62 protein-coding genes and 2 pseudogenes are annotated in these 57,671 nt (G+C 38.2%); 53 read left to right on the plus strand and 11 right to left on the minus strand.

What is annotated here, in order from left to right; translation table 11 throughout:
- Positions 1–282: 282 nt before the first annotated feature.
- Positions 283–750, plus strand: coding sequence for a PaaI family thioesterase (locus D5F11_RS09115; RefSeq protein WP_120118135.1), 468 nt, complete (start codon positions 283–285; stop codon positions 748–750).
- Positions 734–1,186, plus strand: a complete 453-nt coding sequence (locus D5F11_RS09120; RefSeq protein ID WP_120118136.1) for a hotdog fold thioesterase — start codon at positions 734–736, stop codon at positions 1,184–1,186. Before D5F11_RS09115 ends, D5F11_RS09120 begins: the two co-directional genes overlap by 17 nt.
- A 10-nt stretch (positions 1,187–1,196) precedes the next feature.
- Here the strand turns inward: D5F11_RS09120 and D5F11_RS09125 are convergent, their stop codons facing one another.
- The 5 genes from D5F11_RS09125 to D5F11_RS09145 all read right to left on the minus strand — a co-directional run bounded on the left by D5F11_RS09125 (position 1,197) and on the right by D5F11_RS09145 (position 5,921).
- The gene (locus tag D5F11_RS09125; protein WP_120118137.1) at positions 1,197–1,934 is read right to left on the minus strand and encodes an ABC transporter ATP-binding protein; all 738 of its coding nucleotides are present in this window, start codon (positions 1,932–1,934) and stop codon (positions 1,197–1,199) included.
- A gap of 1 nt (position 1,935) precedes the next feature.
- Entirely contained in the window at positions 1,936–2,715 is a 780-nt protein-coding gene (locus D5F11_RS09130) for an ABC transporter ATP-binding protein (RefSeq protein WP_185830615.1), read from the minus strand.
- Positions 2,715–3,761 carry a branched-chain amino acid ABC transporter permease gene (locus D5F11_RS09135; protein ID WP_120118139.1) on the minus strand — a complete coding sequence of 349 codons (1,047 nt, stop codon included), beginning with the start codon at positions 3,759–3,761 and terminating at the stop codon, positions 2,715–2,717. The genes D5F11_RS09130 and D5F11_RS09135 overlap by 1 nt, the downstream gene beginning before the upstream one ends.
- 3 nt (positions 3,762–3,764) lie before the next feature.
- Entirely contained in the window at positions 3,765–4,646 is an 882-nt protein-coding gene (locus D5F11_RS09140; RefSeq protein WP_120118140.1) for a branched-chain amino acid ABC transporter permease, read from the minus strand.
- Positions 4,647–4,730: 84 nt separating this feature from the next.
- Positions 4,731–5,921, minus strand: coding sequence for an ABC transporter substrate-binding protein (locus tag D5F11_RS09145; RefSeq protein WP_376785287.1), 1,191 nt, complete (start codon positions 5,919–5,921; stop codon positions 4,731–4,733).
- A 464-nt stretch (positions 5,922–6,385) separates the two neighbouring features.
- On the opposite strand from D5F11_RS09145, the gene D5F11_RS09150 reads away from it, so the two are divergent.
- From D5F11_RS09150 to paaX, 10 genes are all read left to right on the plus strand, one after another.
- Positions 6,386–7,720 (plus strand): phenylacetate--CoA ligase family protein, encoded by a 1,335-nt coding sequence (locus D5F11_RS09150; RefSeq protein ID WP_120118142.1) that lies wholly within the window; start codon positions 6,386–6,388, stop codon positions 7,718–7,720.
- A gap of 36 nt (positions 7,721–7,756) precedes the next feature.
- Positions 7,757–8,761 (plus strand): NAD(P)/FAD-dependent oxidoreductase, encoded by a 1,005-nt coding sequence (locus D5F11_RS09155; protein ID WP_120118143.1) that lies wholly within the window; start codon positions 7,757–7,759, stop codon positions 8,759–8,761.
- A gap of 268 nt (positions 8,762–9,029) precedes the next feature.
- The gene (locus tag D5F11_RS09160) at positions 9,030–9,278 is read left to right on the plus strand and encodes a ferredoxin (RefSeq protein WP_120118144.1); all 249 of its coding nucleotides are present in this window, start codon (positions 9,030–9,032) and stop codon (positions 9,276–9,278) included.
- A 104-nt stretch (positions 9,279–9,382) separates the two neighbouring features.
- On the plus strand, positions 9,383–10,339 hold the full coding sequence (gene paaA, locus D5F11_RS09165; protein ID WP_120118145.1) for a 1,2-phenylacetyl-CoA epoxidase subunit PaaA: 957 nt from the start codon (positions 9,383–9,385) through the stop codon (positions 10,337–10,339).
- A gap of 12 nt (positions 10,340–10,351) precedes the next feature.
- The gene (paaB, locus tag D5F11_RS09170; protein ID WP_120118146.1) at positions 10,352–10,702 is read left to right on the plus strand and encodes a 1,2-phenylacetyl-CoA epoxidase subunit PaaB; all 351 of its coding nucleotides are present in this window, start codon (positions 10,352–10,354) and stop codon (positions 10,700–10,702) included.
- Positions 10,699–11,505 carry a 1,2-phenylacetyl-CoA epoxidase subunit PaaC gene (gene paaC / locus D5F11_RS09175; protein WP_120118147.1) on the plus strand — a complete coding sequence of 269 codons (807 nt, stop codon included), beginning with the start codon at positions 10,699–10,701 and terminating at the stop codon, positions 11,503–11,505. Before paaB ends, paaC begins: the two co-directional genes overlap by 4 nt.
- 22 nt (positions 11,506–11,527) lie before the next feature.
- Complete coding sequence (gene paaD / locus D5F11_RS09180) at positions 11,528–12,025, plus strand: 1,2-phenylacetyl-CoA epoxidase subunit PaaD (protein WP_120118148.1); 498 nt, start codon at positions 11,528–11,530, stop codon at positions 12,023–12,025.
- Between the two features lie 73 nt (positions 12,026–12,098).
- Positions 12,099–12,974, plus strand: a complete 876-nt coding sequence (locus tag D5F11_RS09185) for a 3-hydroxyacyl-CoA dehydrogenase (RefSeq protein WP_120118149.1) — start codon at positions 12,099–12,101, stop codon at positions 12,972–12,974.
- Complete coding sequence (locus D5F11_RS09190; protein ID WP_120118150.1) at positions 12,971–14,173, plus strand: thiolase family protein; 1,203 nt, start codon at positions 12,971–12,973, stop codon at positions 14,171–14,173. Before D5F11_RS09185 ends, D5F11_RS09190 begins: the two co-directional genes overlap by 4 nt.
- Before the next feature lie 210 nt (positions 14,174–14,383).
- Complete coding sequence (paaX, locus tag D5F11_RS09195; RefSeq protein WP_120118201.1) at positions 14,384–15,265, plus strand: phenylacetic acid degradation operon negative regulatory protein PaaX; 882 nt, start codon at positions 14,384–14,386, stop codon at positions 15,263–15,265.
- A gap of 42 nt (positions 15,266–15,307) precedes the next feature.
- Here the strand turns inward: paaX and D5F11_RS09200 are convergent, their stop codons facing one another.
- A complete protein-coding gene (locus tag D5F11_RS09200) occupies positions 15,308–15,826 on the minus strand; it encodes a gamma carbonic anhydrase family protein (protein WP_120118151.1) in 519 nt (172 codons plus the stop codon).
- Between the two features lie 79 nt (positions 15,827–15,905).
- Here D5F11_RS09200 and D5F11_RS09205 point away from each other — a divergent pair, with 79 nt between their 5' ends.
- From D5F11_RS09205 to D5F11_RS09245, 9 genes and pseudogenes are all read left to right on the plus strand, one after another.
- Positions 15,906–16,856: an NAD(P)H-dependent flavin oxidoreductase gene (locus tag D5F11_RS09205; RefSeq protein WP_185830598.1), complete on the plus strand. Its 951-nt coding sequence runs from the start codon at positions 15,906–15,908 to the stop codon at positions 16,854–16,856.
- Positions 16,857–16,951: 95 nt separating this feature from the next.
- Positions 16,952–17,653, plus strand: a complete 702-nt coding sequence (gene deoD, locus D5F11_RS09210; RefSeq protein WP_120118153.1) for a purine-nucleoside phosphorylase — start codon at positions 16,952–16,954, stop codon at positions 17,651–17,653.
- A 534-nt stretch (positions 17,654–18,187) separates the two neighbouring features.
- The gene (locus tag D5F11_RS09215) at positions 18,188–19,153 is read left to right on the plus strand and encodes a DUF4822 domain-containing protein (RefSeq protein WP_120118154.1); all 966 of its coding nucleotides are present in this window, start codon (positions 18,188–18,190) and stop codon (positions 19,151–19,153) included.
- Between the two features lie 131 nt (positions 19,154–19,284).
- Positions 19,285–19,755: pseudogene (locus D5F11_RS09220) on the plus strand (anti-sigma factor); the annotation flags it as partial.
- 373 nt (positions 19,756–20,128) lie between these two features.
- Entirely contained in the window at positions 20,129–20,740 is a 612-nt protein-coding gene (locus D5F11_RS09225; protein WP_120118156.1) for a TetR/AcrR family transcriptional regulator, read from the plus strand.
- Complete coding sequence (locus D5F11_RS09230) at positions 20,733–21,401, plus strand: YqeB family protein (RefSeq protein WP_120118157.1); 669 nt, start codon at positions 20,733–20,735, stop codon at positions 21,399–21,401. Before D5F11_RS09225 ends, D5F11_RS09230 begins: the two co-directional genes overlap by 8 nt.
- Before the next feature lie 590 nt (positions 21,402–21,991).
- Entirely contained in the window at positions 21,992–22,849 is an 858-nt protein-coding gene (locus D5F11_RS09235) for a class I SAM-dependent methyltransferase (protein WP_120118158.1), read from the plus strand.
- 200 nt (positions 22,850–23,049) lie between these two features.
- A complete protein-coding gene (locus D5F11_RS09240; protein ID WP_120118159.1) occupies positions 23,050–23,271 on the plus strand; it encodes a hypothetical protein in 222 nt (73 codons plus the stop codon).
- An 85-nt stretch (positions 23,272–23,356) separates the two neighbouring features.
- The gene (locus D5F11_RS09245; RefSeq protein WP_120118160.1) at positions 23,357–23,572 is read left to right on the plus strand and encodes a helix-turn-helix transcriptional regulator; all 216 of its coding nucleotides are present in this window, start codon (positions 23,357–23,359) and stop codon (positions 23,570–23,572) included.
- A 640-nt stretch (positions 23,573–24,212) separates the two neighbouring features.
- On the opposite strand, the gene clpP is transcribed toward D5F11_RS09245, so the two are convergent.
- Both clpP and D5F11_RS09255 read right to left on the minus strand, forming a co-directional pair.
- Entirely contained in the window at positions 24,213–24,797 is a 585-nt protein-coding gene (clpP, locus tag D5F11_RS09250; RefSeq protein WP_120118162.1) for an ATP-dependent Clp endopeptidase proteolytic subunit ClpP, read from the minus strand.
- A gap of 24 nt (positions 24,798–24,821) precedes the next feature.
- On the minus strand, positions 24,822–25,538 hold the full coding sequence (locus D5F11_RS09255) for a sigma-70 family RNA polymerase sigma factor (RefSeq protein ID WP_120118163.1): 717 nt from the start codon (positions 25,536–25,538) through the stop codon (positions 24,822–24,824).
- Between the two features lie 339 nt (positions 25,539–25,877).
- Here D5F11_RS09255 and D5F11_RS26235 point away from each other — a divergent pair, with 339 nt between their 5' ends.
- From D5F11_RS26235 to D5F11_RS09280, 8 genes are all read left to right on the plus strand, one after another.
- Complete coding sequence (locus D5F11_RS26235; protein ID WP_185830599.1) at positions 25,878–26,048, plus strand: hypothetical protein; 171 nt, start codon at positions 25,878–25,880, stop codon at positions 26,046–26,048.
- 475 nt (positions 26,049–26,523) lie between these two features.
- On the plus strand, positions 26,524–27,237 hold the full coding sequence (locus D5F11_RS09260) for an AraC family transcriptional regulator (protein ID WP_120118164.1): 714 nt from the start codon (positions 26,524–26,526) through the stop codon (positions 27,235–27,237).
- 82 nt (positions 27,238–27,319) lie between these two features.
- Entirely contained in the window at positions 27,320–27,430 is a 111-nt protein-coding gene (locus D5F11_RS28045) for a MetS family NSS transporter small subunit (RefSeq protein WP_425470778.1), read from the plus strand.
- Positions 27,431–27,484: 54 nt separating this feature from the next.
- The gene (locus D5F11_RS09270) at positions 27,485–28,423 is read left to right on the plus strand and encodes a DMT family transporter (RefSeq protein WP_120118166.1); all 939 of its coding nucleotides are present in this window, start codon (positions 27,485–27,487) and stop codon (positions 28,421–28,423) included.
- A 192-nt stretch (positions 28,424–28,615) separates the two neighbouring features.
- Positions 28,616–28,732, plus strand: coding sequence for an RAxF-45 family protein (locus D5F11_RS27730; RefSeq protein WP_280519816.1), 117 nt, complete (start codon positions 28,616–28,618; stop codon positions 28,730–28,732).
- A gap of 178 nt (positions 28,733–28,910) precedes the next feature.
- A complete protein-coding gene (gene abc-f / locus D5F11_RS09275; protein ID WP_120118167.1) occupies positions 28,911–30,785 on the plus strand; it encodes a ribosomal protection-like ABC-F family protein in 1,875 nt (624 codons plus the stop codon).
- Positions 30,786–30,836: 51 nt separating this feature from the next.
- Entirely contained in the window at positions 30,837–30,989 is a 153-nt protein-coding gene (locus tag D5F11_RS26240) for a hypothetical protein (protein WP_185830600.1), read from the plus strand.
- A gap of 125 nt (positions 30,990–31,114) precedes the next feature.
- The gene (locus D5F11_RS09280; protein WP_120118168.1) at positions 31,115–31,396 is read left to right on the plus strand and encodes a hypothetical protein; all 282 of its coding nucleotides are present in this window, start codon (positions 31,115–31,117) and stop codon (positions 31,394–31,396) included.
- A gap of 177 nt (positions 31,397–31,573) precedes the next feature.
- On the opposite strand, the gene D5F11_RS09285 is transcribed toward D5F11_RS09280, so the two are convergent.
- Complete coding sequence (locus tag D5F11_RS09285) at positions 31,574–32,152, minus strand: hypothetical protein (protein ID WP_120118169.1); 579 nt, start codon at positions 32,150–32,152, stop codon at positions 31,574–31,576.
- Positions 32,153–32,503: 351 nt separating this feature from the next.
- Between D5F11_RS09285 and D5F11_RS09290 the strand changes: the two genes are divergently transcribed.
- The 16 genes from D5F11_RS09290 (at position 32,504) to D5F11_RS09365 (ending at position 50,314) form a co-directional block, all read left to right on the plus strand.
- On the plus strand, positions 32,504–32,686 hold the full coding sequence (locus D5F11_RS09290) for a hypothetical protein (RefSeq protein WP_126646540.1): 183 nt from the start codon (positions 32,504–32,506) through the stop codon (positions 32,684–32,686).
- A gap of 31 nt (positions 32,687–32,717) precedes the next feature.
- Positions 32,718–33,053 (plus strand): hypothetical protein, encoded by a 336-nt coding sequence (locus tag D5F11_RS09295; protein ID WP_120118170.1) that lies wholly within the window; start codon positions 32,718–32,720, stop codon positions 33,051–33,053.
- A gap of 207 nt (positions 33,054–33,260) precedes the next feature.
- Positions 33,261–33,833 carry an acetylglutamate kinase gene (locus D5F11_RS09300; RefSeq protein WP_120118171.1) on the plus strand — a complete coding sequence of 191 codons (573 nt, stop codon included), beginning with the start codon at positions 33,261–33,263 and terminating at the stop codon, positions 33,831–33,833.
- A gap of 198 nt (positions 33,834–34,031) precedes the next feature.
- Positions 34,032–34,382 carry a VOC family protein gene (locus tag D5F11_RS09305; protein WP_120118172.1) on the plus strand — a complete coding sequence of 117 codons (351 nt, stop codon included), beginning with the start codon at positions 34,032–34,034 and terminating at the stop codon, positions 34,380–34,382.
- A gap of 186 nt (positions 34,383–34,568) precedes the next feature.
- A complete protein-coding gene (locus tag D5F11_RS09310) occupies positions 34,569–34,787 on the plus strand; it encodes an alpha/beta fold hydrolase (protein ID WP_185830601.1) in 219 nt (72 codons plus the stop codon).
- A gap of 788 nt (positions 34,788–35,575) precedes the next feature.
- Entirely contained in the window at positions 35,576–36,406 is an 831-nt protein-coding gene (locus D5F11_RS09315) for an MBL fold metallo-hydrolase (RefSeq protein WP_120118173.1), read from the plus strand.
- Positions 36,407–36,872: 466 nt separating this feature from the next.
- Positions 36,873–37,532 (plus strand): TetR/AcrR family transcriptional regulator, encoded by a 660-nt coding sequence (locus tag D5F11_RS09320; protein ID WP_120118174.1) that lies wholly within the window; start codon positions 36,873–36,875, stop codon positions 37,530–37,532.
- A gap of 17 nt (positions 37,533–37,549) precedes the next feature.
- The gene (locus tag D5F11_RS09325; protein WP_120118175.1) at positions 37,550–38,344 is read left to right on the plus strand and encodes a CPBP family intramembrane glutamic endopeptidase; all 795 of its coding nucleotides are present in this window, start codon (positions 37,550–37,552) and stop codon (positions 38,342–38,344) included.
- A 353-nt stretch (positions 38,345–38,697) separates the two neighbouring features.
- On the plus strand, positions 38,698–39,381 hold the full coding sequence (locus D5F11_RS09330; protein WP_120118176.1) for a response regulator transcription factor: 684 nt from the start codon (positions 38,698–38,700) through the stop codon (positions 39,379–39,381).
- 1 nt (position 39,382) lies between these two features.
- Positions 39,383–40,384 (plus strand): sensor histidine kinase, encoded by a 1,002-nt coding sequence (locus tag D5F11_RS09335; protein ID WP_120118177.1) that lies wholly within the window; start codon positions 39,383–39,385, stop codon positions 40,382–40,384.
- Between the two features lie 310 nt (positions 40,385–40,694).
- The gene (locus tag D5F11_RS09340; RefSeq protein ID WP_120118178.1) at positions 40,695–41,378 is read left to right on the plus strand and encodes an ABC transporter ATP-binding protein; all 684 of its coding nucleotides are present in this window, start codon (positions 40,695–40,697) and stop codon (positions 41,376–41,378) included.
- Entirely contained in the window at positions 41,375–43,954 is a 2,580-nt protein-coding gene (locus tag D5F11_RS09345) for an ABC transporter permease (protein WP_120118179.1), read from the plus strand. The genes D5F11_RS09340 and D5F11_RS09345 overlap by 4 nt, the downstream gene beginning before the upstream one ends.
- 732 nt (positions 43,955–44,686) lie before the next feature.
- Positions 44,687–45,532 (plus strand): 23S ribosomal RNA methyltransferase Erm, encoded by an 846-nt coding sequence (gene erm / locus D5F11_RS09350; protein WP_120118180.1) that lies wholly within the window; start codon positions 44,687–44,689, stop codon positions 45,530–45,532.
- Positions 45,533–46,081: 549 nt separating this feature from the next.
- Positions 46,082–47,194 carry a PA2928 family protein gene (locus tag D5F11_RS09355; RefSeq protein WP_120118181.1) on the plus strand — a complete coding sequence of 371 codons (1,113 nt, stop codon included), beginning with the start codon at positions 46,082–46,084 and terminating at the stop codon, positions 47,192–47,194.
- 586 nt (positions 47,195–47,780) lie between these two features.
- On the plus strand, positions 47,781–48,596 hold the full coding sequence (locus tag D5F11_RS09360; protein WP_120118182.1) for a M15 family metallopeptidase: 816 nt from the start codon (positions 47,781–47,783) through the stop codon (positions 48,594–48,596).
- A 254-nt stretch (positions 48,597–48,850) separates the two neighbouring features.
- Positions 48,851–50,314 (plus strand): lmo1851 family serine protease, encoded by a 1,464-nt coding sequence (locus tag D5F11_RS09365; protein ID WP_120118183.1) that lies wholly within the window; start codon positions 48,851–48,853, stop codon positions 50,312–50,314.
- Positions 50,315–50,699: 385 nt separating this feature from the next.
- Here the strand turns inward: D5F11_RS09365 and D5F11_RS09370 are convergent, their stop codons facing one another.
- Positions 50,700–50,942 carry a DNA alkylation repair protein gene (locus D5F11_RS09370; RefSeq protein ID WP_120118184.1) on the minus strand — a complete coding sequence of 81 codons (243 nt, stop codon included), beginning with the start codon at positions 50,940–50,942 and terminating at the stop codon, positions 50,700–50,702.
- A gap of 356 nt (positions 50,943–51,298) precedes the next feature.
- Between D5F11_RS09370 and D5F11_RS09375 the strand changes: the two genes are divergently transcribed.
- The gene (locus D5F11_RS09375; RefSeq protein WP_120118185.1) at positions 51,299–52,012 is read left to right on the plus strand and encodes a CAP domain-containing protein; all 714 of its coding nucleotides are present in this window, start codon (positions 51,299–51,301) and stop codon (positions 52,010–52,012) included.
- A 682-nt stretch (positions 52,013–52,694) separates the two neighbouring features.
- A complete protein-coding gene (locus D5F11_RS09380) occupies positions 52,695–52,853 on the plus strand; it encodes a DUF2639 domain-containing protein (protein WP_120118186.1) in 159 nt (52 codons plus the stop codon).
- A gap of 53 nt (positions 52,854–52,906) precedes the next feature.
- On the opposite strand, the gene D5F11_RS09385 is transcribed toward D5F11_RS09380, so the two are convergent.
- Positions 52,907–53,470: a GNAT family N-acetyltransferase gene (locus tag D5F11_RS09385; RefSeq protein WP_120118202.1), complete on the minus strand. Its 564-nt coding sequence runs from the start codon at positions 53,468–53,470 to the stop codon at positions 52,907–52,909.
- Positions 53,471–54,340: 870 nt separating this feature from the next.
- On the opposite strand from D5F11_RS09385, the pseudogene D5F11_RS27340 reads away from it, so the two are divergent.
- From D5F11_RS27340 to D5F11_RS09415, 6 genes and pseudogenes are all read left to right on the plus strand, one after another.
- Positions 54,341–54,487, plus strand: a pseudogene (locus tag D5F11_RS27340) (tyrosine-type recombinase/integrase); the annotation flags it as partial.
- 154 nt (positions 54,488–54,641) lie between these two features.
- On the plus strand, positions 54,642–55,094 hold the full coding sequence (locus D5F11_RS09395) for a hypothetical protein (RefSeq protein ID WP_120118187.1): 453 nt from the start codon (positions 54,642–54,644) through the stop codon (positions 55,092–55,094).
- Between the two features lie 107 nt (positions 55,095–55,201).
- Positions 55,202–55,633, plus strand: a complete 432-nt coding sequence (locus D5F11_RS09400) for a WapI family immunity protein (RefSeq protein WP_120118188.1) — start codon at positions 55,202–55,204, stop codon at positions 55,631–55,633.
- 267 nt (positions 55,634–55,900) lie between these two features.
- Positions 55,901–56,137 (plus strand): ATP-dependent Lon protease, encoded by a 237-nt coding sequence (locus D5F11_RS09405; protein WP_120118189.1) that lies wholly within the window; start codon positions 55,901–55,903, stop codon positions 56,135–56,137.
- A gap of 92 nt (positions 56,138–56,229) precedes the next feature.
- Positions 56,230–56,514, plus strand: coding sequence for a hypothetical protein (locus tag D5F11_RS09410; protein ID WP_120118190.1), 285 nt, complete (start codon positions 56,230–56,232; stop codon positions 56,512–56,514).
- 289 nt (positions 56,515–56,803) lie between these two features.
- Positions 56,804–57,313 carry a DinB family protein gene (locus tag D5F11_RS09415; protein ID WP_120118191.1) on the plus strand — a complete coding sequence of 170 codons (510 nt, stop codon included), beginning with the start codon at positions 56,804–56,806 and terminating at the stop codon, positions 57,311–57,313.
- Positions 57,314–57,671: the final 358 nt, after the last annotated feature.

The raw sequence follows: 57,671 nt of genomic DNA on the forward strand, positions 1-57,671 counted from the left end.
TATATGCGAAATTTGTACGCTTTGTTGACTAACATTAATTTCACCTCACAACAAGAACGTTTGTTTCCATTTTATCATAATGATACCCGTTTTGGCTGTCACCAACCGACATTCATCTCCCACTTACTTATTGGGCTCCGCCCTTTATATTCCTTGAAGTGGGAGTCTTCTGTCAGGAAATGATAAAGAGGAACTTTATCTAAATTTCGAAAAATTCAATTGATTAAATATAACTAAAAATGTATAATTCGTTTATAAAATGATATAAGGGAAGGTACAGTCATGGCCAAAATATACACTATGAGCGATCTGCAGAGGGTTGTAATGGAAGCGGAAACACCGCCTCCTTGTGACCTTACGATGCAAATAAAAGTTAACAGAGCCGAAAACGGGATTTCCCAAGGGGGTTGGAAAGTTGATAGTAAGTACATAAACGGATCGGACGTAGTCATGGGAGGATTCTTATCAGCCGCTGCAGATATTATGATGGCATATGCGATTTCATCTTTATTGACTGATGAAAATGGATTTGCATCCATTGACTTGGATACGACATTTCATCGACCGGCAGTTGAAGGGGTTATCGAAATCAAAGCGGAAGTGGAGAGGCTTGGACGGACAATTGCCTATGTGACTGCAGAGTTGGTTCAAAATGATAAAAAGGTGGCTTCGTGCGTTTCATCTGTGTTAATCCATCAAAAATCAATACTATTGCCTAAGGAAGATGCTGAAAATGAAAAAAGTAGATGAAAGAAAGGTACATCAATCATTCTATAAGGATATCTTTTCTATAATGGAACAGGAGCCGTATGCTCAACATTTGGGAATCAAGCTGGAAACGTTAGGGGAAGGAACAGCATCTGCAACATTAGAGATACAGAAACACATGTTGAATACACATGAGACTGTACATGGAGCTATTTTATTCGCTTTGGCGGACTATGTGTTTGCATCTGCCAGTAATTCTTATGGGAAGACAGCTGTAGGCCTTACTACAACAATGAACTTTATGGCCCCTGCAAAAAAAGGAGATATTCTGCGAGCGGAAGCGGTCGAAGAGAAGAAAAGCAACAGGCTTGCCTGGTACAAGATCAAAGTGTTCTGTGGTGATGAACTGCTTGCGACCATGGATGCTACAGTCTACCGTAAAAATGATTTTTTTGTTCCAGTGGAAGAAATGGAGTAAGAGACCGGCTTCAAGAAATGAAGCTGGTCTCTTTTTTTCCTCCCAAATAAGCGTCCCGGACACGGGGGTCTTTCATCAGTTCTTTTGCATCTCCATTAATGACGATTTCTCCCCGCTCTATGACACAGGCACGGTCTGCCACCTTCAGAGCCGCTTTTACATTTTGTTCTACAAGGATGATCGTCGTATTGAATTCCTTTCGAAGATGATCAAGTATATTCATGATATCTTTCACAATCAAGGGTGCCAGACCCAAAGAAGGTTCGTCAAGCATCATCAATTTCGGATTTGACATCAAACCTCGGGCAATGGCCAGCATTTGTTGCTCCCCGCCACTCAACAGTCCGCCGGGACGGTCTTCCATCGTTTTTAATTTAGGGAACAGTTCATAACAACGGTCCATATCTCTTTGCAAAGTCTTTTTACCTTCTTTGATCCGGTGGTAGGCCCCGAGCATGAGGTTATCCTTGACCGAAAGCGCATCAAAGATTTGTCTCCGCTCCGGGACAAGGCAAATACCCCGTTTGACAATTTGCTCTACCTTATTTTTACCAATGCTTTGGCCTTCGTATATGATATCTCCTTCTTTTTGGAGATACACTCCTGCAATGGTGCCAAGCAAGGTGCTTTTTCCTGCACCATTGGAACCGACGATGGCAAAAATTTCTCCTTTTTCAAGTGTAAATGAAATGCCTTTTAGCACATGGAGGAACCCGTGATACGTATGAATGTTATCGACTTGCAGCAACTTATATCGCCTCCTCGTCATCAGTGCCTAAATAGGCGGCAATGACTTTTTCATTTTCATAGATTTCAGCCGGAGTCCCCTCAGCGATTTTTTTGCCATAATCGATGACAACAATCCGGTCGGAAATCCCCATTACAGTTTCCATATCATGTTCCACAAACAGGAACGACATACCTTCACCTCTCATTTGTTTGATGACCTGGACAAGCTGTGCTGATTCCTGAGGATTTAAGCCGGCCATAGGTTCATCCAGCAGAATCAATTTTGGTGAGGAGGCCGCAGCGCGGGCAATTTCCAATAAGCGTTGATTTCCGTATGGAAGAACTTTAGAGTCCTCATGTGCCAGATCGGCAATACCCACTTTATCCAAGTAATGCATCGCAATTTCGCTAGCCTGTTTTTCTTCTCTCCTAACAAGCGGGAGCCTGAATCCTGAGGTTAAAAACCCAGTCTTTAGGCGGCAATGTACACCGGTCATTACGTTTTCTATTACGGTCATATTCTCAAACACCTGTAGATTTTGAAATGTCCGAGTGATTCCCTCCTTTGCGATTTGATAAGGCTGTTTGCCAGTTATTTCTTTCTCATTGAAATAAACCTTGCCCGATGTAGGAGGCAAAACACCCGTAATCATGTTGAACAAGGTTGTTTTTCCGGCGCCGTTCGGACCGATGACCGCTACGATTTCACCGGGATTAAGGTGGAAATCGACTTTATCCACCGCTACGACACCTCCAAACGACTTTGTGAGTCCATTTACTTCCAGCAAGGGATTGCTCATCATTTACTACCTCCTGCCGATACTTTAGGCTCATTTTTCTTTTTGATGGATGGGTGTTCTTTTTTACTGCGAAAAGGGATCAAGTTCCAGAGCTTTCCCAATACTGGTGCAAGTCCCTGCGGCATATAAATCAAAATGACTACCAGCAAAAAACCGAAAAAGATGATCTGGAATTCTCCGCCTACACTTGGGAGAAGGATAGGGACAACATCTTTCAGGCCCTCATTAAGTAGAACGTACACAATCGCTCCAATCATACCTCCCCAGATACTTGAGGAACCTCCAATGACAACCATAATTAACAGGTTAATTGACTCCATGGCTGTAAACAGTTCCGGATTGATGAAGGAGACATAATGTGCATACAGGCTCCCAGCAATTGAAGCATAGACCGCACTTAGGACGAACACTTTTAATTTATACTGCTGGATATTGACGCCAATGGAATTGGCAGCAATATCACTCCCATGAATAGATCTTAAAGCTCTTCCAACCCGGGAGTGGATGATATTGTTAGAAAACAAAATGCTTAAGAAGAGGATAAGCCAAACCAAATAGTAAAACTTCATATCTGTATTAAACGTAAAACCAAAAAGCTCAAAAGAAGGGATTCCAAAAAAGCCATTCAATCCTCCTGTAAGTGTTTTGAATTCTTTAAAAAACACAAAAATGATGATGCCGAATCCCAGCGTTGCAAGCGCTAAATAGTTTTCTTTGAGCTTTAAAGTTGGGATGCCGATAACTACTGCAATCAGAGAAGCGATGACAACTCCTGTCAAAATGCCCACTACACTTGGCAAACCATAGGTTCCTGTGACAATAGCGGCTGAATAAGCTCCGATTCCATAAAACGCTGCGTGTCCTAACGATATTTGGCCCGCATATCCCATGAGCATAGTTAAACCGGAAGTGACGATGGCGTATAAGCCAATCATAATCATGACACTGAGCATGAAAGAGTTTGCAAAAAATGGAATGGCAGTAAAGAGTGCAACCAAAATTGCTACTCCAATCAGTTGTTTTGGTTGGTTATGTTTATCAATCATATGCTATACTCGCTTTCCGCTTGCTTTTGCAAATAGTCCGCTTGGCTTGAAAAATAAAACCAATAGTAGCAAGGCAAAAATAACAGCATCTTTGTAGCCTGAAGTCCACAGTCCTTCGGTGAAAGATTCTAAAATACCGATCATGAAAGCACCGATAATTGCAGCAGGAGCATTAGTAAGCCCGCCTATGATGGCTGCAACAAAAGCCTTCACTCCCAGCATGAGACCCATTTCATAAGAGGCGCCTGAAATAGGAGCGATGATAATTCCGGCGACCGCACCCAATCCAGCACTGACAGAAATTGAGAGGAAGGACATCCATTCCGGTTTGATTCCCATTAAACGCGCTGCGCTGCGATTGACTACACAAGCTGTTACGGCTTTACCTACAAAGGTTTTATTAAAAAAGTAAAACATCGCAATCAAACTAATGAACGAAATCCCAATGGCCCAAATGCTTTGTGGAAGCAAAACAGCATTCATTATATTAATTGGATCGTTTTTGGTAAACGGAGCCAGTGATTTAGGCTGAGTTCCCCAAAGTAGAATAGCCAGCCCGCGTATGGCAATGGCCACTCCGATTGTAATGATAATAAGAGTGGGCAAGGAAGAATTCCTCGCAGGATAAATGGCAGACCTCTCAAAAACCCCACCTATAAGAACGACAATTACAATGCTCAAAATAATACCGATCGGCATTGGTATGTTCATCGATACAAATGTAATTGCTAACATGGCACCAAGCATGGCAAATTCTCCCTGGGCAAAATTCAGGACACCGGTGATATTATATGTGATGACAAAGCCGATAGCGATAAGAGCATAAATACTCCCAATCGTTAAACCTGAAAAAATCAATTGAAGTATTTGGGTCAAAAGCTCCATCATTAAACTCCTTTCAGTGTTAGTGCAAAGAAGACTGTTACAGAAGGAGAAAGCAGGGAATAGAACATATTCCCTGCCATACAATCACTCTCCTTTTGTCCAACTGCCATCCTTGATTTCAATCATTGCCAAGCTGTCGGATTTGAGACCGTTATGGTCATCGGCAGACATGTTGAATACACCAGAAATACCTACAAAACCTTCGGTATTCTCCAATGCTTCACGCAATTTTTCCTTATCAGTTCCAACTTCCTCCAATGCATTGACCAAAATATGTACAGCATCGAAGGCATGTCCGCCAAATGTGCTTGCTGCATTATCAAATTTATTTTCATAGCTTTCTTTAAATTGATTCAACACTTCTTTCTGTGAATCGTCGTCCCCGAGCTGATCGACTACAAGCAGTTTGCCGGCCGGAAAGATGACTCCGTTTGCTGCATCACCGGCGAGTTCGATAAATTCTTTTGTGCCAATTCCGTGACTTTCAATGATTGGAACATCTAGACCAATTTCACGTATGTTCTTAGTCACTACTGCAGATTCCTGGGCTGTTCCCCAGACAATGATTGCTTGCGGATTGGCTTTTTTAACTCTAGTAAGCATAGATTTCGCATCGTTAACTGTCGCTTCAAATTCATCCTCAATGACAGCCTCAATACCGTAGTCGCCTTTTAGTTTTTCAAATTCCTCATGGCCGCTGGTACCGTATGAGTTCGCAACACCCAGCCATGCTACTTTCGTTAATTTCTTACCTTCTAAATATTCTAGCAATTTAGGGATTACTACATCATCACCTTGGGCAGTCTTGTAAGTCCAGTCACGTGGTGAATTGTCGTCAGGTTGGTTCACCTGTTTACTCGCAGCAAGAGAGATGTATGGCACCTGTGCTTTTTCAGCAAGAGGAATCATCGCCAGACTGTTCCCACTGATTGTTCCGCCGATAATCGCTGTAACTTTTTCCTGTTCGATTAATTTTTTCATACCCAAAACCGCTTCGTTTTGGTCTGATTTGGAATCTATTGAGATGAGTTTTATTTTCTTTCCATCGATTCCACCGTTTCCATTCACTTCGTCAATAATCATTTTGATTGTTTCTTCTTCCGGTTTGCCTAATGGAGCTGCACTGCCTGATGCGTCTATGATACTCCCGATTTTAATTTCTTCAGATTTATCCCCGCCGCTGGAGCCTCCACCAGAGGTTTCTTCTTTATTTCCGCATGCTGCCATTGCACCAACTAATACAAAAGCCATAAGACCAAAAAGCCATAATTTGATATTCTTCATATACTTTCCCCTTTTTAACGAACTAGAATGAGTGTGTGTTTCTTGATCCATGTTTTTTCACATTTCCTCTTAAATTTTTTTATAGAATCATTGCGAAGCTACAGGCTTATTCTTGTTATATTCACCTCCTAAAGAGCTCTATTACAAAAGAAAAACGGGTGGTAAGAAAGCCCTTACAACTTGAGACAAAGATACCATAATAAAAAAATGTTGTAAACATAATAATTAGAAAAATTACAAGTATATGACAATGGAGAGGTTGGATAGGTAAATTTAAGTATATAAGGTATTTTGAGTCTCAAAAAGCGAATGACCACAAACAAATCAAATTTTCCGAAAAAACTGTTGACATTTTTTGATGAAGAGATAAAATTACACATATAACATATTTATTTGCAAACGACAGACCTTTGTTACATTAAAGCTACAGAGAAAAGCAAATGGAGGTAGATTCAATGATTTATAACCCTGGAATGGAAGCGTTATCAATTGCGGAAAAAGAAGAATTGCAATATGCACGATTACAGGAAACATTGGACAGGGTATATAACAGAGTGCCATTTTATAAAGAGAAATTCGATGAAAAAGGAATAAAAATAGATGATATTAAAAGTTTAAAGGAAGTTGAGAAGCTTCCTTTTACACACAAAAAAGACTTGAGAGATAACTATCCTTTTGGGTTATTTGCTGAGCCGATTGAAAATATCGTCCGATTACATGGATCATCTGGGACAAGTGGAAAACCTACAGTTGTCAGTTATACGAAAAATGATATAAAAGTATGGTCAGAGCTAATTGCCCGAGCAATCGTGGCTGCAGGGGGAAGCAGAGGAGATGTATTCCACAATGCATATGGATATGGATTGTTCACTGGAGGGCTAGGGCTGCATTTCGGAGCGGAACAGTTGGGAGTAGCGGTCGTACCCATTTCTGGCGGAAATACAGAGAGACAGATTTTGACCATACAGGATTTCAAGCCAAAAGGATTGGCATGTACTCCCTCTTATGCATTAAACATTGCGGAAAAAATGAGGGAAATGGGACTTGATTCAAGAAATAACAGCTTGAAATATGGGATTTTTGGTGCAGAGCCATGGTCGGAAGGAATGCGCTCAACGATTGAAGATATGCTCGGAATAAAAGCGGTTGATATTTACGGCTTAAGTGAAATTATGGGCCCGGGAGTGTCGATTGAATGCCATGTGGCACAGGATGGCCTGCATATTGCTGACGATCATTTTCTGGTGGAGGTCATTGATCCCGAAACCTTGGAGACTGTCAAAGACGGTGAAGACGGAGAGCTTGTTTTCACTTCGCTTACAAAGGAAGCGTTTCCATTAATCAGATACCGTACGGGAGATATTGCATCCATCACCCGTGAAAAATGTGAATGTGGAAGGACAACGACTAGGATGTCCAGAGTAAAGGGAAGAACAGATGACATGATCATCATTAGGGGAGTAAATGTATTTCCTTCAGAAATGGAACGGGTCCTTTTGCAAATCGACGGATTGGCGCCGCATTATCAAATTATGCTCATAAAAGATGGTCCGATGGATTGTGCAGAACTGCATGTTGAAATAAGTGAGGACCTTTACACCGGATTAAATGGGGATCTCGAACATGAACAAGTATTGATGCTTGAAAGAAAGGTCAAGCATGAAATTAAATCAGCCTGTCTTGTTTCGGTGAAAACGGTGATTGGGACACCTAAGAGCATTCCAAGATCAGAAGGTAAAGCGATCAGAATTGTTGATCGGAGAAAAAAGGACCCGGCTATACTTTCTTAACAGAGTATTGTTGAAAAGGAGAGCTTTAAAACACAAATGAATAATAAAATATTTGATATAACAATTATTGGGGGCGGGCCTGCTGGAATGTTTACTGCATTTTATGCAGGTTTAAGACAAATGTCAGTCAAGATCGTTGAGAGCCTGCCACAGTTGGGTGGGCAACTCACGGCTTTGTATCCTGAAAAATACATTTATGATGTAGCGGGATTTCCAAAGGTTCGTGCCCAGGAGCTAGTCGGGAATTTAACGAATCAGATGCAGTTGTTTGAGCAGGAAGTTTGTCTGGAGGAATCGGTAGAGTCTTTAATGAAGGCACACGACGGTACTTTTATATTGACTACCAATAAAGGAAGGCATTTTTCACGAGCCGTAATTATCACTGCAGGAAATGGAGCTTTTCAGCCAAGAAAGCTTCCGTTGGAAAAAGCAACGATATACGAAGAAGAGAATCTTCATTATTTTGTGGATAACATGACAAAGTTTTCAGGAAAGAGAGTCATTGTTTTTGGTGGTGGGGACTCTGCGGTGGATTGGTCTCTTATGCTTGAGCCGATTGCTCAAGAAGTGAATATAGTACACCGAAGGGATAAATTCAGGGCTCACGAACACAGCACAGAATTGCTTCACCAATCTTCGGTCAATATTTTTACACCCCATGTCCCAATCGACCTGATAGGTGACCAGCAAATCGAACAGGTCATTCTACAGCATGTTAAAACAAAAGAGGAAATTTCAGTTAACGTGGATGCCGTTTTATGCAATTACGGTTTTGTGGCTTCTCTTGGGCCTATCAAAGACTGGGGACTAGAAATTGAAAAAAATTCAATTATGGTTAACTCAAAAATGGAAACAAATATTAAAGGGGTCTATGCGGTGGGAGACATCAATACGTATGAAGGCAAGGTCAAACTGATCGCCACAGGGTTCGGAGAAGCCCCAATCGCAGTAAGCAATGCAAAAGTATGGATGGATCCGTCATCAAAGGTCCAGCCGATACACAGCACCACGGTTATGGAAAATAAAAAAGTAAATGTTTGAATACAGATTGAACCGAAATACCGTATCTGCCTGTTTGGAGGTGACCAGCGCTTCGGTCAATTCATTGGAACATCAGATTGACCGAAGCATCCTCAAACAGATATTTAACCAAAGATTCTATCACTACGTTTGCAATAGCATCTTTTGCATGATGTTGTTGAGCCAAGACAATGCCTGCCCTGCCGATAGAAGCTGGAAATGAACATAAACGCATAGATTTGACTTGATTCTAGGATTCTTTGAGCTTAAACAAAGGAGGATACCAATTATGCCAAAGTATACAATTGTCGATCAGGATACATGTATTGCTTGTGGTTCTTGCGGAGCTTGTGCTCCTGATATTTTTGATTATGATGACGAAGGCTTGTCATATGTGATTCTCGATGAAAATACAGGTACGATGCAGGTCCCGGAAGAACTGCATGATGATTTAGAGGATGCTTGTGATGGATGTCCGACAGATTCCATTAAAGTTGCAGATGTTCCGTTTGAAGGTCAGACCGAAAAAGCAGGATAAGATAGGTCTTTGATTCATAGTTAAAGGGGAAACTATTGATTTAAATATAACGATAACATACAATAACGTTAAAACCTTGTTATGTAAATGGGGAGGTTGCATATATGGAGGCCTTAATATATTCAGAAGATACTACGGACGCTAAAAAATTGGAAAGCTTTATAGAAAGAATTGAAACGGGTGACAAAATAGAAGCAGATGATTGGATGCCTGATGAATATCGAATAGCTTTGATCAAATTAATTTCAATGCATGGAATTAGTGAAATTATGGGAGCGCTTCCTGAGAAGGAATGGGTCCCTAAGGCACCGTCTTTAAGAAGAAAGCTTGGGATTATGGCAAAGGTTCAGGATGAAATGGGGCACGGCCAATTATTATTGAGGGTAGCCGAAGATCTTTTAAAGCCATATGGAAAAAACAGGGATGACTTAATGAAAGATTTATTTAAAGGAGATTTGAAGTTTCATAACGTATTTCATATGAGAACGCTAACATGGGCTGATGCCGGCCTAATTGGCTGGCTGGTAGATGGAGCTGCTATCATTACACAGACAAACATGCTAGGAGCATCATATGGACCATACGCTAGAGCACTTCAGCGCATTTGTGCGGAGGAAGTATTCCATGCCCAGCATGGTGAAGCGATTATCATGGCGCTTGCTGAAGGAACAGAGGAGCAGAAGCAAATGATCCAGGATGCCTTAAACCGCTGGTGGGAAGCTTTATTGATGTTTTTTGGACCAGCAAGCAGAGAGACGACAGGGCAATCCAAGCAGGACGTTACAATCAAATACAAAATTAGGACGAAAACGAATGAGCAATTGAGACAGGACTTTTTCAACAAGTATATCCCCCGTATTCACTCACTGGGATTAAGCATTCCAGATCCCACACTTAAATATATTGAAGAGGAAGACAGGTGGGAATACAGACAGCCGGATTGGAATGAATTCAAAAAGATCCTCAAAAACGAAGGCCCAAGATCCCAGGCACGTCTAAATTTAAGAAGAGTTTCATATGAAAATAACGCATGGGTGCGGGAGGCGCTCAGCCATGTATAAGGAGGAAAAGTCATGACTGCCGAAAACACGTTTTATCATGAGTATGAAGTTTTTAGTAAACGTACCGCAACTTCACCAATCCAGCATCAATTCTGCCTCTTGGCTCCAAATGAAGAAATAGCATTGGTCATGGCGCAGGAGAACTTTATGAGGAGAGAACCGGTAGTGGATATTTGGGTCGTAAAAAGGGATCATATCCGTTCACTGGATCCGGAAGAGAAAAGAAGCCTTGCCCGTTTAGATAATAAGGATTACAGGACAACAAAAGGCTATGGCTATTTAAAAAAGAAATGGCGGCAATATGAACAAAAAATGCTGGATGAGAAAGAAATTCTTTCTTGGGGAGGGGATGGTAAGAAATGACAGATGTTAAAGGCGATGTGAAATATAAAGAGGCGGTTGCAGATTTGCTGTTTCAATTTGCAGATGATGATTTTTTGATTTCATTTCGAGGCTCCGAATGGCTCGGATTGGCACCTCATATTGAGGAAGATGTGGCTTTCTCCTCCATTAGTCAGGATTGCATGGGTCACGCCACTATGTTTTACAGTCTACTCGAGGAGTTGGAATATGGTACAGCGGATGAGCTGGCGCACTCTCGTCCTTCCAAGGAGCGCAGAAACAGCATCCTTGTAGAAAGGCCGAATGGCGAAGGCAATTATATGGAAACACCGAAATATGATTGGGCTTATGCCGTTGTAAGAAACTATTTTTATACCACCGCAAAGAAAGTGAAAATAGATTCATTGAAGAATAGTTCATACAGACCTGCTGCTGAAATAGCTACAAGGGTGAACATGGAGCTTTTTTACCATTCGCTTCATTGGAAAACTTGGTTTGTACAGCTCTTGAGTTCTTCCGACGAGGCAATCGAGAGGATGAAAAATGCGATAGATGAAGTTATAAAAGACTTTGGAGATATGTTTATGTTTGGAAAAGTGACAAAAGACATTCACGAATATGGTTTAATTGAAGAAGGATCACTCCTACAGAAAAGATGGTTTGCTGAGTTGGAAAAAACATACACATCTCTTGATTTGGAGCTTCCTGAAATCCCAGAACAACCGAGTATGAATGGAAGGGTTGGAGACCATTCGCCGGATTTGGATTCCGCTCTTGAAACTCTTTCAGAGGTATATCGTTTGGATACTGCAGCTTCATGGTAATATGCAAGGAGTGTGATCAATAATGAAGACAGCCATGCCCATTTCCAAAGATACCATCATAGAAATCTTGGATACTGTCAAAGATCCGGAGATTGATACAGTCAGCGTGATTGATTTGGGAATGATTGAAAACATCCATATTGATGACAGCAATGTGACAGTGGATGTACTGCCAACTTTCCTCGGATGCCCTGCATTGGAAATAATCGAACGAAATATTGTAAAAGCCATCAAGTTTTCTACGTCGGCAGAAACAGCAAAAGTTCGTTTCGTTTATCATCCGCCATGGACATCTGACCGAATTACACCAAAAGGACATGAAGGCTTGAAAGCGTTTGGAATTGCACCACCTCCTCGGCATATGGAAGAAGATGGAACTTGGCATGTTGACTGTCCATACTGTGGATCAACTTACGTAACAATGGAGAATATTTTCGGTCCAACAGCATGCAGAAGCATCTTATATTGTAAATCTTGCAAAAATCCATTCGAAGCGATGAAACCGATTTCAAACATTTGAATAGGAGTTAAACACTGTACGAATAGAGGATGACTAGTTTTCTATTCGTACTTTTTTACAAGGAGGTAAACGAATGATTCAAAACATTACAGTGGTCGGTTCTGGAGTTATGGGAAGGGGCATAGCCTATGTAGCTGCTGCGGCAGGCTACTCAGTTATCCTCACAGATGTAAGTGAAGAAGCCCTCCATAAGGCAAAAGAAGAAATTGTTAAAATTGCAGAGAAAGGATTGGCAATAGGAAAGCTTACCAATGAAGGTTTTGCACATATCAAAGATAAGCTAGTCTACAGTACAGACTTGAAAGAAGCCGCTTCTACTGTGGATTTAATCATTGAAGCTGTTCCAGAAAAAGGAGAGATAAAGAGACAGGTGTTTGAAACGATAGAGGAATCCGCACCGGCACACTGTCTGTTTGCCACGAACACATCAACGATGAGTCCTACAGAGATTGCCTCTTATGCAAAGAGGCCGGACAAAACAATCGCCATGCACTTTTTCAATCCGGTCCATAAAATGCCTTTGGTTGAAATTATTAAGGGATTGGAAACGAGTGAAGAAACGGCAGAAACGATCAAAAATACGGCGGAGAAGATGGGAAAACAAACTGTTGTCATCAATGAATTTCCGGGTTTTGTCACAAGCAGGATCAGTGCACTTGTTGGAAATGAAGCGTTCTATATGCTTCAGGAAGGCCTCGGAAAACCAGAAGATATTGATAAAGCAATCAAGCTGGGCTTGAATTACCCAATGGGACCTTTTGAACTGGCCGATCTCGTTGGACTGGATGCACGCTTGAACAACCTGAAATACCTTCATGAGAAACTCGGTGAAAAGTATAGACCGGCACCGCTGCTAGAACAATATGTAAAAGCTGGCAGGTTAGGACGGAAAAGTGGAAAAGGTGTTTATGACTATACAAATAATGAAAAAGAGTTGATAGAAAAATGAGAGAAGTTGTGATAGTAGATGCTGTCAGGACGCCATTTGGCAGGTATAAAGGGGCATTGAAACACATTCGTCCCGATGATTTGGGCGCTGTAGTTATCGAAGCCTTAATTAATCGTAATCCTGGATTTCCAAAAGAAGAAATTGAGGAGGTTGTACTAGGAAATGCAAACCAGGCAGGGGAAGACAATAGAAACGTTGCCCGCATGTCCACATTATTGGCTGGGCTGCCTTTACATGTTGCCGGGACAACAGTCAATCGACTGTGCGGATCGGGCCTAGATGCGGTAATGTATGCTGCGAGGGCAATTGCTGTTGGTGATGGCGACATTTTCATTGCCGGCGGAACGGAAAGTATGACAAGGGCACCGCTGGTCATGGCAAAGCCTGATAAGGAGTTTCCACGTGGTCCAATGGAACTCCAGGATACGACTATCGGGTGGCGTTTTACCAATCCAAAATTGAAAGAAATGTATGGAGCGGACACCATGCCAGAAACCGCAGAAAATGTTGCAAAGCGCTTCGGTATTTCCAGAGAAGAACAAGACAGGTTTGCTTTGGAAAGTCAAATGAAGGCTAAGAGGGCGATAGAAGAAAATATTTTTAAGGAAGAAATTATTCCTGTCGTTTATACAGACAGAAAAGGAAATGAAATCATTGTAGATCGTGACGAACATCCACGCCCGGATACTTCTCTTGAAAAATTATCAAAACTAAGACCGCTTTTCAGCGGAGGAACGGTCACTGCAGGGAACGCTTCCGGCGTGAATGACGGAGCCGCAGCTCTTTTACTAATGAGCAAAGACAAAGCGGAAGAACTGGGGTTCAAACCTTTGGTTACTTATAAGATTGGCGCTGTTGCAGGGCTTGAGCCGGCTGTTATGGGGCTTGGACCGATCTACTCGAGTAAAAAGGCCCTGGGGCGTGCAGGATTAAGAGTAGATGAGATAGATTTGGTGGAGCTTAATGAAGCTTTTGCATCCCAGTCTTTGCAGTGTATTAAAGAACTTGGTCTGGATAAGGAAAAGGTGAATGTTAATGGAGGCGCCATTGCTTTTGGGCATCCTCTTGGTGCAAGCGGCGCCAGAATTCTGACCACCTTGATTTATGAATTGAAAAGACGAGGTTCAAAATACGGGCTTGCCACTATGTGTATCGGAGTTGGTCAAGGAATTTCAGTCATCGTTGAAAATAAGGGATGATGTCAAGTACCCTTGCTTTATCAAAGTAAGGGTATTTATTCTAATGTTTTGATGAATATCGATGGGGAGTCCTGGTGAAGGCGAAGAGATCGGGCATGGCGTTTGCCCTTTTCTTAACAAGACATCCAGGAGCAGTTTTTGCTTATTCTTTACTTCAAGAATGGTATAATTCAGTTAAAAATGATTTGTAAAGAAAAGAGTGACGGATGTATGGGGCTAAACACACAATCAATGATCTTTACAATATATGGTGACTATATTCGCCATTATGGAAACAAAATTTGGATTGGCAGTCTAATCCGGCTGTTGAAGGAGTTCGGCCACAATGAACAAGCGGTAAGGGTGGCAGTATCAAGGATGGTAAAGCAGGGATGGTTACAGTCAGAGAGACAGGGAAATAAGAGCTACTACTTTTTAACAACGCGCGGCGTCAGCCGTATAGATGAAGCGGGTCGTAGAATATTTAAGCTGGATCCTCATGAATGGGATGGGAAGTGGAGAATGCTTATGTATTCTATTCCGGAAGAAAAAAGACAAATCAGGGATGACCTCAGGAAAGAACTGCTTTGGAGCGGTTTTGGCAGCTTCACACACAGTTGTTGGATTTCTCCTAATAATTTGGAGAAAGAAGTGGAATGGTTAATTGAAAAATATGAGATTCAGGAATTCGTGGACTTTTTCGCATCTGAATATATGGGGCCAAAAGATAATGCCGAATTAGTGAAGAAGAGTTGGCCATTGGAAGAAATCGAAGCGAAATATGAAGAGTTTGTTTCAGCATACGGTAAACAATTTATTATACATCAAAGTTTGCTCAATGAAGGAAAAATGAGCGATGCCGATTGCTTTGTGGAGAGAACGAAACTGGTGCATGAATACCGAAAGTTCCTGTTCATAGATCCGGGACTGCCAAAAGAGTTGCTGCCACCAATGTGGAGCGGCAACCATGCAGCACTGCTTTTCAGGCAATACTATCAGCTTTTGGCTGAACCAGCGAGCGATTTTTTCGAAGCCGTTTTTGAAAAAGGTAACGACTTGCGGAAAAAAGATAAGGCCTATAACGCGAATGACCATCCATACATTGTCAAATGAAATAAACTGCCTTCACAAGGCTGAGAAGGCAGGAAGAAAGCTTTAACCCTTAGCCAATATCGAGTTGTATTCCTTTCCTTTCTGTACATATGTATCGATGGATAATTGGATCAGTTCCAAATCTTTATCATTCAATTCCCGGACAACTTTTCCCGGAGAGCCGATAACAAGCGATCTGGGCGGTATTTTTTTGCCTGAGGGGATTAATGTGTTGGCTCCGATAATGCATTCTTCCCCTATTTCCACATGATCCAAAATGGTGGAACCCATTCCAATAATAGAGCGCTTTCCAATTTTGCAGCCATGTAGAATGACATTGTGTCCGACAGTGACTTCGTCTTCAATTATGACCGGACATCCTTCGTACATATGAAGAGTTGAATTATCTTGAATACTGCATCTTTGGCCGACCTTTACAGGCCCCTCATCTCCGCGCAGAACGGCATTAAACCAAATGGTCGATTCCATTCCGATTGTGACATCACCGATTAAATAGGCTCCTGGAGCGACAAATACGGAAGGGTGAACTTCTGGAGCTGTTTGGTTATACGTTATTTTCATTACGCAACCTCCATTGAAATAATATTAAAAATTTATTGTCTCTTTTACTATAACATTATTTTTCAGGATGGTGAAAAATTTGAAATATGCATGTGATTTATTGGGCATCACGTATCCAATCATCCAAGGCGGTATGGGAAACATCAGTAATGCTCCATTAACTTCGGCCGTTTCAGAAGCCGGTGGATTGGGAACAGTGGGAGCTGGCACGATGCCGCCGGATGAGGTAGAGAAACTGATTTTGGATATAAAGAGCAAGACCACAAAGCCTTTTTCGTTGAACATTCCAATTTCCGTGACGAAGTATACAAACGAATTGATTGACTTGGCAATTAAGCATAGGATTGCTGCGGTCTCTTTATCTGCGGGCAACCCGGCTCCATTCATACCTATTTTACAAAGAAACGACATTAAAGCGATCGTGATTGTCGCATCTGTCAAACATGCGATAAAAGCAGAGGAAGCCGGTGCTGACGTGCTTGTTGCCGAAGGCTTTGAAGCTGCCGGAATCAATTCTAGTCTTGAACTGACCACCTTTTCACTTATTCCTCAAATTGTTGATAAGGTTGGCATACCTGTTTTTGCAGCTGGAGGAATTGCAGATGGAAGAGGGCTGGCGGCCGCCCTTATGCTTGGAGCAAGCGGTGTCCAGATGGGGACAAGATTTGTCGCTGTAAGGGAGGCACCATTTCATAAAGCTTATAAAGAGAAGGTCCTTCATTCCGATGATCTCGGAACAATCATCCTAGGCCGATCGTTGGGAAGAGTTAGAAGGGTTCTCAAGGGAGACTATGCTGCTTCATTAATTGATTCAGAGAAAAAGGGTATGACAGAAGAGGAGTTTTTGGAAAAGACCTCTGAGCAGTTTCATGTGAAAGGAGCTATCCAGGGAGATTTTGAAAAAGGTTATGTAAATGGCGGGCAGGCAGCAGGACTGATTCAGCACATACCATCTGTTAAGCAGCTGTTTGAAGAAATGATGGAACAAACTCAAAATCAAATAAAATGTGTGGATAAACAATTTCAGTAACTTGTGGATTTTTTAAGCCGATTTTTCTGAGTTGATTTGCACGAAGGCTGGCAAACATTTAATATAGAAGGTGAAATATGGAAGGGGGAACATGAATGAGTATACATATAAATGCACCTGATTCAGCTATTGCAGATACGGTTCTTCTACCGGGCGATCCGCTGCGTGCCAAATATATTGCCGAAACTTTCTTGGAAAATGCGCAAGTTTATAATACTGTTCGGAACATGCTTGGATATACCGGAGAATACAAGGGGAAAAGAATTTCCGTCCAAGGGACTGGGATGGGTGTACCGTCCATTTCCATTTATATTAATGAACTGATGGAAAGCTATAATGTACAAAATTTGATCCGTGTGGGAACATGCGGTGCGATTCAGAAAGATGTTAAAGTACGAGATGTCATTCTTGCCATGTCCGCCTCTACTGACTCTCAAATGAACCGTTTAACCTTCAACGGCATTGATTATGCTCCAACCGCATCGTTTGATCTATTGAAAAGAGCATATGATGAAGGTGTGGACAAAGGACTACATTTAAAAGTAGGGAATGTTTTCACAGCCGACATGTTTTATAATGATAATGCCGAGCATGAGAAATGGGCACAGTACGGTATTCTGGCTATCGAAATGGAGACTGCTGCACTCTACACATTGGCGGCAAAATTCGGCCGCAAAGCCCTTTCTATTTTGACAGTGAGTGACCATATATTGACAGGAGAACTGACAACAGCAGAAGAACGTCAGACAACCTTCAATGAAATGATTGAAGTGGCATTGGAAACAACTATTAAATAACCCTTGATGCTATAAGCTTTTCAAGATTAACTTATTCAGAGAAAAACAAGCAAGTGACATAAAGTGGCCATTACAGATGGGCATTGTAAGCGTCACTTGCTTGTCATATTTATAATTCTTCAACAATCAGGCGCACTCAAATATGAGTGCGTTTTTTTATGAATCACATTAACGAAGTAAAAGCATGTTCATTTTTTTACTGAATGAATATGCTTTTTTACTTTGAGATAAATGCTGTAAATAGCAAAAACAGCAATGGGCAAAAGCAAGTTTGCAATGAAAAAAATTAATGCTTAAATAGAACAACGTTTGAAAACTAGAAGTTTATCCTATCCAAAAATAGCTAATAATGGATGTAGACGATATTTTTCACAGTGTATCTCATCTAATAGCTGGATATGGATTAACAAGGAGACTCAATTCAAGGAGCAATAGACGCCTTTAAAATTTTGTCTAATGTGAGGGAAAAATGGTCAACTTCAATAATTGAGGATGGGTACAAGTATATAATAAAAAATTTGGAGGTCATTACATATGAGAAAGTTACTAATTTTATTAAGTCTAACAATGGTCCTGTCAGCAGCATGTCAATCAAAACCCGATACAAAAGATGATGCTGTAAAAGATAATGCAACAAAAACTGAGGACACAAAGAAAGAAGATCAATTAGAAAATAATTTAACCAAAGGCCAAGAAATGGCCAATATTCTTGGCAGTACAAACTGGCAGGGCAAAAGAGTTTATGATCAAGATAATCATGATTTAACAAAGGAGAACAGCGATTATATCGGTCTTGCAAAGTATGATGCCGAGGCAGGCCGATACGAACTTTTTGATGCTAAAACTGGTCAAAGTCGTGACGATAGAGGAGCTTTCTTTATCACTAATGATGGAAAGAGTCGAGTTTTCATTTCCGAATCCAAGGACTACCAAGCAGTAGTTGACATAACAGAATTAAATGAGGATGTTTTTACTTATAAAAGAATGGGTAAAGATGCTGAAGGTAATGATGTAGAGATATTTGTGGAGCATGTTCCATATAAAGAAAAAGAGCTTTCTTTTACTGAGCCAGATAAAACTTTGGACACTACTACAGGAGATATTGTTACAGATGTAGATGGGGATAAAATTTTAGCTGATACACTTTGGCATGGAACCGTTGTATTAGATGAAGACGAAAATGATGTAACCGAGTACAATACAAATTTTATCAGCCTGGCAAAATATGATGATAAGACGAATAAATATGAGTTTTTTAATCCTGAAACGGGAAAAAGCCGTGGGGACTATGGTTACTTTAATGTACTACACGGAAATAAAATCAGAGCCCATGTTTCGTTAGGAGAAAATAAATATGGGGCAGTACTTGAAATAACAGAGCTTAATGACAATAAATTTACTTATAAAAGAACTGGAAAAGACAAGGATGGGCAAGATATAACTGTATTTGTCGAGCATGAACCTTATGATGGCGATCTGAAACCGGAATTCACTCATTGAAAACAAAAATAATGTTGGAACTGCCCTTGCAAGAAGACAGAACGGCTCTAGTCCTGAATCCTAGTGGACTAAGGCCGTTTAATTGTTTTGGAGAATTTGTTGATCTTTTTTCAATGGTAGGAAGAAGGGGCATGTTAGAAAGCTATATTGAAACAGATATAAGTGATGAACAAATGTTGAAAGTCTTGGAAAGTATTTCACTTGAATCAACATCAGAGGAAAAGTCATCCATCATAATGGATTATGATAAATCTCTTTTTAGCGATGACAATGACACTTCCGAACTTAGCGTTATTCCTTTACCAAAGGATAGTAAACAATTGTTTAAAGTAGGACAAAACGTGCCTGTGACCTTGGAGCAAGCAGAAACTGAAATAATAAATCGACTGGACTTCATTATAGAGAAAGTTGAAGTCTTTGATTCAATCAAAGATTTTAAACAAGTGGACTTTAATGACTCTAGCCTAGAAATACTAAGCGAAAATAAGGTTTTAGATCAGACGAAGTAATTGATACCGTACAGACGCGATTTATATTAAGTGGGGAATGGAAATGACTCAATTGACAAATTGCTGGAATCTTCATTAGTTCACCCAAAATTTTTCCTAGTTGTTTTTATCATAAACTTTAATGGATTATTCTGATGTCTCTCTTCCAAAAAGTCGATATCTGTTACTTAATAGTTGGGACCTCCATATTTGGGTTGTCTCAACGGGATATTTCCTCAACAATGAAGATTTCATATGATTTTTCTGACTCGCATGAAATGCTATCAGATATTGCCTATTATGTGCTCCAGAAATAGAAAGCAAAATTCCGTAATTCTAAATTCCCCTTTAAGTCCTTAATGAAACAGACTAACCTAAATGTAATATCGGCGATATGTTTAGCTGATTAGAACCAATGGATTGTTTTGACAATTAACATAATCAAACGTTATAATCTAACTAACGATAGGTAGAAAAAGGTGAAGAAATGAGCAAAAGCGAAACAACAAGAAAAAAAATTCTTGAAACGACCACATGGTTAATTGGACAGTATGGAATTGAAAAAACCTCACTTTCAATGATCGCTCATTCTGTAGGTATAAAGAAGCCATCAATATATTACTATTACTCTTCAAAAGAGGAACTAGTAGAGGCAGTATTCATTTGGATTTTAGAAGGATATAGTTTTGAGGAATACTTTCATATTAATAACTATACGAAAGATAATTTTATAGAGAAGATTTTTAGTGATGGGGCGCAATTATTAATTGAAGAATCTACAGATACACAACTACTTGTTGTCCAAGTATTAAATGAGTTTCTTCTATATGGAAGCCGAGAAAATTCACATAATAAATATAGATTGAAAATTAAAGCTGTACAGGAGGGGTTTATTAATGGTTTTATCAAATTAATGGAAAAAGGAATAGAATTTGACCTTATTGATTCAGAAGGATTACATGAGAAAGCATGTATACTTGCGTTGACGCTTGATAACTTATCAAACTATCCGATGATAGGAATTCAATTAGATAGTACAGCTGTGTGGAGACAAACTATTACAAGTGTATTGTCAAAAAGGGGCAAGGTGAATGAATAATAATCATACATTATTAAACTTTTCAAAGGCTGATAAAGTGATCTTATGGGTTGGTTTCCCAATTGCCGGGTTAGTTCTTGGGTGGTTTCTTCCGAGGATAGCAAAATGGGGGAGTTCTTTGCCTTGGGTACCTTTCCAAGGACCTTTAAAATTAATTGCGTCGTACAATGGAGTATGGGTAGGCTTTATTACAATGATCCTAGGTTTGATTGCGGGAATTGCATTGACTTTTTTAACCTTTCATGAAAGCCTCGAAGTGTCTATTTACGATGACAAAGTTATATTAAAGCTTAGAAATGAGGAAACGATCTTAAACAAGAAAGATATCTTACTAGTGTTTTTGGATAAAAAGCAATTAGTGTTATTAGGAAACGATGAGAAAGAAATATTTCGATATAAGCAAGAGCTTAATGAAAACACAGTGAGAACTGCATTTTTACAGCATAATTATTCTTGGAGCGACAAAGAGCCATTTAAAGAAGATTTTAAAAAGTGGGTAGTAGATTCCCCGGATTTATCACCTGCTGCGAATGCGCTATTGAAAGCTAGAAAAATAGCGATTGAAAATGGAGAGGACGAAGAAGTATTTCAGCTGGCTAAAGAGCTATGGAAATTACGAGTATCAGTAAAAGAAAACGATAATCGACAATATTATCGTTAAATATGATAATAAACAAAAATACTTTATTCTCTACATTGAAAACAAAACTGATGCGATATGGGACTAAGATTGAATGAAATAATGAAGACTATAGAATAACTTTCCCATTGCGAAAGTTAAATTTTAGAGCGTTAAGATCAATAGCTATTCACTTTACTACAATTCACAAGGAATAAAGTGACCGAAGAATGTTCTAAATAAGAATTAACATGTTTAATTATAAATCGCGTTGTTTAACTTCATTCAGCAGAAATCTCCTACTTCTATAAGTGGTGAGATGAATGCATATTGGTATTCCATTCAGTGAGGGTCCAAACCCCGGCTGAATAAAGTCAATGCCTCCGGCGGATGCCACAGATTTTCAGAGGAAATTTATCGAGCGGAGCTCGATTAATCATCTTATTCCATAAAATGAACAGATTGTGGAATAATAGCTAAGAGATAAAGTTTTATTGAAGAGTTTAAATGCTATTTCTTTGGGAGTCCAAGAAAACGCTAGATTTAATTGAGGTTAAAACAATTTATTCGGAGATTCTAAATAGTCATTTCGCACCCAAAGAAAATGGAATGATTCAAGAGGAGAGAATATTATGCATGATAAGCAAAATAGGGAGCCAGACAACACTGCAATCAGAGTTGCGTTATGGCGGGCGCTGCATGTTCAGGTCGATTCATCACCGCATGTGCTTGAGGACGAAGTAGGTCTGCGATTGGCTGATCCAGAGGAGGGATGGCGTCAACGCCCTGACATGGATCCAGAGGGTACCAGTAGCTTTCGAGCATCGATTGTGGCCCGTGCTCGTTATATTGAAGACTTAGTCACTGAGCAACTCGACAATGGTGTGACCCAATATGTTATCCTCGGAGCTGGCTTAGATACCTTTGCTCAGCGTCGACCGGAGATCGCCTCCCGGATGCGGGTCTTTGAGGTTGACCAGCCTGATACGCAGGCTTGGAAGAGACAACGCTTGATAGAGCTCGGATTTGACATCCCAGAGTGGTTGCGGCTCGTGTCGGTTGACTTCGAAGCTGGCGGGTCTTGGTGGGAGCAGCTAAAAACCGCCGGTTTTGACGCGACCCGTCCAGCAGTTGTGGCCTCTACGGGTGTTACTCAGTATCTCACTAAAGACGCAATTATGGATACGCTTCGTCAGGTAGCAAGGCTGGCCCCTGGCTCCACATTAGCCATGACATTCCTGCTGCCGTTTGAGCTGACCGAATCTGAGTTGCGCTCTGAAGCTGAAGCAGCGGAAAAGGGAGCGCGATCAAGCGGCACGCCTTTCATCAGCTTCTTCACACCGCCGGAGATGTTGGCACTGGCCCAAGAGGCGGACTTTCGAGAAGTCCAGCATGTATCCGCGACCGAACTTAACAAGCGCTACTTTTCCGGGCGAACTGATAACCTTAGGCTGCCAAGTGGGGAGGAGTTCCTGATAGCGACTACTTAGAGCCGGGATACTTTTATCCTCCAGAACAGCACATTTTAATAAATGATGGTAAACGGTTATTGTGAGGAAATTATAAAAATATATAGAAGATTGCTTTCAGGAGACCAGTAATAATGTAAAAAGAATTTGACATTTTTTACTGGTCCTTTTATAGTTGTAAATGTAAAAAGTGTTTTACATTTACAGGAGGTAATTAAAAAATGAATTGGGTTTTGATTTTGTTCACTGGTATCCTTTTATTAACTGTCACACTCATTACTTTTCTCCTTTACTCATTATCAAAACAAGGCGATGAAAGGAAAAATTATATAAAACAAAAAGCAATGTCCCAAACGTTTGCAGTTATAGTCGGTCTATTAATAATAGAAGTAAGTGTGTCTGTGTATGCATCAATTACTAATATTCAGGAACAAATGGATTAAACCCGTTTACTTTTCTTGTAACAATATCGATAGTTTACTTTGTAGCTGTTTTAATTAATAAAAAGAGGTTTGGTGGATAATTATTATGAAAAATAATATTCAACGATTAAGAAAAGCAAAGAAACTTTCCCAAGAGGATCTAGCTAACCTATGTCAAGTTACAAGACAGACGATCAATGCCATAGAAAATAATAAATATGATCCAACTTTAAAGTTAGCCTTTGATATGGCTTCGGTTTTGGATACCACAGTTGATGAGTTATTTTTGTATGAAAATGAAAAGAATTCAAAGGAAAAATGAATGATGAATAACAATATACTTCAGCTATTAAACCTTAACGATGAACAGGTTGGCCGTGTAGAGTCCCTTAGATTTTGTTTACTCAAGGCTATCGTAAAGCTAAAATGAAATTCAAAGAAATTGAAGTAATTTTCGGAGAAATCCTCTTGTTTAATTCCAAATTAGTCATGATTATCCATGGGTGTTTGAAGACATTTATAATGCTGATTTTTACACGCTATTTTCCGATCAACCTAAACTATAAAGCCGATCCTTGTACATGTAGGATCGGCTATTTTAAAAAAAGAATCTAAACGGTGTGGTCAGCGCTTTAAGCATGAGCCAAACAAAACCGCTCGATTGAAACCGCCCCCTTTAATTTTATTCAGCAGAAGTCTCCCACTTCAGTAAGTGGTGAGATGATATTCCATTCATTGGGGGTTCAAACCCCGGCTGAATAAAATTAGAGCCTCCGGCGGATGCTACAGATTTTCAGAGGAAATTTATCGAGCATAAGCTCGATAAAATCTGGGCGCAAATACGCCAAGGCGCATTTGATTTAAGCTTTATTTCAAAGCTACTAAGTTTGGCAGCATTGAAATAAAGTCGATCATGTAAATTTTCCTTGTTTTTTGATTCTTTCTCTACCCAAGTGAGATTATTATTTATTTAGCTCTATAACCTCGTCTATTATCCCATATTCTTTGGCTTCTTCTGCACTCATGAAATAATCCCGTTCTGTATCTCTTGCAATTTTTTCAACGGTTTGGCCGGTTCTGTCAGCCATAATTTGGTTGACTTTTTCTTTCAACTTTAGAATTCTTTTCGCTGATATTTCAATCTCTGTTGCTTGCCCTCTCGCACCCCCAAGCGGTTGATGAATCATGATTTCACTATTGGGAAGAGCAAGACGTTTCCCTTTCGTACCAGCTAGAAGCAGCATTGCACCAAATGAGGCTGCCATCCCGGTACAAATTGTCCTCACGTCAGGCTGAATGTATTGCATCGTATCAAATATGGCGAAACCTGCACTTGTAGATCCACCTGGACAATTGATATATAAGGAAATATCTTTTTCGGGATTGTCTGCCGCTAAAAATAATAGTTGCGCCACAATATTATTCGCCATATGATCATTAACTTCTTCACCAATCATAATAATTCGATCCTTTAATAAACGGGAGTATATATCATAGGAGCGCTCCCCAAGATTTGATTGCTCAATAACATATGGAATTGTACTCATGACTCATTCCTCCTTTTCAATTAGCTATGCAGCCATAGAGAGAGTGCTTGAAGGGGAGTGATTTAGTTTTTGGTTTAAGATAGCGATTGGTGTTCCTGTTTCCTTTTTTAAAGTGCGCATAGATGGAATAGCTTCGATCAGCACAGATGGATCTTGTAATGTTATGGCTTTATAAAATAGCTGATAAAGCTGATCATGTTCTTCATCAGTCCAGTACAATTCATTGGAGCAGGAAGCTTTTTCAATTTCGCTACTATCCATCCTTTTTCTTGCTCGGCTAAGGCTTGCTTTTACGGCCATCTCAGTTGTGCCCAATAACCTCGCGATTTCTTTTGATTTAAATTGAAAACCTTCCTTCAACAGGACAATGACGGCTTGCTTCGGTGTTAATTTTTTCATTAAAAAATCAATTACATCTAAAGCATAACTGGTTTCTTTCTTGTTTTCCTCTAACTCTGATAAAGACAAGGACGTTTCATTTTTTCTCTTTCGGATTGTATCAATCCAAAAGTTATAAGCTATTCTTTTTAACAAAGCAGGCGTAATGTTGTCTTTATGCTTGTAACGATCCAAAACCTTAACCATTACTTCTTGAGCAATATCCTCTCCGTCCCATTTATTTTGAGAAAGATATCGACAATATTGCTGAAGCTGCGGAAGTAAATTCATAAGGTTCTGCGTCAATCCTTCCTTAGATGGACCGTTATTTTTAACGAGTACAGGGAAACGATCTTTGTACATTTTGTTCACTCCTTTAGCACCTCTCTACTTACTAAACGTTTGAAAAAAAGAAAAGGATACGGGGTCAAAAAAATTTTTCTTTATGATGTCTAAAATGGGCGCCGACATTGATGCTGGTATCGCCATCCGTAATAATTTTCACTTTATTTTAATCCAGTATTGACATGTTTCTTTGTCACATACTGTATATTAGCCATGGGAAGTCATTGAATTTTCTTTCTACTTTCATGCGCTTTTTCGCATCTTCATTAGAGTGGCTGTATGCTGTCGGCATTTTAACTTCATTCAGCAGGAAATCTCCCATTTCGGTGAGATGAATGCATATTAGTATTCCATTCAGTGGGGGTTCAAACCCCGCTGAATAAAGTCAAAGCCTCCGGCGGATGCCAGAGATTTTCAGAGGGAATTTATCGGGCGGAGCTCGATAAAATCTGGGCGCAAATACGCCAAGGCGCATTTGATTTTGTTTGTACATTTTATTTTTCACATAAAGGAAATTCCATAACATAATTGGTTCTCTCTAAATTATTTGATAGAATTGTTTTACAAAATGTGGTGACGGTTAGGTTAGATTGTGTAACATAAAATAAAGAATTTTTTTAAGCTTAAGTCCTTTAAAACAGCAATTATTGTTAATGTATTGAAACTTATTGACAGAGAATTAACTTCATTCAGCAGAAGTCTCCCACTTCTGTAAGTGGAGAGATGAATGCATATTGGTATTCCATTCATTGGGGTTCAAACCCCGGCTGAATAAAGTCAAAGCCTCCGGCGGATGCCACAGATTTTCAGAGGAAATTTATCGAGTGGAGCTCGATAAAATCTGAGCGCAAATACGCCAAGGCGCATTTGATTTGCTTTTAGGTAAAATAGCTAAATCTGGTCTACAAGTGCCTAGGAAAATCTTCTAAATTCTGCAGACAAAAAATGGCACATGCCTGTTAATAAAAATTAAATTTTTTAGTAATGGAAGGAGGGATGAATAATGAATAAGATTGTTGCTGAGAAAAGAACTTATAGTTCAACACCAAATACTCATTTCCATTATTATGGACAGTTAATTCTACCGCTTCAAGGTCAGCTTTTCATACAGGCAGGGGCAAACGATTTTCAATTAAATCATGAAACATTACTTTATATTCCTCCAAATTGTATTCATACTTTTCATTCTATGACAAGTAATGAGTTTTTGATTTTGGAGATCCCGGATTTCATGTTGACTAGAAGGGAGCTTTTGGAAGAGGGAATTTTGTGCAAGTTTAATAACCATTGGAAAGGTATTCGGTTTCTGATCCAAAATGAAGTGGATCAAAAAAATGTAAATACTTCTGCATTGAAGGAGCTTTATCCATATATTTCTTATTATTTACTCCAAGATTGTTTGCCCAAATCTATTCAATACATTCATGATCATTACCATGAGAAACTAACCATTCGGAAATTAGCCTCTCTTGAACATTATCATCACTCCTATTATTCAGAGTGGTTTTACAAAAAAACTGGGAAAACTCCTTTTACATATATACAGGAGGTACGTTTGAATAAGGCGAAAGAGTTACTCCGTCATACAAATTTATCTATTTTACATATTGCTATACAGGTCGGCTTAGATTATCAATCATCCTTAACTCGTTTGTTCCAAAAATATGAGGGAATAACACCAACTCAATTTCGAAAACAACGTATTTCTGATAAATAATATCTATAAATCAGTAAAAATCATCTCCATTCTATCCATTACAATCAAGTCAAATGGATAAGGGGATGATTTTTTTATGTCAATGGATGCCATCGTTGTGATGATTTTTAGTATTGTTTTGCTTTGGGGTGGCTTAGGTTACTTTATTTTTAGATTTGTAAAAAATAGGAAATTTAAAAAATCCGATCTTTAATGTACTACTGGGATTTTTTTAGTTTGCCGTAAAAATCCTAAAAAGGAGAAAATCATGAAAACAGTCATAGGTATATTTTTTACAATGCTCTGGTCATCTGCGGCCATAGCAACGAAGATCGGGTTAAACTCGACTACACCATTATTGTTGGCAACCAGTCGCTTTATAATCGCCGGCGGCTTGTTATTCTTGTACATTTATTTTTTTCATGAGAGATATCCTTGGCCAAAATTAAATGAGTGGAGATCGCTCTTTCTTTTGGGCTTATTAAATACAACTATTTATTTAGGGGCAACGTTTTGGGCGTTGAACCATGTGTCAGCGGGATTGTTTAATTTATTTGTGACAACCAATCCGTTCTTAGTTGCTATTCTGTCTTGGATACTATTAAAGCGAAAAGTTTTATTCATGGAATGGATTGGGATGACTGTTGCAGCTTTTGGGTTGCTAATCGCGACATGGCCAACTATTACAGGTGGAGAAGTGCATGTATACGGATTGATTATTTTGGGCGTGGGGATGGCATCAATGGCCGTTGGAAGTGTTTATTTTAAAAAAGTTGATTTAAAATTACCCAGTATTGTGATCAATACTTGGCAAATGACGATTGGCGGTATTATATTAATTCCTATCACCTTTATCCTTGAAAAAGATTCTTACTTTATAAAGCTGGATCCGAACCTAGTGGGGTCATTAAGCTGGTTAGTGTTTGTTATTTCAATCGGAACCATGCTACTTTGGTTTTATTTGTTGAAACAGGATACAGTAAAGGCTAACAACTGGTTATTCTTGACACCTATTTTTGGATATGTATTTGCAAATGTTTTTTTAGATGAACCTGTTACTATTTTTGATAGTGTAGCTACTATTTTTGTTGTCATCGGATTATTACTTTCGGGAAATATTGCGATTCATCCTGTAATAAAGCTATTCAATCGATTTCGAAGCGTTAGTTATGAAACGGATACGTATGAAAAGGGGGATAGGCTTTAAATTTCAGTAGATTTTTTCAGCCTAATTGCAGTCGAACAAAACAATGTCCTCTTTGATTTTTTTCTCTACAGGTTCTATTGCTATTTCAGAATTGTTTCATAGCCTAATGATTCAATTTCAAGTCAGGCTTGAAAATAAATTCTAAACATAATAAAATATGAATAAATAACAATGAGATGGGGGTGGGTAAAGATGTTAAATCAAGCTGTTTTAGTGCACGGGTTTTGGACAGAGTTCTTATTTTTTAACCGTGCAAAATTTGCCGCTTCAATTGTTAACGGGATACGTATGCCCTTTTTTAGCAATTGAATAGCAAATCTAAAACGGTGAAAACATCTCTAACCCACAGTATGTAAGGATGGTTGAAGAGGAGATTTTCAAGCTCTTCTTTTTTAATTCTATAAAAATCCTTATTCAACGAGCCATGAGAGGTTGTGTTTTCTCATGGCTTTTTTGTGTGCTTTTTTATTCGAGGAGGAATATTTACATGATTATATGCAGTGTACATCAGGTCGGAAAAATGTATGGAGGTAACTCCATTTTTGAAAATATATCGTTTGAAATTCACGAAAAGGATCGGGTTGGCTTAGTTGGGAGAAATGGAAGTGGGAAAACAACTTTATTCCGGTTGTTAGCTGGTGAGGAAGTACCTGATTCCGGCCAAATCCATTGGAAAAAGGGTTCTGAGGTTGGTTATCTTGCACAAATTCCAGCATTTCCGAGTCAATCGACAACAAAGGATGTTTTGGAAACAGCTTTCTTAGATCTTTTACAAATACAAGAAAAAATGAAGAAGCTTGAGGTTAAGATGGGGAAGGAACCAAGCGGAGAAAGTCTGCAAAAATTAATTGATGATTATGGAAATCTTCAGGACCATTTTACATTAAAAGGCGGATATGAGATTGAGGCTAATATCGAAAAAATGGTTAATGGCCTAAACATACATGATCTACTTGATAAGGAATTCAACCAATTAAGTGGTGGTGAAAAAACAAAGGTTGGCTTAGCCCTTATTCTTCTAAAAGAACCAGACTTCTTATTATTGGATGAACCGACTAACCATTTAGATTTAATGGCATTGGAGTGGCTTGGCAGCTATTTGCATGAGTATAGTGGAACGGTTGTTGTTATTTCCCATGATCGTTATTTTCTTGATGAGGTTGTGACTGGAATATTGGATTTGGAGGATGGTGAAATTGAGTGCTATCCTACAAACTTTTCGGGGTTTGTGAAAGAAAAAGAGGAGCGGCTTCTAAGAGAATTCCATGCATATGAAGAACAGCAAAAGAAAATAAAGAAAATGAAGGAGGCTATCAAACGGCTAAGAGAGTGGGCGAACAGAGCCAATCCACCTAACGAAGGTCTTCATAAACGTGCAAGAAATATGGAAAGAGCATTAGAAAGATTGGAAAAACTGAATCGTCCCAAATTAAATCGGAAAAAAATGGACCTTGAGATGGATTCTTCTGACCGAAGTGGGAAAGATGTGTTGATGCTTACTGATGTTTCAAAATCTTTTGGAGAACAGCAGTTATTCGAACATGTTCATATGCATGTGATTTATCAAGAACGAGCTGCGATTGTCGGTGAGAATGGAACGGGTAAATCCACATTAATCAAACTGATTTTGGGGCAGCTCCATGCTGATGAAGGAAAAGTTAGGATCGGAAGTAACGTAAAAATAGGTTACTTATCTCAAAACATTTTTTCTGACATTAAGGATGAAACAGTCATTGAAGCATTTCGTAATGAGGTAAGGGTTACAGAAGGGGAAGCAAGACATATTTTGGCCAGGTTTTTATTTTATGGTTATATGGTTTTCCGTAAAGTTTCTCAGCTTAGTGGAGGGGAAAGAATGAGACTCCGCTTAGCTCAACTGATGTATCAAGACATTAACCTGCTCATTCTAGATGAGCCGACAAACCACTTAGACATTGAATCTCGGGAAGTCTTAGAAGAAGCACTTGAAAATTATAATGGAACGATTTTAGCTGTTTCACATGATCGGTATTTTCTAAATAAACTATTTGAGAAAATTTTTTGGATTGAATCAAAAGAAGTTCATTGTTTTGAGGGTAACTACAATTGGTCAAAGGAGAAAATGGCTTTTAAAAAAAGTAGGGCGGAGCATATAACAGTAGAAATTAAAAAGGAACCACCTGCCTTGGAGAAGCCAGTAGAACAAAAGAATATGAAGTATGAATACTTGGAAAAGGAATTAGAAACCGTGGAACAGAAGATTTCAGAGTTGGATAGGCGGTTAGCAGAAATTCAAGAATTAGAGCATTTACAACTACTATATGAAGAAAAGGAGGAGCTTGAGAGACAGTGGGAAGAACTTTATGAACAACTGGATCTGTAGTTCTGCTTTAACTTCATTCAGCATTCATCTCCCACTTCTATAAGTGGTGAGATGAATGCATATTGGTATTCCATTCTCTGTGGGTTTAAACCCCGGCTGAATAAAGTTAAAGCCTCCGGCGGATGCCACAGATTTTCAGAGGGAATTTATAGAGCGGAGCTCGATAAAATCTGGGCGCAAATACGCCAAGGCGGATTTGATTAAGAGAGTGCCGGTATGGGTTAATGGCGTTCTCTTATTAGGAAGTAATCAGCCTTCCATTACTTTCAACGGAAAATGTAACATTTTACATAGTTAGAAGTAACAATACACGAGTAGAGAAAACAAAAATGATTGATGAAATGGATGTAGCTAGTAGACATTTAAATGTTTGTATTCACTACATTCACAATTGCGGAAAGTGTTCAAAGTGTAAGCGAACCTTGCTAATACTGGATATTCTAGGTGTTATAGATAAATATAAGAATGTATTTAAACTGGAATATTTCTACTCTGTCAAAGATGCTTATATTAATAAAGTAATAGCAAAAAATGGCAGTAATGAACTTCTTAAAGAAATTTATGATGAAATGGTTAAAACAAAGTATCTTGATAAATGGAAAGAGTCCTAATCGCCTTGAACTAGAAATGAAAACCGAGCATCTGAGAATTTTCTTCGTATAAAGCACCAAAACCAATTATAATAAAGGATAATGAATTAGAGTACTTGTTTTGTCCACTCTAATTAAGAATCGACTATAAACAAAAACAGGTAATGCAGCATCGGCTCATTACCTGTTTCATAAAAGCTAGTTCATATTCTTTATTTCACACTTCAATTCTTTCAATAGTCGCTTTGCTACAATTAAATTATGAGACCTAGTATCCTCATCCCTAAAAAAAATATATTTTTCACCGGCGATTACAACTGCCTTTAGAAGGTCTATTTCATTGCAGCTTACTCGTGTTTCTTTAGAAACAGGAAGATCTGATCTTAAATCAAATAAAGCACTATTTCTAAATACCTTAAATAAAACTAAATCTTTTGGGGAGGATTGAATTTTCTTTATGGACCATTCTAGTCCATTTATGAACATTTGAGTCTCACTGTATTTTCCATCATCAACGTACTCGCGTACCATGGTTAATAAAGCTGTCCACATTAAATCTACATCATCCCAATCAATAAAAGTGGATACATCCATACCATTTATTTGGATGCAAACGACTCCATATAAATCAATCCCTTTATTTTTTGTTAACATACGATTCAAAGTTTCTTTAGCTCCGAATTCGTCTATATTTATAAAAAAATTTTTCGGGTTAGACAATTCTTCAAAATAAGTATCTAGGTCCTTTGTTCCAAGATACGTCTGTACATTAATCATTTAATCCACAACCTTATTTAAGAGATAGAATGTATTGATTCGGTAATTACTAACTACTAGTCTATATTTCTGACCATCTATTTTGACATTAAGTGTACTATATTACTGAACTGCTCCTTTATGAAGAAAGAGCGGAATTCTAGCTGCAGAATTGCGTACAAGGATCGAATATAAAAAAATTGAAATAGAGCCAAAATAGCTCTCCAGTAATTTTATTAGCGCGCCCTTTTGCGGAATATTGAATAGCAGAAAAACTGAAAAAATAATTTGACAATTTTTTCAGCTATTGCGCTTAATTGCTTATAGTTTAACTTCATTCAGCAGAAATCTCCCACTTCTATAAGTGGTGAGATGAATGCATATTGGTATTCCATTCAGTGTGGGTTTAAACCCTGGCTGAATAAAGTTAAAGCCTCCGGCGGATGCCACAGATTTTCAGAGGGAATTTATCGAGCGGAGCTCGATAAAATCTGGGCGCAAATACGCCAAGGCGCATTTGATATACATTTAAACACCATTTATCTTGAACCGTGATACACTATAACAAAAAAGGGGGAACACCAAAATGGAATTCACATTTGGAAACGGATCTATTGTTCTACCTCCATTACACATTACGGTTATCGGAATAATTGTTATTTACTTGTTAGTCAGGTGGAGCAAACAACTAGAGACCAGACGGTTTACAATTTTCTTTTATTTTTTGGTTAGCACTTACATTACACCTGTTTTTTCCCACAGCACAAACGAAGGTGTCTTTGAGTTATGGATTCCGTTAGGATTTATAGTAGTTTTTTTATACTTGTTTCGAAGCGAAAGCTACCATCCATCTAAAATGAAAGCAAGTCTTTTAGGATCTTGCATAGCAACATATCAGTTAATCCTTCAATATGTCGGATAATTTTAGTTGAACATAAATTAATTTCAGCGGCGCATCCTCTTTTAGATTAGCGCCCGTTAATACAATAAGGAAATAAACCGGATCGCAAAATCAAGCGGTTCTTTTTTATTTATTTGAAATCAACGATTAACCGATAGCTAATGTACAAGATACTTTTTGGAGTCGGAATATACTGAATATGACATTGGATGGTAAGGGGGTGAATCCATGAAACCTTGGTTCAACTCATCTTGTATTAGTAAACAGGAAGTTAGTTTAAGTAATTCTATGCGTTTAGTTTGGGAACAACACGTATACTGGACAAGACTGACTATCATAAGCCTGGCTTTTAATTTACCTGATGTAGACTTTACTACCGCACGTCTTCTCCGAAACGCTACAGATATGGGAAATTTACTAAAGCCGTTCTATGGAAATAGAATAGCCGCGAGGTTCAGCAACTTAATAAGGGAGCACCTATTAATTGCTGTGGAACTTGTCAAAGCTGCAAAAGCTGGCAATCAGAGGGCTGTAGCAGCTATAGAGAAAAGATGGTACGAAAATGGAGCAGAAATTGCCAAATTCCTAAATACAATAAATCCTTTTATTTCAAGAGAGGAATTCCAAGAAATGTTTTTCGAGCATCTGGCTCTTACTACACAGGAAGCAGTACTTATACTCCAAAAAGATTTTAAAGCAAGTATTGCTGTGTTTGATAAAATTGAGGCGGAAGCTTTACAAATGGCGGATACAATAACGCAGGGAATTGTAAGACAATTCCCCAACAAATTTCGCCCATAAAATCTTCTGACTGTACAATAAGTGATATTAGGCACTAATTTCAGTGCCTTTTTTAGTTTTTGTATAAATCACTTTGAACGAAACTGACCCATTACTTTAAGTATATTCTTTCCCAACCTCAATAAATTAATATACGTTTATTCCATTATAGGGCCCGTTTGTTAAAATAAGATATGAAAAAACTTAGGAGGATGTAGAATGAAGGTTAAAAGAATTGTTGCCAACGTTGAGACACAGAACATTTCTAAAGCAACGTACTTTTATGGAGAAATGCTCGGACTTGATCAGTTGATGGATATGGGATTTATTGCAACTTATGGCTCACATGAGAAAATGGACACTCAAATTAGCTTTCTTTCAGAGGGAGGCTCTGGGACACCAGTGCCCGATCTGTCAATTGAAGTTGATAATCTTGACAGTGCACTAACTCGCGTAAAAGAAGCAGAGATTCCAATTGAGTATGGGCCAGTTGAGGAGCCATGGGGAGTTCGACGCTTTTATGTAAGGGATCCATTCGGGAAGCTCGTCAATATTCTTACTCATCTATAGATGAATGAGATTACTATTGCGTTGAATACTTCTCCAATCGGGCGCATTTCCAGAGGATGGATCTGTGCTTTTTCTTTAGGTTCAGTGCCAGATTGTTACATAACAGATAATAAACAAAAAAGCAGATACTTATGACATTTTATATACTAAAGGGTAAATCCATACTAGTGAAAAGTAGGTGAAGAAATGCCTAAAGTCAAAATAAATAATGTTGAATTGTATTATGAAGTAAAAGGTTCTGGTGATGCAATTGTTTTTACACATGGTGCTTCATGGGATCATCGACAATGGGAACCACAGATTGATGAATTATCTAAACGATACAAAACCATTACCTGGGATGTACGTGGACATGGTCAATCTTCATTACCAAAAGGTAAAGTGGACTCTGAGGATTTCAGCTAATATAACCCAATTTGCAGGATCATGTATAACAAAGCATATACTTGGGGCGAATTTAGGACTTAATAATAATACGTGGGTAGATGCTAATTTTTTAAAAATAAAGCTTAGTTAGCGCACCGGGCTTTTTTTATTTTTTAAAAGCCCCTCAACTCTGTGAATGGCTATTTCAAATTCAACACTGGCAATTATTCTATGGGCTTTAAGGATAACGATAACAACCACAACATGCACTTGTTTATTCGTTTGATTTACATAATGGGCAGCACCTTTAATCTCTTCAAAAAATCCATCAATTCAGAGGTTAAAATTAACCGGCAAGTTAAATTTCATTGCAATATGTAATGTCTCGTTGATCTGCTCCCATTCTGCCCATCCGCTACGACTTTTTCGCTCGCTCTGAAACAACTTATCAAATGCGCCTCGGCGTATTTGCGCCCAGATTTTATCGAGCTCCGCTCAATAAATTTCCTCTGAAAATCTGTGGCATCCGCCGGAGGCTTTGACTTTATTCAGCCGGGGTTTGAACCCCCACTGAATAAAGCTTGTAGACGTTGATATATCGACGTTTTTAAAGGTTTTATGCAGATGTTTACGTTTAAAAAATTTATAGTTTGTAATAAGAATATTTAAAATAAAATTTATCGTTTACGAAGCAATTTTCTTTGATTAATGACAGTGAATGCTGAATCATACTGTACAGTGCAATCATGTATTTGCTATAATCAGAATAATGCGTTTATAAAACAATAGGCACTTGTTAACTTAGTCATAAGAAGGAGGAAGGGTTCATGCTCTTTAAGAAAAACTTCAAAAGTGAGTTAGTGAATGGTGTACAGATGGGAAATGGAACGCTATCATTTCAAAACATAAAATTAAATGTTCATTGCTTTTTCATTGATGGTGTTTTAATAGATACAGGGGCAAAGTCGTTGGAAAGGTACTTTAAACCATTTTTTCAGCAGATTGAGATTGATAAAGTAGTGATTACTCATTTTCATGAAGATCATACGGGGTGTGCTTCATATCTACAAAAGCTTCAGCTTCCGATTTTTATGGATGATATGATGATTGAATATTGCAGAAAAAAGGCAGCTTATCCTATTTATCGTCAATTGTTTTGGGGAAGACGTGGGCCATTCCAGGCAGAACCGATTTCTGAAACATTTTATTCTCGAAATGGAACATGGCGGGTAATCAAAACACCAGGACATGCTATCGATCATCTGGCTTTTTTAAATCATTCAACAGGGCAGCTGTTTACTGGAGACCTTTATTGTCAAGAAAAGACAAAGGTTATTCTTCGTGAAGAGGATGTCCCCATGATTATCGAATCGATTAAAAAAGTCATAACCTATGATTTTGATGAAGTATTTTGCAGCCACGCAGGTTATTTGAACAATGGGCGCTCAGCCTTAAAGCAAAAGCTAGAATATCTGTTGGAGCTACAAGGGAATATTTTAAAGCTATACGATGAAGGAAAAAGTCCAGAAGAGATTAATAACCTATTGTTTCCTAAAAAATATCCAATTACTCATTTTTCCTCTGGAGAATGGGACTCTATTCATATTATAAACTCTATCATTAATCAAAAATTAAACCTTACATCGCTCAAAAAATGAATGAATAATCACTCATTTTCTGTTGAGGAGATTCATGATTTACTTTGTACTTAGATCGATTCGTTTATAACAGCCCTTATTGGACCGTCAATCGTTTTGGTAAATAAAGCCGTGTAAACGACCTTAACTGATTGGAAGGGAATGGCACTTTCGGATGATCCCCCCATTGAGAGAGCTGCTTCCTAAGGGCACTTTTTTCAGCAAAAAGAGGTACCTATAACCATTGCTTCAAGAGGTTTGTTTGTCCTTGCTATAATATTACCCAATTGCATCGTCTCGCTAGCAATAAAGGCGCGACAATTCATATGCTTTTTGGAAACGAGAATCGAATATATTAGTTTTCAGTATCCTTTACTTTGGGAATCATTTAAATGACAATAGTGTCATTTAATAATTGACGATGAACAGGGTGTGATATAAAATAAAAATGACACATGTGTCATTTTTATTTTGAGAGGAGGCTACTATGCCTAAGGTAAGTAATGAATATGTAATAAGAAAGAAAAATGCTATTTTAGAAGCAGCATTAACGGTATGTAAAGTTAAGCCACTATATGAAATTACGATGAGAGATATTATTAAAGCTTCAGGGTTAAGTCAGGGAGGAATTTATCGCTATTTTTCAGACTTAGACGAAATACTTGTTGCAATCATTAATCAAGCTAACGATAATGCTGACTATAAGCAGGCTGTAGATGCAATCATTGAAAGTAGCAATTCTCCTAAAGAGACGATAGAAAATCTGTTTACTTTTCTCGGAGAGTACATTAAAGAAAACTTATCAACGGTTGGCAAAATTCAATTTGAGCTTACAATCTTATTTGCGAACAATCCAAAAAGACAAGAAAAAATTTTATCTAACATTGCTGAACAGGAAAGCGGACAATACTTGGTTGAGCGATTATTTAATGCAGTCCATGAAGGAATTACTTTGGGGTGTTTTCAGCCTAAAGTACCACTAGAAGATTTATTTACTTTTATGATGACGTCTATTGATGGAATTGTAAGAGATGTTGTTTTACAAAAGTGCTATGGGATGTTTCAAGATGAACAAGCACTTTTTGATGAGATTAGCCTAATGGATACTCTATGTAAGTCTGTATTATTATTGTTGGGATCCAAGTAAGGATGGAGGTAACAGGGTTGGGGAAAGAGGTAAGAAGGTTTCTATTCTATACATTTTCTTTATCATGGATACTATGGGGCGGCTTAGCGATATTAACACAATTCAATCTGCTCAAATTTGGAACAGCATTATCAATCATCTTGTTTATTCTGGGCGGTGTCGCACCTGCTATTTGTGAGATATGGCTAAAAAGGAAATATAGTTCTAAAGAAGAGTTTAAATCGTTTATTAAAAATATAAGAAATCCTAGACATCCATTCGTATGGTATTTACTTACTGTCGGACTTGCGTTTGCGGCTTGCTTTTTACCAACTCTTTGGGATGGAGCAACGGTTGCGAACCCTCTATATATGGCATTGATAAACTTTCCAATAATGATTATCGGAGGTGGTCTGGAGGAGATCGGCTGGCGCGGGTATTTACAGCCTATGTTGCAGAAGAAATTTTCGCCATTCACAAGTACGCTCATTGTGGGAGGTATTTGGGCAATCTGGCATTTGCCATTATGGTTTGTGATTGGTTCAAATCAAGTGACTATGAATTTTCTCTGGTTTACTCTAATGGCCCTAGCACTATCATTTTTAATGACGGTCATTTATTTATCCACTAAGAGTATTTTTTTATGTATTATTTTCCATGCACTGATTAATTCATTTTGGGTAGTATATATTCCAGATACAAATGTTCTGTCTGCTTTATTTACGCTTTTATTTGCACTGGTCATTTTTACAGTGTTTGAACTCTATCGAAAGAGGAATAACACTAAAGGGTCTACATCACGAATAAATGTCTTATCATCATATAACAAATAAGATTTTTACTCACTTAAGCTATAGATTATAAAATCCAGTAAAAATTAATAACGGAACAATCGAGCGCAATTCAGTGGTAAGAATTGTGCTCATTTTTTATGGATCCCACCTGTAAAGAAAACGTTGTCATTTAAGAAAAACAGTTTTTTATATCAAGGCTCTCATCATTTAACAGAAATTGGTATTGAACATCAATCTGAATTTTTTTATAGAATTTTGAACCGCCTCTCTGTTACCTGAAAATCAGCTTTGGAAGAAAACAAAGGCAATCCAGGAACACATTCATTATTGCAGAATCCCAAAATATTAAATACACTCTATTCATAATGATTCACAGAAAAGGTGATCTGGAAATGAAAATTTTACTTGTGGAAGATGATAAAACAATCGCATCCGGACTTGAGTATTCGCTGCAGCAAGATCATTTTTCAACAATATTATGCTATGATGCCAGTTCCGCTAAGAAGATATTAACAGAACAGCTTGAGCAAATTTCTTTATGTTTATTTGATTTGTCTTTGCCTGACGGCAGTGGCTATGATTTGTGTAGGATGGTAAAAGAAAAGAGTGATCTTCCGGTCATTTTTTTAACTGCCGTTGATGATGAAGTCAACGTGGTGATGGGACTCGATATGGGGGCGGACGACTATGTTACGAAGCCATTCCGTATTCGCGAGCTGCTCTCACGAATTAAATCCGTTTTACGTAGATATCATAAGCAGACTCAAACAAAAACAGTGATTGAAATTGAAAATATAAAAATAAATACCCTCGAAGGAAAGGTTTATAAAAATGGCGTTGAGGTTATTTTAACGGCGTTGGAATATCGTTTACTACTAATCTTTGCCAATCATATTGGACAAGTGCTTTCACGAAATCAGCTGCTTGAGCAAATTTGGGATGTAGCAGGGGACTTTGTAAATGATAATACATTAACAGTCTACATTAAACGGTTAAGAGAAAAATTAGAGGACCAGCCGCAAAATCCAACTATTGTTAAAACAGTACGTGGTGTCGGTTATAAGGTTGGCGATTAATATGTTACGGAATAAAGAGATTCAGATCTTATTATTCGTTATGTGTTCCATCAGCTTGGCTGCAATGATTGCGGCATTCTTCATTTCAACAGCTGCTTTTATTCTTATTTCTATCACTTCCATTTTACTGATTGGCTCCTGCTTTATCTTTACCCGTTGGAGATATCATGAAATTGAAAAGTTGTCCGCATATTTACGTCAAATTACTAGTGGCGATTATTCTTTGGATATACGAGACAATCATGAAGGGGAGCTTAGTATTTTAAAAAGCGATATTTATAAAGTTACGCTGAAGCTGTCTGAACAAAGCTCACTTCTAAAGAAAGATAAGGTTCAGCTGACGGATGCAATTTCCGATATATCTCACCAATTGAAAACCCCGTTAACCTCAATGATGGTGATGTCGGATTTATTAAGTAATGCCGACCTGCCTAAGAAAAAAAGGGTGGAATTTACACGCAATATCCGGATTCAGCTCGAGCGGTTAGAATGGCTTGTTTCTTCATTATTAAAACTATCAAAAATCGATGCGGGGACAGTTCAATTTAAAAAGGATAACATCATGGTTCATCAACTGATTCATGCAGCAATCCAATCTGTCCTGATCCCAACTGATATTAAAGAGCAGAACATATCAATTGACGGAGAAGAAGCCGTAACGCTCTTGGGGGATTTTAATTGGACAGTTGAAGCAATCATAAATATATTAAAGAACTGCGTAGAACATACCCAGGAAGGTGGAACTATTAGCATTTCTTTCACAAAAAACGCATTGTTTACGGAAGTCATCATTAGCGATAATGGTCAGGGTATCCCAAGAAATGATTTGCCATATATTTTTAAACGTTTTTATAAAGGAAAAAATGCAAGTGAAGATAGCGTGGGAATTGGACTTGCGATGGCTTATAGTATTATTAAAAGCCAAAACGGGGATATCAGTGTAATGAGTGAAAAAGGAAAGGGTACTCAATTCAGAATAAAGTTTTACACACAGGTGATTTAAAGCCGCCCAAATTTCTTTTAATGGGTGGCTTTTTTCAAAGTATAACTTGTGATGGAAAATGCTCTCTAAAAAAAGCTTTCTTTGTCCAGCTCCGGGCGCCATCGGCGCAAGGATTAAGCCAATCGCTTTTGAAAGAAAACTACACCTTTTTCAGCACTCGTCTTATGCTTGTCGCCTAAGGCTGTGCGCCTTCCGCTTTTCTTAACTACCTTTAACAAAGGCTAAGTGACTAAATTGTCATTTTCAAAGTCACTTGAATGTCACTTTAGATAGATAAACTATAATTAACAGCAAACATGGAGGTTTTACAATGGAAATTTTAAAAATAGAAAATCTGTCTAAAGTGTATGGAAAAAATGAGACAGCCGTTAAGGCATTGGACGATGTTTCTTTTTCCGTTAAAAAGGGAGAGTTTATTGCTATTATCGGCCCGTCTGGATCTGGTAAATCCACGCTTTTACATTTGCTTGGCGGTGTGGACCGGCCTTCAAGTGGAAAAGTATTTGTCGATAATACAGATATTTATAGCCTGAATGAAACTCAATTAGCCATTTTTCGAAGAAGACAAATCGGGTTAATCTATCAATTTTACAATCTGATTCCCGTTTTGACGGTGGAAGAAAATATTACTCTGCCGCTTTTGCTGGATCAGCATCAAGTTGATAAAAAACAGCTTGATGATATTGTGAAAAAGTTGAATTTAGAAAGCCGCTTAAATCATCTGCCAAATCAACTTTCGGGCGGGCAGCAGCAGCGGGTTTCGATTGGACGTGCCTTAATTAGCAATCCGGCAATTATGCTGGCGGATGAACCGACGGGAAATCTGGATAGTAAAAATAGTGCGGAAATTATCGACTTGTTGAAAATGTTTCATAAAACATATAATCAGACTCTCATTGTTATTACACATGATGAGCGGATTGCTCTCCAGGCAGACCGCCTCATAGAAATTGAAGACGGCAAGATAACTCGGGACGAGGTGATTCGTCCATGAACATTGTCAACAAACTGACAATCAGGCATTTGCGGAAAAATAAGCGTCGAACACTTGTCACGATCATTGGAGTTATCATTTCTGTGGCGATGCTTACAGCAGTTGCAACGATTGGCGTTTCCTTTATGGATTTAATGAAGAGGCAAGCCATCGCTGATGGAGGAGAATGGCATGTTCTTTATAATGACGTTAATCAAGACCAACTCCAGGCAATAAAGAAAGATGAGAATACGAAAAAAATAGTTCTGTCAAAAGAGCTAGGCTTCGCTTTATTAAAAGGAAGTAAAAATGAAGATAAGCCTTATCTATTTATCAAACAGTATAATCAAGCTGGATTTCAACAATTTCCCATAAAATTAAGTAGTGGCAGATTGCCAAAAACACCAAATGAAATTGTTATTTCAAACGAAATAAACGATAGTGCCCAGGTTGATTATAAGATTGGTGATGTTATAAAGCTCGATATTGGCAACAGAATTTCAAATGATCCGGATATTGATGGGCCTTTGGATCAATATTATTCTTTAGAAACAGATGAAAAAGGTGAAATCAATGAAGAACTGAAGGTTACATCAACAAAAGAGTTTACGATAGTCGGTACAATTAAACGACCAACATCGGAACCCATTTGGGGGCCCAGTTATACGGTCATTTCCTATCTTGATGAAGGTTTGTATGGCAAGGAAGAACCTGTAGATGCGATTGTTGTCTTAAAGAGAGTCACTAATTCTATATTTGATCATGCAGAAAATTTAGCCAAGAAAAATCACATAGATCATGTTGAAATGAACCATGATTTACTTCATTATTACGGTGCGGTAAAAAGTGAAGGCATGCGTACAACACTTTATTCATTGACGGCTATTATCATGGTCATTATTATTGTTGGATCAGTGTCATTAATTTATAACGCCTTCGCGATTTCTGTTTCGGAACGCTCCAGGCATTTGGGGATGCTTTCAAGTGTTGGGGCGACAAAAAAACAAAAGCGGAACTCGGTATTCTTTGAAGGCATTATGATCGGATTAATTAGTATTCCAATTGGAATTATTTCCGGTCTTGCCGGAATGTGGATTACATTTTTACTACTCAATTCCATTATTCAAGGGGCCTTGGAAATAACTGAAAGGTTAAAAGTGACCGTAACGCCAGGTTCTATGCTTTTAGCTGTCCTGGTTTCGATCATTACCATTTTTATATCTACTTATATTCCTGCCAGGAGAGCTTCACGTATTTCTGCTATTGACGCGATTCGTCAATCAACTGATGTGAAGCTAACGAGAAAAGCAGTAAAGACCTCCAAAATAGTTCGTAAATTATTTGGAATCGAAGCTGAAATTGGATTGAAAAATCTAAAAAGAAATAGGCGTAGATATCAAGCAACTGTTTTTTCACTCGTGATCAGTATAATGCTTTTCTTATCTGTCTCCTTTTTTACAGCCAATTTGAAAAAATCATTAGCGCTTTCTCAGGACGGACAAAACTATGACATCGAGATGGGGATAGAACAAGGGAGAGACGACCAGCTGGTCAACTCGATTTTATCAACTGATGAAATAACAAAATATACGATGATTTCGCAGGCACAATATGCTCAATCATGGATAGAAAAAGATGCGGTGTCTGATGTACTGCGTCAATACGAAGGCTTCAATAGTGAGCTTGTTAAAGGAAAATATCCTTATCAAGTGTGTCTTTATGCGCTTGATGATAAAAGCTTAAAAGCATATGCAAAGGAAGCAGGCGCAGATTACAATGAACTTCAAGCTGGTTTAAACGCAATCGTGATTGATAAAATTCGGTATGAAGATGAAGAAGCAGGAAAATATGTTGAAACAAAAGCTATTCGTACAAAGGTTGGAGAGAAGATTAAGTTATATTCCGATAATACAGAGGATGAAAAACAAAAGTATATGAATGAATTGACTGTTTCGGCATTAACAGATCAGCTTCCTTTGGGAGTTATTCCAGAAGGCCCCGGCAGTTTGGATATCGTAATATCTGAAACAGTTCTAGATCAATTGGGCATTTCGGCAGACGAAAATCGCCAGTTGTATATAAATAGCACGGATCCACTTAAGACCCAGCAACAAATAGAGGAAATGGAAGAAGTAAAACATTTCATTCATAATGTGTATCAAAGTCGCCAGCAGGATAAACAAATGGTGATGATCATGTCGGTCTTTACGTACGGATTTATCGTGTTGATTACGGCCATTTCGATTGCAAATATTTTAAATACCATTTCGACGAGCATTTCTTTAAGAAAACGCGAATTTGCTATGCTCAAATCGGTGGGAATGACGCCAAAAGGTTTTAATAAAATGATCAACTATGAAAGCATTTTTTATGGAATAAAAGCATTAATGTATGGACTTCCTTTAAGTGTCATATGTATGTTACTTATACATAAGGCCCTGATGAATTCGTTTAGTTACAGTTTCTCACTACCATGGATGAGTATTTTCTATGTGACTATAGCTGTTTTTATAATCGTCGGCATGTCCATGCTTTATTCGAGCGCGAAAGTAAAGAAGGAAAACATCATTGATGCTTTGAAACAAGAAAATATATAGTTGAGAAAATAGAAGTTGCTTAAAACTTTAGTTTTCCTGATTCAACGAATGACCAAAATTCCAATCAAATCGGAAATTCCAACATTTGATTGGGATTTTCCTTTTCAATCTTTACCCATCAGGTTCATCATGTGTTTGCTCCTGGTGACAAATACTATCGTTCCGCTTGTAGCCGTCAGGCCCAAAAAACATCCCTTTTACAGGTCGAAAAATTATTGTGTTCTTTGATCACTGATTAACTTATATTTATGTGGGTTTTGGATTATCGTTACTGCTTGAGTAGCAAGCAATGTTTTCATTGACCTTATCTATGGTTAAGATTATAATATATGGAATATTTAATGTAATTAAACTAAGGAGGGTTGTTAAAAGCTATGGGTGTAATTATTACTTTCCGTGCTTTGAACTGTTAATTTAATAAGTTCGAAGGCTCTGTTTTCGCTTACAGAGTAAACGGGATAAGTGTGCCCATTTTTAACAATCTTCATTAAAATATTTTTGTTAATGAGAGGAAAGACTGATTCTTCAATCTTTCCTTTTATATTGTTATGAGAACTTTTTTTAGCTTTTTGAAAGTCTATTTTGTGTTATTTAATTTTTCAAATATGCACAAATTCTTTTGTCTTATTGCAAAATAACTGATCCCGTTTACTGGAAGCCACAGACGCCTATGTCTGTGGCTTTTTTGCGTTCAGAGCCGAAAGTCCAAATTAAGAGAGGGTTGTTTGAATAATGACAAGAAGAAGGAGAAAGTTTCATAATAAAAAGTTTACCACTGGGAATCCTCCGAATTTTAGCGGGCAACATTTGATGCATAACAAAGCTTTGGTAAATGATATTGTAAACCTTGCTCACATTTCAGAAACTGATCTTGTATTAGATTTGGGAGCTGGAAAAGGGGCAATTACTAATGTTTTAAGTAATCGAGCAAGAAAGGTTCTCGCTGTTGAATACGATCAAAAGTTTATAAAGAAATTAAAACAGCTTGAAATGAAAAATACAGTGATAATCGAGCAAGATATATTAAAAATTTCGTTACCTCGAGAGCATTTTATAGTTGTTTCCAATATTCCATATGCCATCACAACGCCGATTATGAAAATGCTTCTTAATAATCCGTCAAGCGGTTTTCAAAGAGGCGTTATTGTAATGGAAAAAGGTGCAGCCAAAAGATTCACATCAAATTTTGTGAAAAATCCATATATCATCGCTTGGAAAATGTGGTTTGATATTCGGTATGTTAAAGGGATTTCAAGAAAGAATTTCTCTCCACCGCCAAGAGTTGATTCTGCAATGATTACAATAAATAGAAAAGCTAAACCGATTGTACCTATAAGCGATTGTTTAATCTTTTGGGGGTTAGCCGATTATGTTCTTAAAAACCCACAATTATCTATTGATTTAGCACTAAGAGGTGTATTTACACCACCTCAAATTAAGCATTTAAAAAGAAGTCTTCGAATAAATAATGAGGTTTCAGTTGCGACTTTATCGGAACAACAATGGGGACTAATATTTGAAACAATGGTGAAGCATGTTCCGAAATTCAGATGGCCAAAAATAAAAAAGTATAATTAAACCGTTTTTAATGTTTTATACAATATAAACATTAATGGGCTACTTCTTACTCCTAGAAAGCAAGAAAGGCACAGGTATAAATGATTTACCTAACCTTTTTACCTTTAAAGTGATGGACATGAAGGAGTCTGACGATGACTATCGTTTCTTGGTGGAGTCAACTACCCTACCCCCCTTGATATTTATGAAGTTGAATCAATCAACGAAGCCTGTGAACGTTTTTAAATATTTTGAAGACCTAATTAAGTCAATAAGAGTAAGAAGAGATATTTAATTTTTTCAATTCCCCCTTGGAGTTGAAGGAACTCTTGGGAACTAACTGGCTCTGAAAGAGTCTAGGGTACTGATTTTCCAGATGGAAGGAGGGGGCTTTTTACCCCTCTTTCCACACTATTATGTGATTCCCCGATTTATAATGATTAGGCAAACGAAGGTTAACACTAAATTTCTTTCGAAAAATACTAGAAAGCTACTCTTATCAATCAAGGTTAATATTAGCAAGTTTTTACCATTTCTTTTAAAATAGATAGAGTGATAGGGGGAGGAGAATTGGACATTTTTTTTCAACGATATATGGATTCCTGGCACTTTAATGGGTGGCTTCTTCACGATATTATTTTAGCTATTGTTGTTGGTGTTGGAATTTTATTGTTATTGTATCTTTTAGGTAAGCGTCGAAAAATAGGTATGTTTGTTATGGTTTTTATTTTATATGCTTTTATAAGTAATATTATAATGATTACTTTTGGTTTGGCTGGCCGGAGTTTTCCAATTAACTCCGTATCCTCCGTTTATACAGATCAATCAGAGAAAATTGCCGTTCAAATGATTAAAGGATCTGAAAATAATGGTACGGCTCACGGCATCACCCAGATTATTCCTCATTATCAGATGGTGGCAATTAATCTAAATTCGGGAGAAAAACAATGGACCAAATCGTCGGCGAATAGAACGACACTTATTGGTACTTTTATGGGGGGACTTCTCGTCCATCATTATGATGATGAAAACGGAAAACTATCACTTTTAGACATTCAAACCGGAAAAGAAAAGCTATCTAAAGAAGAATTTACAAAGAAACATAAACATTTAATAGATATTTTAGGCAATACTGCAAACAGATTAGCTATTTTGCATGATAAGTTGTATTTGGAGGGAATTGACGGGAAATATTATCAATATGACGGAAAGAAGTTAAGAGAAAACATCAAAGCAGAGGGGTATCTTTCTACATTTTTTTTCGTGGAAACCGCGATACCCAATTATTTTGCATCACATGATCAGCCTTTAGACTTTGAAGATTATGAAGAGATTTCGAAATATATGAATGATGTATTAATGGAACCTTCCATTCAGCCATTTGCAAATTTAGAGGCAAAGGTTTTAGATGTTGACTTGAAGTACAAAACAGCCATTGTTTCTTATCGAAAAACGAAGCAGCCAAATGCAGAACAAATATTATTATTTTATGATATGAAACAGCATCGTATTATTTGGGAAGAAAACATCGGCAAAGTTAATTCTGAACAACAAAATCCAGGAGTACGAGTTTTAAAGCACTACTTTGCGATTCAGGCAGGAGATGAGTTCGCTTTGTTAGACAAAAAGACAGGAAAAGAGATATTAAGGTATGAACTGCGTTGGAATCGCGCCGTTATGTGAAATTAAAGGATTGAAGTTTGTGTACAGTCAAGTGTATCAATATGTGATTTATAATTTTCCGTCGTGTCTGTCAGTGAGTAAACAGCAATCGACTATTGAAAAACGTTCATTTGAAAGATTGTTTTTGACAGTGATAGACATAATAGGTAATAATTAAGATTGTAAAATCAGCGCTTTTACAGTTTTCCGAACGAGAAAGCCCATGCAGGGCGCAGCCCGTTTTTAGACAGGGGATGAGAGTGAGGTCAGACAAGAGGTTGCTTTAGCCACCTTAATTGTCTGAAAATGTTCTACACTCGCTTCATAGACAAGCAAAAGTCTCTAAAACACACCGAAACTAGCTATAGGCTATGGTAGTAGCGTAGTCCTATCTGCTATATGCACTGGATAGGGAGGGGTAATGGGATACCCTAATCTTGCAGATTGTTCAAAACAGAAATGGACTGCGAACGCATAGTCATGCAAGAATCCCTCTGATGATAATCAGCTTGCCCATTCATGGGTGGGAGTCTCAAATCTACTGAATCTGTAGTTAAGTCCGGAGAAAAATTTTTTTGACAGTGAATTGGAGTCGTGAGAATTTTTTATGAAAAAAATAGCAAATATCACCATGATCGTACTCTTGCTTGGCGGTTGCCAGTGGAATCAATTTTTTGACGAAAGCAAGGAGCATCAAAAGCCGGACGACATTTCTGAAAAGAATCAAACGGAAGAAAATCAGCGCACAAATGATGTGAATAAAAAAGCGGACCCTGAATTAGCCCTAGAGGCCGCCTATTTCAATGAAATCATTGAGGTAGACGGCAGAAAAGAAATTGTGAACGCTAGTAATATTCTGGCCTTGGTCAATAAAACCTATGCGTTGCCGAGTGATTATGCCCCTGAGGATTTAATTCGGCCGAAGGTAGCTTTTTCCTTCGGTGATCAGGATATTGAAAAGAGTTATTTAAGAAAAGAAGCTGCGAGGGCATTGGAAAAAATGTTTGAAGCTGCCAAGAAAGATGGCATACAGTTATATGCTTCATCTGGGTATCGTTCCTATGACCGTCAAAAAGAGGTCTTCCAGGTTGAAACTGCAAGATCCGGGGAGAAAAAAGCAACTGAGGCAGTTGCTATTCCTGGAAGCAGTGAACACCAGACTGGGCTCGCCATGGATATTACAAGTGAATCTGTTCAATACTTTTTGGTTGAAGAGTTAGAACACAAGCCGGAAGGTAAGTGGTTAAGGGAAAATGCCCATCACTATGGATTTATTTTACGATATCTAAAAGGGAAGGAAGATATAACGGGATATCAGTATGAACCATGGCATTTCAGATATGTAGGAGTAAAAGCGGCGAAAATCATCTATGAACGCAATTGGACATTGGAAGAGTATTTTGAGCATGTATCAAAAATTTAAAAACTTTGCCTTCAACCAGGCAAAGTTTTTTTAGCTCGTATTCAAATAGCTGCGAAAACAGAAGTAAGGAAAAGGCTGAAGAGATTTGCTGCCACTGATCTGACAATTTTTAATCATCTTGAATGTATTAATGACTTATACACTCCATTATGCTTTTACTCGTTATATAAAACTGGTAGAATAAAGGGGTTGGATAAACCTACAGATGATTGAATATGTAAAGATGAGCTGAAGTGATGAAAGTGGTGAAATGGATGGAAGAAGATCAAAATAATAAAGAAGATATTCCACAGCATGGCGGATTTATCAAGATGAAGAAATTCAGGTTTGTCATGTTAATTTTTCTTATCGTATTTTTAACAGCGGGTGTAACCATTTTGGCCCTCTCATTTGGCGATGAAAAAGCAGTAAATGTTGGCATGCAGGAAAGATCCGAGTTTAATAAATTATATAACACGTACGATAAATTAAAGAAAAGCTACTTCCAGGATGTAAAGGAAGAAAAACTGATTGATGGTGCAATTGATGGAATGGTGAAAGCGCTGGATGATCCATATTCCGATTATATGACGAAAGAAGAAAGTAAGGTTTTTGAAGAAAGCATCACCTCCTCATTTGAAGGAATTGGTGCTGAGATTCAGGAGAAAAATGGCGCTATCGTTGTTGTTTCCCCCATCAAAGGGTCTCCTGCGGAAAAAGCAGGAATCAAACCAAATGATAAAGTGACCGAAGTTGATGGGAAAAGTGTCAGAGGCATGAGCGCCAACGAAGCAGTTCTGTTGATCAGAGGTGAGAAGGGCACGAAAGTGACTCTGACGATTGAGCGAAAAGAAGGTGAAGAACCGAAAAAGGTTACGATCAGACGCGACGAAATTCCGATCAATACTGTTTATCCTGAAATGCTGGATAACGGAGTAGCCAAAATTCAAATTACGAGTTTTTCCAGCCACACGGATAAAGATTTGAATGAAGCCTTAAAAGAGATGGAAGACAAGGGAATGAAGTCCTTGATTCTTGATTTGCGTAAAAATCCAGGAGGATTGCTGGATCAGGCAATTAACATTTCCAATCTGTTCGTTCCAAAAGGGGAAAAGTTATTTCAGGTAGCCTATAGGAACGGAAAAGTGGAAGAATACGTTGCAAAAGATGGTAAAAAAATTACCGTTCCGACAGTTGTGTTAGTTGATGAGGGCAGTGCCAGCGCCTCTGAAATTCTCGCTGCTGCTGTAAGTGAATCTGCGGGTATTCCACTTGTTGGAGAAAAAACCTTTGGTAAAGGGACTGTACAAACAACCGATGAATTCCAAGACGGTTCCAATATCAAATATACTATGGCAAAATGGCTGACTCCTGAAGGCAATTGGATTAACGAAAAAGGAATCCAACCAGATAAAAGAGTGGCAATGCCTAAATATGCTTCACTGTCTTACATCGATCCGGATCACAAATTGAAGGTTGATTCTGCTTCATCCGATGTGAAAACAGCCGAGCAAATATTGAAAGAGCTAGGGTATAATCCGGGCAAGGTGGACTCTTACTATGACGAAGACACTAAACAAGCTGTGATGGAGTTCCAACAAGATGAAAAGCTTGAAACAACCGGTGAATTGTCCGGCGATACAACGATCGCGCTTATGAATAAAATCCGCGAACACCTGTTGGAAAACGATCCGCAAGTGAAAGAAGCAGTTAAAATGTTGTCCAAAAAGAAAAAATAAATACGAAATCGTAAGCATCTGTTTGTTGGCGTATTGACAGAGCTGATGGCAGTAGCAAGAAGCAATTCCCTAGGAGGCTATTACGGAACTGCTATTTCAATCCTCGCAAGGATACAGGAAATGGTGAGAGTACCTAGCTTTCGATGGGGTCAAAGTTAGCTTTAGGAATTATGGCTGGACTTAGAGTTCAACTGTAGTTTCGCCTTCACTAGCATTTCGTATTTTGAACCAGAATATTGGGTGATGGAAAGATCTTAGCAGCTTTGCGATAAATAAGACTTCCCCATCAAAAAAGAACTCCTTGGATTTTTTACAGGGAGTTCTTTTTCTATGAGCAAGGTTGATGCAGAATTAATGAGGGTGGCTTGTTTCTTGTTCAAATCGATCATTGTTCACCATATTTCGCGAAAGTTCTTTCATCCTCAATTAAGCCACATGAACCACATTGTATCCTTCTTTCAGGGCCGTTATAATGTGCGTGAAATGGGCCTGCCTCCTCCATCGAGTCATACTTTTCTACAACTTCACCCGTATCAGGATTCAATTTTACTGCAGAAACTACTTGTTCAACGATATTGAAACGTGTTCGATTTGTTTTGCAGTTGGGACAGCGATATTTTGTGCTCATGATGACCTCCTTTTTATTAAGAATAACCAAGCATTACTGATTTTATTAAAAAGTTAATATTGCTTACATTACGCTTACAATTGAAATAACAACGTAATATATGTTACAAACTGTGCCTCTTTCAACAGTTGTCAACCGTGAATATATAGAAAGTTTTAACTCTCAATATAGGATTTTTCCAGCATTGGCAATGTAAGTTATTTCTCTTTCTCTTAAAATATCGCATGATATCAATCTTCATTTCTATGAACGGATGTAAGGAAAAATATGATTTGAAATTGGAATTTCCTCCCGCAAATATTACAAAAACCCTATGATACTATGAAAACAGAAAAAGACAGGGAGGAAAAAATGAAATGAAAAAATCAATTATTTCTACAGCAGCAGCGTTGGGAATTTTGGCCGCACCTATAGCGGGACAAGCCAGCGCAGCGCAGGCAGACAAAGTTCAACCTAATGTAAAGGTGTATTATTATCAAGCTGGAGATTTTCAAAACTTTAATGATTGGTGCAAGCAATTTGCATCTAAAAATCCTAATTGGAAAAATAATACTCATAACAATAAATATAAGCAGCCAGCTCAAAAGCCAGCACCTGAACAAGTTGAAAAACCAGCTGAAAAACCGGCACCTACAAACCCACAGGAGTCTCAAAAAGGGGAGCAAAAGCCGGCAGAACAGCAAAATAGCCAGTTAAGCGAATATGAACAAAAAGTAGTTGAATTGACAAATGCGGAAAGAGCTAAAAATGGACTTGCTCCACTTAAAGTCGATGCGGAATTAAGCAAAGTGGCTCGCGAAAAATCCAGAGATATGTCTGCAAACAACTATTTTGATCACAACAGCCCAACATACGGATCACCATTTGATATGATGAAAAAATTCGGTATCAGCTACCGTGCTGCAGGTGAGAACATTGCACAGGGACAGCGCACGCCTGAGGAAGTTGTTAACTCATGGATGAACAGCTCCGGCCACCGTGAAAACATCATGAGCAAAGATTTCACTCATATCGGTGTGGGGTATGTAGCTGAAGGAAATTACTGGACACAACAATTCATCGGAAAATAATATATGAGGGGCCGTCTAAGGAGCTCTTAAAATGAAGCAGGTGGAGAAAAATGATTGAATGTTTTCTCCACCTGCTTTTTTATTTTAATGGAAAAAAGGGTTGCAGATTGGAAGCTAAGGGGGATCAAGAAAATGGGTGAGAAGAAGAGTTCGGGATTTAAAAGAAATGCTTGTGATGGAAGGTTTAGTTTGAATGTCACTTTTTTGTTTCAACAATCTGAAATCGATGCACTTTGAATGAAACAATGGAATTATACAAGATCAATTAAGCTACACGTGATTTTGAAATGAAAGAAGTACATTTGTAAAATTTGTTACTCTTTCACTTCACTTAACTTCATTCAGCAGAAATCTCCCACTTCTATAAGTGGTGAGATGAATGCATATTGGTATTCCATTCAGTGGGGGTTCAAACCCCGGCTGAATAAAGTCAAAGCCTCCGGCGGATGCCACAGATTTTCAGAGGAAATTTATCGAGCGTAGCTCGATAAAATCTGGGCGCAAATACGCCAAGGCGCATTTGATTTTTTGATTGGTCTATATTTGCTGGAAATGCTCATGAAACATTAGTGAGACAGATCATATCACACCATTTTGGATTATTAATTACACAAATGGACAAGCAACAACCATCCACTCCCTTCATATGATAATTGGCATGTGAAAAAGGGGAGATGAATAAATGCACATTTATTCGAAGGGCTGGTATATTGCGAAATTAAAAGAAAGAGGCATCCGTTTTCATCCGGAAAAGAAAAAGAAGCTGGAATTATTTAAAATATATGTTGTGAGAAATCTATACAATGAATTGATAGAAGCGGAGGGAAAAAAGGAGGAATAATTAAAACAGCCGGAAACTGAGTTCCGGCTGTTTTCATTTGTTTTATTATTCGGTTAAGCTTCCATTGATTGTGTCTCTTCTTCAACTGTAGAATTGCGAATAAATGCCATCGTGTATAAATCCTTTGGTACTTCATAGAGGTCATACACATATCCGCCGCTGTTTAATTGATTATAAAGGTCACGTCTTGTTTCGGTGGCTAAAATGGTGTACGGAAGCTTTTCCGCTGCCTTTTTCGACCGAATGTTTTCTTTCCGGATACGCAAAAAAACTGTTTCAATATCATTCTCGAAAAATAATTCCTGAAAGAAGTTTTCCTTCGCTATATGATTATAGCCTTTTCCATGAAATGGTTTGCCAATCCATGTTCCCAAAAATCCGCTTTTTGAGTTGATATCAAAAAGACTAATGGTGCCAATCGGATTTTCCCACTCGTCAAGAATGGTCCTAGAGATCAATTCTCCACGTTCTTCTGCTTCAATTGTCTGCTTTGTCAAAAAGACAAACTCGTCGTACGAAAAAGCTTTCTGACGTACGTAAGGGAAGACATCGGGGTGCGTCATCAAATCAAACAAAATCCGGCATTCATGCCCATTTACTTCACGTTTCTTGAGCATCATCTGAATCCCTCCTGCACAGGGCAGGTCGGTGTTCGATCCTGCCCTCGAAATTTTTTAAACTTGCATAAAAAATTTCGGGGTGGGAATCGAACCCACTAAGACCAGTCAGAAACAGGACTGGTGGCGCACCATTTGCCTTCCCTCAATTATGAGATGTATTCTTTTTTTTTGAATATCTACCCATATAATACAAAAATTTATTTTGTTTGGAAATAGCTAAAATACATTTTTTTAAAATATTATTTTTTGTTTTTCGACATGCGTTTTGCTTTCACACAGAAGCCTTGGGAATCATGGCTCGAAGGGCAGTTATGAGAATGTCTGATTGCTGAAAAAGGAGCTTATTTTTTGTTTTTCCTGCCTGATCTTGTGCTCAAAGTTTTACATTAAGAATAACCGTATTCTTTGTGATAAATTTTTCCCGGATCGCTTTATGAAGTGGTGGTTTCGAAGTTTTGGGGAATGTAGTCTTTTTTGAACACGCGATCTATCAAATTATGGATAGGTCATTTTTTTCTTAGGATTTCTGCACAAAACCTTTGGAAACTGAAAACAGAACAAGAGGCTGAATAAATGATTGTTCTCACTGGAATGAGCGAAACCGCGATACAAAATCAAATCTACCTAGCGCTCATCACCTATTGTTTGCATGTACTCATCCAGTTAGAAACGAAAAGTAAGAAGACATCGGATTAACCCCCGAATTTTGGACATAAGCTCACTTATTCTCTGATTATCTTACTTTATTGCTTTTGCAATCTTCTTTTCGTGTTTTTCGGCAAAACGCCCAAGTAGCTTGACATGAGCCTCTGCGGGCATGATTCCGCTGCCAAGACACTAGCTTTATAAGACTCGGCTGCACCGAACGACGGTGCAGGAATATTTGAATTGCAACAGATTTTGGGGCATACAAGCATGGAAATGGTTAGAGTGTATGTCAATCTGTATAGTGATGATGTAATGGATAAACATAGAGCCTTTTCACCGCTGGTGAATCTTAAAGTCAGAATGTAGAATCACAAGCGTTATGGAATATTTTAAACATGTGCATTACTTCGACAATGTAATGCCATTTTCTTATTCTATGGTCAAATATGATAAAGAAGAAAATGGTAATACATGTTATCATTTTAATGAGAAGAGAATACTTAATAGCGGGTGGTATCCGATGGATTGGATAGAAATTAAGGATAGTAAAGATATTGAAAACCTTCTGGACAAATTTGGTGGATTTCATGATAGTTGTTTAAAGGAATTATTCATGTGGACTGAAAGTTATGTTGATGAAAATCTATCAATGGGTATGTCGACAGAACTTGATACTAATGTGCGAATCCTTTTTCAAAGGCAGTATCATGAACCATCTGCAATAGAAATATTATTTGAAGGCGTAACTCAATTTCACGTCGTTCCAAGTCCAATTAATTATGATTCAATCATTTATGAAGCAAAGTTGATTATGTACGAAGGTCTGTTTTATTGGACTGATGACAATGATTTTGAACCAGAAGATTATACTCTTGGTACTAATAGCTGGATTTCTGCCAAAAGTGTTAAGTGGCGTGAAGCTAGTTCGTGGATGGGAAAACAAAATAGGTACGGTGTAATTAAAGAAGGGTAAAGTATGCTTTATTCAATCTATGCATTACTTTAAAAATGGGTAATGCTGTTTTCTTGTTCAAGAAAAAGGTATTAGCGGGTGAAAGGGTTCAATATAGAGGTGAGTAGATGAAGTTTCATATTTTAAGTGAGGATACAAGAATAGAGATTGATGTATTGTATCGAAATTATCCAAACAGTTCTGATTATTGGGATGGTAATTGGGTTTCTTCAAAATTAAAAATTGAAATTCCAGGTTATACTGTTTCTTTCAATGCGGATTTAAGAACGGATGAGTTAAGCAACTTTATGAATGAACTGAAATTAATGAATAAAAAAATGAAGGGAAAAGCAACCCTTAGTAACTTGGATGGTTATTTACATATTGAAGGTGAAATGAACAAATTAGGTCAAATTTTTTGGACTGCTGAAACTTGTTATCCCGCTGGTTACGGTGCTGTTCTTAAATTTGAATTTGTTTCAGACCAATCATATTTAGAAAGGCTAATAAAGGAATTAAACGATATTTTAGTTGCTTTTCCTGTTTTAGGAAAGCCATAGATAATATACCATTAATAGAGTTTCAACAATTCGAGGAATAGTTGAAACTCTAGAGGTAAGGGATTGGAGATAATAGTAGATGAGGTATTTTGATTACTTAGAAATAAATAAAAATGAATTTGTCACACAATTAGAACGTATTCTTACTTTGTATAAAGTACAACCTGTCGGCAACGGGTACATAGACTGTATTTGAATAAGCTAGTGTGCCTTTTCATTAATCGGGCCATTTAATTGAATACGAGTAGGAAGATTAGGGGGGATTTTGTGAAGTTATTGTGGTCGATTCTCTTGGCTGCGTTTTTAGGTCTTTTGGTTTTCTTCGGTCCTATTGGAATCTATATCTTATGTGCAATTATTGCTGGAGTCATTTTCAGGTCATTTATTTTAATTACGGAGATCCATAAACAAGTAGTACCGCCAAATAGCAACGACAAGGCAAAAGAGGCGTATGAAAGGTATATAAAAGAGAAAGACGAAAAAGAAAAGAAAACCCTTGGATGACGATTTTAAGGTATCGGGCGCCATTCTGGAATAGAAAATTGACGTCCAATCTTCAAGAAAAGGGCCATTTAATTGCATAGGAGAGGTGTTTTTTGAGTAAAAAAGCGTTTCACATATATAATATTATTGCTTTGCTCTTATTGTTGTCGTTTAACTCTTTAGCTTTATTTGGGGCAGGAATGAGCGAAGGTGGAGTGCCTGCCGAGTTTTGGTTTGCAGTCTTGGCTTCATTGGTAATTTGGGGTATCTTTTATTTCATTCAATTTTCTCGTTCCGATAATAAGATTTGGAGAATTTCTTGGTTGCTCATTATGGTAATATTTTTATACTTTTGGGAAACAGGTCTTGGCGTCCAAGTTGGTCTAATGATTACATAACAATCGGGCACGATCATTGAGTACAGCTATGCCGGAATCGGGCCATTATATTGAATAACTTAATGTGGAAATTATGGAAATTTGATATGATTATTATTAAGTTAAAGGGCAGTTTAGCGTGGCCACCGACCAACTAAGTGATTGCTTACTCTCAATTATTGGAAGGAAAGTTTTATCCTTTCGCGAATTCATTATACATGCCGAAATTACGAAATTCGCAAAAAAATCGCGGTAGAGCATTGGAAAGAGCATTTTAATTTTCTATAACTCTATAGAGAGGTGATTACGCATGAATCAAAGACCGTCAGAAGAAGAATATGCCGGGGACATCGGAGAGTATATCCGGTTGGTGCCGGAAGGCAACATCATCGACATTCTGCTCGCCCAGGAAAAGCAAATGACCGAGATGCTGGCATCGTTGACCGAAAGCCATGGCGCGTATCGGTATGCGGAAGGAAAATGGACGCTGAAAGAAGTCGTGGGCCACATCGCAGACGGAGAACGCGTCATGACCTACCGCCTGCTCCGGTTCGCAAGAGGGGACCAGACGCCTCTGTCCGGTTTCGACCAGGAATTGTTCATGCCTCCTTTCGGAAGCTGGACAACCGCGCAATTGGCCGATGACTACCGGGCCGTACGGCAATCGACGATCACACTGCTGCGCGGGTTACCGGTGGAGGCGTGGTCCCGCAAAGGCACAGCCAACAACGCAAGCATTACGGCGCGCGCCCTCGCGTACGGCATCGCAGGACACGAGATCCATCACATGGGGGTCATCCGAAATCGGTATTTGAGTTAGTTATCCGGAAGATCGGGACGGAAGCTGCGCGGAAAACGTGGCTTCCGTTCTTTCTTTATGGCAGCCTTCCCGCCCCGTTCATAGACTGATATGAAGAGAGGACAAGACGGGTTGAAAAAAGCAGCAGCGATTGGTTGCAGACTGGATTTTGTCTAAAAATGAAAAGCAAATAATAATCTCAAACAAGAAAAAATCAAGGCCTTTTCGTTAAGCTAACGAAGAACGAGAGCTCAATACATCATACGAATGACAAACAAGGAATGGTGGTTATTCCGCAAAAGGGCGCTTTAATGGAGCAAGGTGTGTATTTAAAATAAAGTCACGATGTATATAAAAAAACACGATGTATATAAAAAAA

This window comes from Siminovitchia terrae, assembly GCF_003605405.2.
Taxonomy (GTDB): domain Bacteria; phylum Bacillota; class Bacilli; order Bacillales; family Bacillaceae_C; genus Siminovitchia; species Siminovitchia terrae.

Excerpts from the sequence above, each read along its gene's own strand:
- D5F11_RS09115 (WP_120118135.1), top strand. The coding sequence starts at position 283 with ATGGCCAAAATATACACTATGAGCGATCTGCAGAGGGTTGTAATGGAA.
- D5F11_RS09120 (WP_120118136.1), top strand. The coding sequence starts at position 734 with ATGAAAAAAGTAGATGAAAGAAAGGTACATCAATCATTCTATAAGGAT.
- D5F11_RS09130 (WP_185830615.1), bottom strand. The coding sequence starts at position 2,715 with ATGAGCAATCCCTTGCTGGAAGTAAATGGACTCACAAAGTCGTTTGGA.
- D5F11_RS09135 (WP_120118139.1), bottom strand. The coding sequence starts at position 3,761 with ATGATTGATAAACATAACCAACCAAAACAACTGATTGGAGTAGCAATT.
- D5F11_RS09140 (WP_120118140.1), bottom strand. The coding sequence starts at position 4,646 with ATGGAGCTTTTGACCCAAATACTTCAATTGATTTTTTCAGGTTTAACG.
- D5F11_RS09150 (WP_120118142.1), top strand. The coding sequence starts at position 6,386 with ATGATTTATAACCCTGGAATGGAAGCGTTATCAATTGCGGAAAAAGAA.
- D5F11_RS09155 (WP_120118143.1), top strand. The coding sequence starts at position 7,757 with ATGAATAATAAAATATTTGATATAACAATTATTGGGGGCGGGCCTGCT.
- D5F11_RS09160 (WP_120118144.1), top strand. The coding sequence starts at position 9,030 with ATGCCAAAGTATACAATTGTCGATCAGGATACATGTATTGCTTGTGGT.
- paaA (WP_120118145.1), top strand. The coding sequence starts at position 9,383 with ATGGAGGCCTTAATATATTCAGAAGATACTACGGACGCTAAAAAATTG.
- paaB (WP_120118146.1), top strand. The coding sequence starts at position 10,352 with ATGACTGCCGAAAACACGTTTTATCATGAGTATGAAGTTTTTAGTAAA.
- paaC (WP_120118147.1), top strand. The coding sequence starts at position 10,699 with ATGACAGATGTTAAAGGCGATGTGAAATATAAAGAGGCGGTTGCAGAT.
- paaD (WP_120118148.1), top strand. The coding sequence starts at position 11,528 with ATGAAGACAGCCATGCCCATTTCCAAAGATACCATCATAGAAATCTTG.
- D5F11_RS09185 (WP_120118149.1), top strand. The coding sequence starts at position 12,099 with ATGATTCAAAACATTACAGTGGTCGGTTCTGGAGTTATGGGAAGGGGC.
- D5F11_RS09190 (WP_120118150.1), top strand. The coding sequence starts at position 12,971 with ATGAGAGAAGTTGTGATAGTAGATGCTGTCAGGACGCCATTTGGCAGG.
- paaX (WP_120118201.1), top strand. The coding sequence starts at position 14,384 with ATGGGGCTAAACACACAATCAATGATCTTTACAATATATGGTGACTAT.
- D5F11_RS09200 (WP_120118151.1), bottom strand. The coding sequence starts at position 15,826 with ATGAAAATAACGTATAACCAAACAGCTCCAGAAGTTCACCCTTCCGTA.
- deoD (WP_120118153.1), top strand. The coding sequence starts at position 16,952 with ATGAGTATACATATAAATGCACCTGATTCAGCTATTGCAGATACGGTT.
- D5F11_RS09215 (WP_120118154.1), top strand. The coding sequence starts at position 18,188 with ATGAGAAAGTTACTAATTTTATTAAGTCTAACAATGGTCCTGTCAGCA.
- D5F11_RS09225 (WP_120118156.1), top strand. The coding sequence starts at position 20,129 with ATGAGCAAAAGCGAAACAACAAGAAAAAAAATTCTTGAAACGACCACA.
- D5F11_RS09230 (WP_120118157.1), top strand. The coding sequence starts at position 20,733 with ATGAATAATAATCATACATTATTAAACTTTTCAAAGGCTGATAAAGTG.
- D5F11_RS09235 (WP_120118158.1), top strand. The coding sequence starts at position 21,992 with ATGCATGATAAGCAAAATAGGGAGCCAGACAACACTGCAATCAGAGTT.
- D5F11_RS09240 (WP_120118159.1), top strand. The coding sequence starts at position 23,050 with ATGAATTGGGTTTTGATTTTGTTCACTGGTATCCTTTTATTAACTGTC.
- D5F11_RS09245 (WP_120118160.1), top strand. The coding sequence starts at position 23,357 with ATGAAAAATAATATTCAACGATTAAGAAAAGCAAAGAAACTTTCCCAA.
- clpP (WP_120118162.1), bottom strand. The coding sequence starts at position 24,797 with ATGAGTACAATTCCATATGTTATTGAGCAATCAAATCTTGGGGAGCGC.
- D5F11_RS09255 (WP_120118163.1), bottom strand. The coding sequence starts at position 25,538 with ATGTACAAAGATCGTTTCCCTGTACTCGTTAAAAATAACGGTCCATCT.
- D5F11_RS09260 (WP_120118164.1), top strand. The coding sequence starts at position 26,524 with ATGAATAAGATTGTTGCTGAGAAAAGAACTTATAGTTCAACACCAAAT.
- D5F11_RS28045 (WP_425470778.1), top strand. The coding sequence starts at position 27,320 with ATGGATGCCATCGTTGTGATGATTTTTAGTATTGTTTTGCTTTGGGGT.
- D5F11_RS09270 (WP_120118166.1), top strand. The coding sequence starts at position 27,485 with ATGAAAACAGTCATAGGTATATTTTTTACAATGCTCTGGTCATCTGCG.
- D5F11_RS27730 (WP_280519816.1), top strand. The coding sequence starts at position 28,616 with ATGTTAAATCAAGCTGTTTTAGTGCACGGGTTTTGGACAGAGTTCTTA.
- abc-f (WP_120118167.1), top strand. The coding sequence starts at position 28,911 with ATGATTATATGCAGTGTACATCAGGTCGGAAAAATGTATGGAGGTAAC.
- D5F11_RS26240 (WP_185830600.1), top strand. The coding sequence starts at position 30,837 with ATGAATGCATATTGGTATTCCATTCTCTGTGGGTTTAAACCCCGGCTG.
- D5F11_RS09280 (WP_120118168.1), top strand. The coding sequence starts at position 31,115 with ATGATTGATGAAATGGATGTAGCTAGTAGACATTTAAATGTTTGTATT.
- D5F11_RS09285 (WP_120118169.1), bottom strand. The coding sequence starts at position 32,152 with ATGATTAATGTACAGACGTATCTTGGAACAAAGGACCTAGATACTTAT.
- D5F11_RS09290 (WP_126646540.1), top strand. The coding sequence starts at position 32,504 with ATGAATGCATATTGGTATTCCATTCAGTGTGGGTTTAAACCCTGGCTG.
- D5F11_RS09295 (WP_120118170.1), top strand. The coding sequence starts at position 32,718 with ATGGAATTCACATTTGGAAACGGATCTATTGTTCTACCTCCATTACAC.
- D5F11_RS09300 (WP_120118171.1), top strand. The coding sequence starts at position 33,261 with ATGAAACCTTGGTTCAACTCATCTTGTATTAGTAAACAGGAAGTTAGT.
- D5F11_RS09305 (WP_120118172.1), top strand. The coding sequence starts at position 34,032 with ATGAAGGTTAAAAGAATTGTTGCCAACGTTGAGACACAGAACATTTCT.
- D5F11_RS09310 (WP_185830601.1), top strand. The coding sequence starts at position 34,569 with ATGCCTAAAGTCAAAATAAATAATGTTGAATTGTATTATGAAGTAAAA.
- D5F11_RS09315 (WP_120118173.1), top strand. The coding sequence starts at position 35,576 with ATGCTCTTTAAGAAAAACTTCAAAAGTGAGTTAGTGAATGGTGTACAG.
- D5F11_RS09320 (WP_120118174.1), top strand. The coding sequence starts at position 36,873 with ATGCCTAAGGTAAGTAATGAATATGTAATAAGAAAGAAAAATGCTATT.
- D5F11_RS09330 (WP_120118176.1), top strand. The coding sequence starts at position 38,698 with ATGAAAATTTTACTTGTGGAAGATGATAAAACAATCGCATCCGGACTT.
- D5F11_RS09335 (WP_120118177.1), top strand. The coding sequence starts at position 39,383 with ATGTTACGGAATAAAGAGATTCAGATCTTATTATTCGTTATGTGTTCC.
- D5F11_RS09340 (WP_120118178.1), top strand. The coding sequence starts at position 40,695 with ATGGAAATTTTAAAAATAGAAAATCTGTCTAAAGTGTATGGAAAAAAT.
- D5F11_RS09345 (WP_120118179.1), top strand. The coding sequence starts at position 41,375 with ATGAACATTGTCAACAAACTGACAATCAGGCATTTGCGGAAAAATAAG.
- erm (WP_120118180.1), top strand. The coding sequence starts at position 44,687 with ATGACAAGAAGAAGGAGAAAGTTTCATAATAAAAAGTTTACCACTGGG.
- D5F11_RS09360 (WP_120118182.1), top strand. The coding sequence starts at position 47,781 with ATGAAAAAAATAGCAAATATCACCATGATCGTACTCTTGCTTGGCGGT.
- D5F11_RS09365 (WP_120118183.1), top strand. The coding sequence starts at position 48,851 with ATGGAAGAAGATCAAAATAATAAAGAAGATATTCCACAGCATGGCGGA.
- D5F11_RS09370 (WP_120118184.1), bottom strand. The coding sequence starts at position 50,942 with ATGAGCACAAAATATCGCTGTCCCAACTGCAAAACAAATCGAACACGT.
- D5F11_RS09375 (WP_120118185.1), top strand. The coding sequence starts at position 51,299 with ATGAAAAAATCAATTATTTCTACAGCAGCAGCGTTGGGAATTTTGGCC.
- D5F11_RS09380 (WP_120118186.1), top strand. The coding sequence starts at position 52,695 with ATGCACATTTATTCGAAGGGCTGGTATATTGCGAAATTAAAAGAAAGA.
- D5F11_RS09385 (WP_120118202.1), bottom strand. The coding sequence starts at position 53,470 with ATGCTCAAGAAACGTGAAGTAAATGGGCATGAATGCCGGATTTTGTTT.
- D5F11_RS09395 (WP_120118187.1), top strand. The coding sequence starts at position 54,642 with ATGGATTGGATAGAAATTAAGGATAGTAAAGATATTGAAAACCTTCTG.
- D5F11_RS09400 (WP_120118188.1), top strand. The coding sequence starts at position 55,202 with ATGAAGTTTCATATTTTAAGTGAGGATACAAGAATAGAGATTGATGTA.
- D5F11_RS09415 (WP_120118191.1), top strand. The coding sequence starts at position 56,804 with ATGAATCAAAGACCGTCAGAAGAAGAATATGCCGGGGACATCGGAGAG.